Raw genomic sequence first — 57,671 nt, forward strand, 5'->3', positions numbered from 1 at the left:
TTTAATGGTTGCTTGATTCTCTTCATTTACTCTCTATCAACAGGATTTGACAAAGAGCCATAAAAAAAGTGCCTGCATTAACAGACACTTCTTTCTCTTTTATTAAAGACGAATTTCAGGTTTAGGACTTCTGCCCATCATCTTTTTAATTTCTTCATCAACATCAGCATCTTCGTAAAGAACACGGTAAACTGCTTCACTAATTGGCATATCGATGTTCTTTTCTTGAGCTAATTCATGGACAGCTTTAACTGTAGTAGCACCTTCAACAACTTGGCCCATGTTCTTCAATACATAATCTAAGCTCTTGCCTTCACCAATTTGCTTACCAGCACGCCAGTTTCTTGAGTTAACTGAAGTACAAGTTACAATCAAATCACCAATACCTGCTAAACCACTGAAGGTCATTGGCTTAGCACCAAAATAGTTAACACCCAAACGGGTAATTTCTGCAAGACCACGAGTCATTAAGGCAGCCTTAGCATCATCGCCGTATTTTTTACCAACTAAAATACCGGCAGCAATTGCAATTACGTTCTTCACGGCACCGCCAACTTCAACACCGATCAAATCATCATTGGTGTAGAAACGAACGTAGTTGTTAGAAAACTTCTTTTGCACAAACTTGGCATTTTCTTCATTTTCTGAAGCACAAGCAATCGCTGTCAAATCTTTTTGAGCAACGTTTTCTGCATGACTTGGGCCTGAAATAGCAACAATCTTGTCACTGTCGTTTGGATAAACCTCTTCAGTTAAAATTTCTGAAATCAGCTTCTTGCTTCCTGGTTCAATCCCTTTGGTAGCAGTCACAAGCAATGGCTTAGCACCCGTTTTATCAAAAACTTTGCGTACATTTTTAGCAACAATTCTAACAGCTTTGGTTGGTAATACGAATAAGACGATCTCTGCACCATCCAAAGCTTTTTCAAGGTCTCCAGTTGCTGAAGTGGTTGGGTTTAGCTTCCAATCCTTCATGTAATGGCTGTTAGTATGAGTAGCATTGATTTCTTCATTTACTTTATCGATGTTACCGTAAAGAATTACGTCATTACCATTATCAGCGAGCATGGAACCCAACACCGAGCCCCATGAACCATTACCTAAAACTGCAATTTTTGTCATTTTATCTCTCAATCTTTCTAACTGAATTTCTTCTATCTCGTATATGGATATTTTAAACCACTACCATCAAGATACCACTTTGGCTTAACTTTGACACGACGATAGATCAATAAAATCAATGTCACTATAAATAAAATTAAGCTCAAGGCCTGTGATACTCGAATTATACCGAAAATATACAAACTATCCGTTCGCAATCTTTCAACAAAGAATCTGACTATCGAATACCATAATAAGTATGACATAAAAACTTCGCCCTGTTTATAAAAATATTTTTTATGGCGCAAACTTAAGATAATTATTAATCCTATTAGATTAAAAAAGGATTCATAAAGAAACGTTGGCTGATAATAGACTCCACCGATTTTCATTTGTTGAATAATAAATTCTGGCAAGTGCAAGCTTTGTAGAAAATGCAAGGTAGTCGGTCCACCATGGGCCTCTTGATTAACAAAATTGCCCCAGCGACCCAAAATTTGAGCAGCCATGACTCCGGGAGCAATGATGTCCAACATCAAAAATGGCGGCAGCCTTCTTTTATAGCAGAAGACAAGCAAAACGATCAGGCCGGCAATTAAACCGCCATAAATCGCTATTCCACCATTCCAGATCGCAATAATCTGATCAGGATGCTGTGAATAATAGCCCCATTCAAAAATAACATAATAAATCCGGGCACCGACATAGCCTAAAGGTACCGCCCATAGCAATAAGTCAACAAAGTCATTACTCATGATATGTCGCTTTTTGCCTTCGCTAATTGACATCCAAGTAGCCAGGACAATTGCTACTGCCATGATAACGCCATACCATTTGACGCTAAAATTGCCAATTTGGATGGCATTACGGTTTAGTGCACAGAAAATCATTTTTGATTATTTTCTCTTTTCGTATCTTTTCTAGAATTGTTAGAAATCAAATTTGCTAAATTATCATCAAAGACTTGGGTGGCATCATAGCCCATTTTCTTAGCTCTGAAGTTCATTGCTGCAACTTCAATAATGATTTCAATATTGCGTCCAACCTTAACTGGAATCGTTACTTGTGGAATTGCAACATTGCATATTTCACGCGTGTCTTCATCAAAGCCCAGTCGGTCGTAATTGGCATTCTTATCCCAGTTGACCAAGTTGATCACTAATTGAATTTCCGTTCTGTCTTTTACAGCACCGGCACCAAAGAGGTTCATAACATCAATAATACCAATTCCACGAATTTCCATTAGGTGCTTCAAAATCTTAGGGGCTTCACCCATGACAGTTTCATGGTCTTTTTGATAAACGTCAACCCGATCGTCTGCGATTAAACGGTGGCCACGTTGAACCAGACCTAAGGCAGTTTCAGACTTACCAACACCAGATACACCTGTCAAAAGCACACCCATACCTTTGATTTCAACCAAAACACCGTGGATGCTGGTTCTAGCTGCCAATCTTTGCCGCAAATAATCCGTCAAAATACTTGATAAGTAGGTTGTGGAATCAGCCGATTGCAAAATAGGAATTTTAGCTTCATCGGCTGCTTGCTTTAATTCTTCAGGAATTGGCAAAGAACGTGAAATTAAAAAGCAAGGGGTATTAGGCGTACACATTTTTTTAAAAACATGCGTCCGAATATCATGATCAAGCCGAGCCGCATAAGAGATTTCAGTACGACCCAACAATTGAATTCGCTGCTTTGGATAAAAGTCAAAATAGCCGGTTAATTCAAGGCCAGGCCGATAAATATCTGAAACTTTAATCTCCTTATCGGCAACGTAGCTTTCTCCTTCATAGATATGAAGAATGCTGATATCACGAATTAATTTAGTTAATTTTACCGATTCTACCATTTTTTGCCTCATCTAATAATGGACTAATTCTAATCTGGGTTTTCTTGACTTAAGCGCCACTGCAAATAGGCATAAATAAACGGCTGCAATTTGCCATCCATTACCCCCTTAACATCAGCTGTTTCATAGTTGGTGCGCAGATCTTTAACCAGATTATAAGGATGGAAAACATATGAACGAATCTGTGAACCCCAGCCGATTTCTTTTTGATCGCCCTTAAGTGCCTGCTTTTGCTTTCTCTTCTTTTCTTCTTCCAAATGGAAAAGCTTAGCTCGCAATTCATTCATCGCTGTCTCGCGGTTTTGCAATTGAGAACGCTGAGCCTGAGAAGTCGTTACAATTCCAGTAGGCAAGTGGGTAATTCTTACCGCACTTGAAGTTTTATTAATGTGCTGACCGCCAGCACCACTAGAACGATAAACATCAATTCGTAAATCTTTGGGATCAATATCAATTTTAATACTATCGTCTATTTCTGGAATAACTTCTACAGAGGCAAATGAAGTGTGCCTTCTTTTAGCAGAGTCGAATGGCGAAATTCTAACCAAACGGTGCACGCCATTTTCAGACTTCAGCATCCCATAGGCATTCTTGCCACTTACTCGAATGCTAACGCTCTTTACACCAGCTTCTTCACCTGGCTCATAGTCATTGATCTCAAACTTAAAGCCAACACTCTCGCAGTATCGCTGATACATTCTCAGTAGCATGCTAGCCCAATCCATTGCTTCCGTTCCACCTGCACCAGGATGAATTTCAACCAAGGCATTATGACTGTCATATTTGCCCGACATAAGCAAGTCTAGCTCATAATTATGAAAAGCAGACTGCAGATGAGTTAAATTGTTTTCAACTTCTTCCTGCAGCTCCTTATCTGGCTCTTCTTTGATTAATTCAAGAGCTGTCGTTTCATCTTCATATTCCTTTTTCAATTCAAGAAAGGAATCTCTTTTTTCTTTTAAAAGATTGGTTTCACTAATTAATTTTTGAGCCTGATCCTGATCATTCCAAAAGTTCGGCTCTGCCATTTTTTGTTCATTGATTCCGATGCTTTCATCAATTGCATCTAAGTCAAAGAGACCCCCTAAAGTGATCTAAACGCTTCTTCAAATCGTCTAGCACACTTTGAATTTCACTAATTTCCATTGCTTCCCTTTTCAAAAAAGAGGAGAAAACTCATTGCTTTCTCCCTCTCTCATTATCTACTTAAGTTTTGTCTGATTTCTGCTTTCATGAACAAACGAGTTACATCAAATTCAATGTTTGAAATCATTTCTTCAAACATTCTGTAACCAGAATCTTGGTATTCAACCAATGGGTTCAATTGACCATAACCACGAAGACCAATTGATTGCCGCAATTGATCCATTGCATCAATATGGTCAGTCCAACGATCGTCAACCACCCGTAAGATGACTACCTTTTCAAACTCAAGCATTTGTGATGGATCGCCAAGAGCTTTTTCTTTTTCTTCGAAGTTCTTTTCTACGATATCATAAAGTTTTTGCTTTAAATCCTTAACGCTAATCGTCTTGTAATCAATTGAATCAGCAACTTCTTCATTGGTTAAACTTGAAACGATAAAGTCACGCAGTGAGTCAACACGCCAATCTTTATGATCACCTTGAGCAAACATGTTGATTTGGTGGTCAATTGTTCGGTGAATCATTGGAATAAGAACATCTTTCAATGATTTGTCAGCTTCAATGACTTGCATTCTTTCACCGTAAATGATTTCACGCTGAATTCTCATAACATCATCGTATTGCAGTGTTTGTTTACGAGTATCGTAGTTGTTACCTTCAACACGTTTTTGAGCTGATTCAACTTGACGCGTGATCAAACGACTTTCAATAACTTTATCATCATCATTATCAGATAGACGGTCCAAGAAGTCCTTTACTCTATCTCCACCAAAACGCTTCATCAAATCGTCTTCAAGTGAAAGGTAGAACCGAGTATAACCAGGGTCACCTTGACGACCAGAACGTCCACGAAGCTGGTTATCGATACGACGCGACTCGTGTCTTTCAGTACCAATAACAGCTAAACCGCCAAGTTCTTTAACACCAGGCCCTAATTTAATATCAGTACCACGACCAGCCATGTTAGTGGCAATCGTAACTGCTCCACGTTGACCAGCATTCATAATAATTGCGGCTTCCTTAGCGTGGTTTTTAGCGTTCAAAACTGCGTGAGGAATACCTGCTTGATCAAGCATCTTGCTCAAACGCTCTGAGCTTTCAATTGAAACCGTACCAACCAAAACAGGTTGTCCCTTAGCGTGACGCTTTTTAATTTCTTCAACAACAGCACGGAATTTTGAATCCAAAGTTGGGTAAAGAATATCAGGCATATCTTTTCTGACAATTGGCCGGTTTGTAGGAATAGTGATTACCTGCATGTTGTAAATTTCACGGAATTCTTCTTCTTCAGTTTTTGCAGTACCAGTCATCCCTGACAATTTCTTATACATTCTGAAGAAGTTCTGGTAGGTAATCGTTGCTTGAGTCTTAGATTCCTCTTGAATCTTAACTCCTTCTTTTGCTTCAATAGCTTGGTGCAAACCGTCTGAATAACGACGGCCTTCCATTACACGTCCAGTAAATGAATCAACGATCATTACTTCGCCGTTTTGAACAACGTAGTCAATATCCTTCTGCATAATGTAATTTGCACGCAAAGCTTGATCAATGTGGTGAACAAGTTTTTGGTTTTCAACATCGTACAGGTTCTTCAAGCCAAAGTGCTTGCAGGCCTTTTCAATTCCAGTTCTTGTCAATGAAATGGTCTTAGTTGGCCAGTCGATCTTGTAATCGCCTTGATCTACATCTGAAGCTTCATCTTCTTCATCATCGCTCTTGTCTTCACGCAAAGTCTTAACAAAGCGGTCAGCACGAATATAGTCACGATTAGCTTGTTCAGCTTGACCAGAAATAATCAATGGCGTTCTCGCTTCATCAATCAAAATTGAGTCAACCTCATCAATAATGGCATAGTTTAAAGGACGTTGAACCATTTGTTCCTTATAAACAACCATGTTATCACGCAAGTAATCAAAACCAAGTTCTGAGTTGGTTGAATAAGTAACATCACAGTTATATGCTTCACGCTTTTCATCAGGTGACATTGAGTTTAAATTTAAGCCAACAGTTAAGCCAAGCCACTTGTAAAGCTGACCCATTTCGCTTTCGTCACGGCTTGCTAAATATTCGTTAACCGTAACAACGTGAACCCCTTTACCTTCAAGGGCATTCAAATAAACTGGCATTGTGGCAGTCAAAGTCTTACCTTCACCAGTCATCATTTCAGCAATATTACCAAAGTGTAAAGCAATCCCACCTAAGATTTGAACATGGAATGGATATAAGCCTAAAACACGCTTTGCTCCTTCACGAGAAACAGCAAAAGCTTCTGGCAAAATGTCATCCAAAGTTTCACCGTTCTTTAAACGTTTACGAAATTCTGGTGTTTTTGCTTTTAATTCTTCATCGGAAAGCTTGCTCATTTCGTCAGCATAGCTTTCAACTTTTTTTGCAATCTTTTCAAATTTTTTCAATTCACGCTTATCAGCGTTATAAAGTTTCTTTAAAATATTTGCCATTAAATCGGCCCCTTATATGTCGAAAGTCCAAAAATACATTTTAATTCTACCATAATTGCGATCAAATTAAAAATATTCGCTTCATTAAATATCAAAGCAATAAAAAAGTCTGGAAAAACCAGACTCAAAAAACTATTACTAAGTTTTTGTTATTCATTAGTTTCGATTAAGCCGTAACGGCCATCGTTTCTGCGGTAAACAACGCTTGTACCATTAGTTTCAGCGTCTTGGAATACAAAGAAGTCATGTCCCAACATATCCATTTGCAAAATAGCTTCTTCTGGATCCATTGGTTTCAAGCTAACACGCTTGTTACGAACGATATCAAATTTAGCTGGCTTCTTTTCTTCTTCTTCAGGAGCTTCAACAAAGAAGTCGTGCAAACCTTTTTCACGGCTCTTTCTGTTTACACGGGTCTTGTACTTTTTGATTTGACGTTCCAATTTTTCTGAAACGAAGTCAATACTGCGATACATATCGTCCGTGGTTTCTTCAGCTCTCAAAACTAAGTAAGGTAATAGAATAGTTACCTCTACTTTTGCTGAGTGATCACGGTAAACCTTTAAGTTAACGTGGGCAATCACATCTTGAGATAATTCAAAGTATTTCTCCAATTTATTCAAACGTTTTTCAACGTAGCTTCTTAAGGCATCAGTAACTTCAATATTTTCGCCACGAACATTGTATTTTAACATATAAGATTCTCCTTTCACCGTTATGCGTTTTTTCTTTACAATTTCATTATACCAGAAAATGTAAGCGTTTAGCATTAATTTAATAACAATTGATTAATGACAAATTGCAAAGCTTTCAATTTTTGCTTGTGGAAACACTTCTAAGAGCTTGTCTCGCGCATTATATAGGGTTCTTCCCGTGGTATAAATGTCATCTAATAATAAGAATCTGTCATTACTAATATTATCTTTGATTGGGGCATCTTTAGCAACAAAAAAGCCTTGTGGCGTTAGCAGCCGTTGACGCTTATTCTTTTCACCCTGTGCTCCTGTGCCTTCTTTCTTTTTTAGAAAATAGCTAAGCGGCAGCAAATCTGCAAAGATTGCACTAACTGTATCAAATTGTCTTCGTTTTTGATGCTCCGGTGATGTAGGTACTGGTACGTAATAATCAAAATGGTATTCTTGAATTTCTTTTCGAATCAACTCTTGCAAAATTTCTCGAAGACAGTAATCGCCGTAACGTTTATAATTCACCAGTAAGTCATGAAAAGCATCACTGTAACGGTAAACAGCATGATTTTTAAGCAAATTATCGGGATAAATCTTTTGCCAATCTTGACAGTCCAAACATAGTCCGCTTTTTTCCACATTTTTATCACAATTTGGACAGCGTGTTTTGCCTAATCTTGGAAAACGTTTAAGACATTGCCGACAAAGACGGCCTTGTCTCTTTTTTTGCGTTGATAAAAGATCCAGCAAGTTGAAATCAGCAGCGAAATACTGACCACAGAACAGACATTCAATCATCGATTCATCTCCTTAATTTGCTTGATTGCTAAATCAATCTTGGCCGTATATTTGTGATAGCAATAAAGCACTAGCCCATCTTGATCGTTTTTATCTCTACCAACTCTGCCGGCAATTTGAACTAAACTCGCTGTAGTATAAATTGGATCATCAGCCGCAACAATAATAACCCACACATGTTTGAAAGTTACGCCTCGTTCTAAGATAGTCGTTGTGATCAATAAATCTAGTTGTCCTTCACGAAACTGTTGGACTTTCTTAATTCTTTCGCTATCTGCAGCATGGACGCCGGCAATGTGCACTTTTTTCAAATCAGGGTCGGTCCTTAGTGCCTGCAAATAAATATTAACTTCATCTATTCGTGGAACAAATAAAAGCAAAGGATGGTCCGTCGCTAAAACTTTTTTTACTTCCCGCAATAGATTTGGATTAATTTTATTCTTTTTCAGAAATGGTCGTAAAAACAATTTTTCTTTAGGTACAGGCAACAATCCACCATGAAACCGGCGATTTAATTTGACGATTTCTAATTCGCCGCTTTTTGCCTCTAAGAGCAGGTCTTCCGTTGGCGTAGCTGTTAAATAAACACGAACTCCCGTCTTTTTTACTGCATTCTTAGCCGCAAAGTGCAACTGACTGTTTCCTACATAAGGAAATGAGTCAACTTCATCAATAACTAAAAGGTCAAATGCCTGATAAAACTTTAGCAATTGGTGCGTTGTGCAAATCGTCAATTGATCGTTTCCCGGATCATGATATTCACGGCCATGATATTTGCCAATTTTAATTTTGGCAAAGGCTGCTTCAAAACGAGGATAGAGCTCATTTACAACGTCAATTCGCGGCGTCGCTATACAAGCTCGTTTTCCCTCTTTCATGCAAGCAGCAATCAATTCAAACAACATTTCTGTTTTACCGGCCCCTGTAACAGCGTGAACCAAAGTATTCTTCTTTTTGTTAAAATTTTCCAGCAAGGCCGTTGACACTTTTTGCTGCTGCGATGTTAATTCTCCTTGCCAAGTCATTCCGCCATTTTTTAATTTTGGAAAAAGCCGATTATCTGCTGGCAGGCGAATCAAACTGTCTCCTTCACAGATTCGTCCCAGCCCAATGCAGGCACGACAATATTTTTTACCTGATGGCAATTCTCCTGAAACACGGCTGCCACAACGATTGCAATAAAAGTTTTCAATTGCTGGAATTTTATTAGTATCTGCACTTATGCTAAAATTCTGTTGATTGCTCGTCCATTGTCGACCAGCTAATTGGGGTGAATTTTCCATTTTTTGCCCTCCTAAAATATATATACGTAAAAAGAGGCGATTTTTTGTCAAAAAATGAAAATTTCTTAACTATCAAAGAAAATGGCACTAACGAGATTATTATTAAAAAAAGCAGATTCATTGCCAGCATAGCACGCAGCAATACGGTTGAAGAAGCAATGGCATTTATTAAAAAAATAAGCAAAAAGTACCATGATGCAAATCACAATACTTATGCTTACACAATTGGTCTCAATGATGATCAAGTAAAGGCTAGCGACAACGGTGAGCCTTCAGGTACGGCTGGCATCCCTGAATTGAGAGCACTCCAACTGATGAAGCTTAAAAACGTGACTGTGGTCGTTACCAGATATTTTGGCGGCATTAAGCTGGGGGCCGGCGGATTAATCAGAGCCTATTCAAACAGCGTAACCCAAGCTGCCGAAAAGATTGGCGTCATTAAACGGGGTCTACAGCAAGAACTGATCTTTTCTGTTGCCTATAATCGCTTCGATGAAGTTAACCACTACCTTAAAGAAAAACAAATTTTAATTGCAGATACCAATTATGCAACTGATGTTCAAATTAAAGTTTTTCTGGATGAAGAAAACCAAAAGCAATTTGAAGATGATTTAACTAATTTGTTGGCTGGCAAAGTAAAGTTCACGTTAGGCGAAAAGCGCTACAATGAAATGCCCGTGACGCAAAACAATTTTCATGAACAATAAAAATGAGCTTGAGAAAAATTATCTCAAACTCATTTTTGTTTTACTTATTTTTCTTATCGTCTTGAACTTTAAATTGCTTATCCGGACGTTTTAATTGATTTGGCTTTTCCTCACCCAAATGCCAAACCTCAACTTTTGGATCCCTCGTACTTCGAGAACTGATAACTTTCTGCATCAAATGCATGAGCGGTTTGTATTTTTCACCTAAAAGTCCAATTGATTCAACAAATAATTCAAGGGCAAACAACAATGACAGAATTAATGGCCAAATTCCCCAAGTTGGTGAAAGCAGGAACAACAATGAAATAAAAGAAAAAATTAAAGATAAAGCATAAATTGTCAAAACTGTTTGTCGATGAGTCAATCCCATCTTCATTAATTGGTGGTGCAAGTGATGCTTATCGGCCTGCGAAACTGGGTGCTTGTTCAGCTTCCGCCGAATCATCGCATAAACGGTATCAGTAATTGGAACCCCTAAAATGATAATTGGGACCAGCAATGAAATGAAAGTAACGTTTTTCAAGCCTTTAAGCGAGAAAATCGAAATCATGAACCCAATATACAATGCTCCCGTATCACCCAAGAAAATTTTGGCTGGATGAAAATTGTACGGTAAAAAGCCCAATAAACAGGCCGCCAGCATAAAGCAAGCAATTGGAACATACAGTTCATGGGTATGTAAAAAGAAGTAGCCGACGATTCCCATCGTAGTTAGAGAAATCATCGATACGCCATCAGCTAAACCATCAAGCCCGTCAATCAGATTGACGGCATTAGTCAAAGCCAGAATCCAAAAAATGGTGATTGGCAGGCTCCACCAGCCTAAAGTTATTTCATGGTGAATGAACGGCAGATTAATAACATCCATTCGGATGCCTGCAAAGAAATAAACCACCAGGGATGCGATAAAGATGCCAAACATCTTCTGTCGAGGCTTTAATTCAAGAATATCATCAATCATACCGGTCAAGACAATAACGCTTGAGGCAAGCAAAATTGAGAATAATTCATGGGTTGGAAATTGCTCACGCAAAAGAATAAAGCAACCGATATTAAAAGTCACGAAAATACCCAAGCCACCAATTGTAGGCATGGGCTTTTTGTTAACTCTTCTTGCATTAGGATTATCTACGGCTCCTAAAACAAAGGCCAATCTTCGAATAAACGGCGTGATGGCCGCCTGGATAATGACCAGAAAGAATAAATCAACAATAATTTTAAACATTTTTGACTGCTTTCTTTAAGAAGTTTTCCTCTCATTATACAAGGACTTTGAGATAACAATCAAGTTTAAGTAAAGCAAAAAGCGCTCAGCTCTTATGCCGAACGCTTATTTAGCAATTGCAAACACTCGTTTTTCACGAATAACCGTAATCTTAATATTACCTGGGTAATCAAGTTCTTTTTCAACTTGGTTCTTAATGTCCCGTGCCAATACAGTGATACGATCGTCTGAAATTTCATCAGGCTCAACCATAACCCGGACTTCACGTCCTGCTTGAATCGCATAAGCCTGCTTTACTCCTTGGTAGCTCTTGGCTATGTCTTCAAGTTCAGTCAGCCGTCTAATGTAGTTTTCAAGACTTTCGCTTCTTGCACCCGGACGAGCTGAAGAAATCGTATCTGCCGCTACTACAAGTTCAGCAATAAACGATAACTTCGGTACATCTCCGTGGTGAGCCGCAATCGCATTAACTACTATATCTGATTCATGATATTTACGAGTCAATTCAACCCCAATCTCAACGTGTGAGCCTTCAATATCATGATCAATTGCTTTACCAATATCGTGTAATAATCCCGCGCGAACTGCTAGTTTTTCATCTAGACCAAGTTCTGCAGCCATTGTACCTGCTAATTTTGCAACTTCAATTGAGTGTGCTAAAACATTTTGACCATAAGAAGTACGATATTTAAGTCGGCCTAAAGTCTTCACTAATTCAGGATTCATCCGGTGAATTCCCAAATCCATCAAAGCACTTTCACCTGCTTCATAGATATCGTCATTTACTTCTTTACGGGCCTTATCAACCATCTCTTCAATGCGAGCTGGATGAATTCGACCATCCTTAATCAAACGCTGCATTGCTCTTTTGGCAATTTCTCGTCTGATTGGATCAAAGCCGCTCAAAGTAACGACCTTTGGCGTGTCATCAATAATTAAGTCGATTCCTGTCAAAGCTTCAAAGGAACGAATATTGCGTCCCTCACGGCCAATAATTCTGCCCTTCATTTCTTCATTTGGCAAATCAACTACAGAAACCGTGGTTTCTGCAACTGTATCAGCTGCCGAGCTTTGAATCGCATCAACCAATATTTGATTAGCAAAACGATCAGCTTTAGCTTGAACTTCTTCATTGCTATTTCTAATCATTTCAGCTCGTTCTTTAACCAATTCATCTGAGAGCTGACTCAAAACAAGCTTCTTAGCTTGTTCCTTATCCAGATCAGCCACCTCATAAAGTTTTTGTCGACGTTTTTCGACTAACTCATTGGCATATTCTAGCTTTTTGTTTAAATTAGCTTCTTGCTGCTTTAATTGATCTTCTTTTCGTGAGAGGCCAGATTCTTTTTCCTCCAATAAAGATTTTTGATGATCAAGAGTATCTTCACGCTGTCCTAGACGATTCTGCAAACGTAAAATTTCATCACGTTTTTGATTCAAACTGTCTTCGATTTTTTGTCGATATTCTTGAATTTCTTCTTGTGCTTCAAGAATTTTTTCTTTTTTGGTGTTTTCTGCACTTTGTTTAACTGCTTCCGCAGCCTGTTTTTGTGCATTTACTTCAGCTTCAACAGCAGTAACCTGTGCCTTGGCATCAGCAAGAATGTGGTCAGCATCATTCTGTGCATTTTGGGCTTTCTTTTCCCAAGAATTTTTTCGAATTGCATAGCCTGCGCCTAATCCCACTAAAAGTGAAACAATAGCAACCACGGCGGAAATTAAAATTTCATTTACCATCATTACTATCGCCTTTTTTAGAATTATTCACACAGTTTTATGATAAAGAACTGGAATGCACATGTCAATCAACAAGAAAAAACCTTGGAATTAAAATCCAAGGTCAAGGTTGATTTCTCCAACTTTATTTGCTTTTACTGGCTGCTTCTTTTTTCTCGGCAGTTTCTTTTGCTTCTTCGCTCTTTTCAGCGGTTTCACGTTTTTCTTTTATCTTTTCAGGATTTTCACGGTCGGCAATGGATTTTTCATCAATACCATAAGCTTGACGAACTTGAGTTTCAATCTCTTGATAAATATCTGGGTGATCTTCCAAGTATTTCTTAGCATTTTCACGTCCTTGTCCAATTCGATCAGACTTATATGAATACCATGATCCAGCTTTATCGATAATATCCTTATCAGCTGCCATATCCAAAAGCTCACCACTTTGTGAGATGCCTTTGCCATACATAATATCTACTTCGGCAACCTTAAATGGTGGGGCAACTTTGTTCTTAACAACCTTAATCTTAACGCGGTTACCTAAAACATCACCAGACTGCTTAATTTGTTCAGCTCTTCTTACTTCAAGTCTAATCGTTGAGTAGAACTTCAAAGCACGACCACCTGGCGTAGTTTCAGGGTTACCAAACATGACACCGACCTTTTCGCGAATCTGGTTAATGAAGATTGCAATGGTTTTTGTCTTAGAAATTGTTCCTGAAAGCTTTCTAAGAGCCTGGCTCATAAGACGAGCCTGCAAACCAACATGGGCATCACCCATTTCACCTTCAATTTCTGCTCGTGGAACCAAGGCAGCAACTGAATCGACAACTAAAATGTCGATAGCACCACTGGAAATTAAAGTATCAGCGATCTGCAGACCTTCTTCACCAGTATTTGGTTGTGACAAAATCAAAGAATCAATATCAACGCCTAAAGCTTCCGCATAAGCTGGATCCATAGCGTTTTCGGCATCGATATAAGCAGCCGTACCACCGCGCTTTTGTACTTCAGCTACGGCATGCAAAGCAACCGTTGTCTTACCTGAAGATTCAGGACCATATACTTCAATAATTCTCCCACGTGGATAGCCACCAACACCAAGGGCTGCATCCAATGCAATTGAGCCGGTTGGGACAGTTGAAATTTGCGTATCGGCTTTTTCACCCATCCGCATAACAGCGCCCTTACCAAAGTTCTTTTCAATCTTTTTGAGGGCCGCATCTAAGGCAGCCTTTTTTTCATCTTTGGCCAAACTATTTACCTCCTATGGACATTACATATTAATTATACTTTGACTCTTTAGCAGATTGCAAGGAAAAAGCGAACGAGCGTTCAAGAATTTTATCCTCCATATTATAAATACGAAAAAAATTGCTATTTTACCGTAGAAAATAAAAAAGATTGGATAAATCCAATCTTTTTTATGATTTATTTGATTATCAAACTACATTGAGCCCTTGAATACGCCCCATGATGAATGGAAATAATCGTAACCGGAGTAAACGGCAAAGATTAAAGCGATGTAAAGCAAAACAGTTCCGAGATATAATGGATCACCTAAAAGCAAGAAAATAATTGAAAGCATTTGTGCTGTGGTCTTGATCTTGCCTGGCATTTTAGCAGCGATAACTTCACCATCATTTTCAACAACGATTAAACGTAAACCAGTTACTGCAAGTTCACGACAAACAATAATTGCAACTACCCATGCTGGAGCTAAATTAAGTGAAACCAAGAAAATGAAGGCAGTCATTGTCAACATCTTATCAGCAAGTGGGTCAGCAAACTTACCGAAGTTGGTAACCAAATTGCGTGAACGAGCAATATGACCATCAAGCCAGTCAGTAGCAGAAGCTACTGCAAATACTACAACAGCAATCACTTGAAGCCAAGAAATTACCGTTCCGTGTGCTACACCGACTGTAGCAGTATAGCCGCCTGTTGCTCCTCTAAAAATAATAAGCAACATAAATACTGGAATCATAAAGATTCTAAACATTGTTAATTTATTAGGTAAATTCATTTTTATCTCCTCTAAAATACCACTCTAATCAAACTAACGGTTACCAGCGTCATTGCCTTTATCGTTATTGTTTTGACTGCTTTGTTGGCCTTTACCGCTTTGACCTTGGTTGTTTTGGTCATTTTTAGTCTGGTTTCTCTGCGTAGTTGAAGATTGCGTTTGACTTGATTGAGTCTGACTCTGATGACTGCTGCTTTGTTGCTTGTTGTATGAGTTAGTAGTTGAACTGCTCTGTGTACTGCTTTGCGTGCTTGAGCTAGAAGAACTGCTTTGTGAACTTGCTTTACCAATCAGCAAGGTAATTGTTCTAGATTGACCAGTGGTAGTATATGGGACTTTTTTACCGGCAATCTTAATTGAAGTATCAGTATCATTACTCAAAGTAATAGCAACAGTTTTGGCACCGCTTGACAAGTTCAAGCTATCTTTGCTGTTTGCAGCAATGGCCTTACGTTGCACTGTAGCCCCATTAACAGTAACTGTAGCAGTTACGGCTTGAGAACCAGCTTTAATAGTCAACTTGCGGTTATTTTTAAGCCCGGTAACACGATATTGGTTGTTGCCCAAAGAAGTTACCTTAACATTGCTCTTCTTAACAGCCGAAGATGAGCTTGACTTAGAAGAAGTTTGTGAAGAAACAGCCACATTGTTGTCATTATTACTGCTTTGTCCACTTGAAGAAAGACGCGCATATAAGAAGTAGACTACTAAGACGACGATGATTACGCCTAAACAAATAGCAATCCGTGGCAAATAGTTCTTCCACATATTTTTCTTATTATCTGTGGTCTCACGAACTTCCTCACTCTTGTTGTCAATTGAATTTTCAACATATTCATCTGGATCAGACTCCGGTACATCTTGTTTATAATCACTCAACAATTCCTTACCATCTAATCCGACGATTTGAGCATATTGTCTAATAAATGCTCTGACATAAAAATCACCAGGAAGCTTATCAAAATCGTTCTGTTCGATTGCCTCCAAATATCTGCTTTGAATCTTTGTTGCCTTTTCAATATCCGCAATCGAAAGACCTTTAGCTTCTCTAGCACTGCGTAATTTATCTCCGATATCAGCCATATTTACCTCTTCAAATTTTAGATTAACAAATTGAGTATACCATAAATTTAAATTTTTATGACAAACTTGGATATTATAAAAGCCAGCCTCCGCTAATATAAATTGTTTGCCCAGTACAATAAGAACTATTTTTATCTAGCAAGCATTTTACCCAATAAGAAATATCCTTTCCTTGAGCCAAACGTCCTGCCGGAATCTCACTTTCAACTTCTTGCATTGTTTCTTTGCAAAACATTGCATTCATCGGTGTGTTTACGGCGCCCGGTGCAACCACATTAACCGTCAGGTTTGTCGAAGCCACTTCACGCGCATAGGCTTGACTAAAACGGCTAAGTCCCGCTTTGGTCGCACTATAGACAGATTCCAGCGCACTTCCCTGACCACCGTAAACTGATCCTAAGTAGACGATGCGACTATATTCTTGTTTAATTAAAATTGGTTCAAGCAATTTAGTTAATTCAATGGGAACAGTCAGATTGACTTGAATAATTTTTTCAATATCAGCAATTTTTTGTTTGGTCAAAAAATCATATTTAGTGATTCCCTGTGCAAAAACCGCTGCATTAACTGGTAAGAGTGAATTAACAAACTTGGAAAGCTGCTCTTTTTCAGATAAAAAATCAAATTTTATCGGCATAAAATCCTGCTGTGGATAAATTGTCATCAGCTTTTGCGCCTGCTCACTAGCTCCATCCACATTGTTATTGCAATGCAAATAAAGTGACCAGCCATCGGCTGCCAAAGTCTGACAGATTGCTTGTCCAATTCCGCCAGTTGCGCCAAAAACAATTACACGTTTCACTGCTCTGCCTCTCCCTTCTCAAGTCTAACAGCACAAAATTGATAGTCTTTCATCAAACTTGCACAATAGCTTGCAAAATCATCAAAACTAAGCAGCTGCAGCTTCTGGATATTTTCAAACGAGTTCTCGCCATCAAGGCTTTCCTCGGCACACTCCACAGCTAAGTAGGGTATCATCTAAACTGCGAATTGTCTGTGCAAGCCATTCTTTTTTCTTCAGATTATAGAACTTATGCAGATAAACTCTATCCAAAGCCTGCAATGGTTTGTTTAACTCATCCTTAATTTCTTGAATGACCATCTTGCTTTGCCCACTAATTCCAAAAATAGTCGCAAAATTTCCTTCTCGTGTGTAATTAACCGAAATTTGGAGCGAATTGCTTAACAAATTGTGTTTTCTCATTCTTTCAAACCACGGACTTGTTACACTTAATTTTGATTCTAACATTATTTCAAGCATAATTTGAGACAAATCACGACTTGATAATACTTTCTTAAAATTTGGCAAGCGTAGGCCGATTCCAAAAAGGTTGGATTCACTTTTATTGACTAGGACCTTGCTTTGCAATTGCCCTTTAGCACAAACAATCTTGCACTTATTAGCTGCTTGTTTCTTAAAATATTGTTCGGATAATTTACCCACTAAGCGCAAGAGCGTTTTTACCTGATAATCTGAAAAATCTCCGCAGGCAATAAAATGCATTTTTGATGCAACATAATTTTGCTGATAGCATTCCAATAGATCCTGAGCGGTAATTGCTGCAATTGTTTCTTTAGTACCAGCAACATCAATTCCTAGATTTGAATCGCCGAACATTTGCTTCATCAAAGTATTATTGACGGCCCAATTAGGCTCATCTTGATACATAGCTAATTCCTGCTGAATAATTGGCTCTTCTTGGGCAACATTTTTTTCGGTAAAATACGGCTCGCCAACCAGTCTGAATAAAAGCTTGATCAAAGTTTGGTTATTACTGATGCCACTGCAGTAAAACATCGTCTCATTAAAAGAAGTAAAAGCATTAACATCAGCACCAATTTTTTCAAATTCATGCGATAAATCTCCGCTCTCTTTAGCGAATAATTTATGCTCTAAAAAGTGCGCCGTTCCTGCATGTCTTTGGGGATCACTGCTGCCAAAATCAACGATTATCCCAAAAAAACGTTGATTAAAATTCGGTCTCAATACAAATTCCGCCTCAAAGCCGGAATCATACTTTCGTTTAATGATTTGTGGTACTCTCATTTTAAAATATAGCTTTCATTTAAAAATAGATTTTGAACAAATTTTTGCAATTGATGAGCTGTAACTTTTTTAAGCGCAGCCAGACGATCAAAATTCTCGTATTCAGGGAAAAGATTTTCTCTGAGCATTTGAGCCAGTTGCCAATTAGGTTGATCCTGGCCAATTTTTTGAACGGTTACTAACGCTCTTTTTGCCTTTTTCAGCAAGTCATCATCAATCTTGCCCTCACCAATTTGGGCCATCTCATTTCGAATGATCTTTTCTGCCTGACTGCTTTTATCAGGAGCGACGCCAGCATTAATTAAAAACAATGAATTATTAGCAAAGTTATTTGCTTCAACATCATATGCTGCACCTAATTCTTCACGAATTCCCGTAAATAATTTTGAAGAAGGGTCACCAGCAAGATATTGTGCTAAAACCATTCCAATAACTTGCTCATAATAATCAATCTTTTGCCGGTAACCATATCCCAGCATTAATTGGGCTTGCAAATTGCCTTTTTCTTCTGTTTTATTAACTAAACGCTTAGGCGTAATAATCGTTGCATCTTCTGTCATGAATTTCTTTAAAAGACCAGCTTGTTTAAACTCTTCTCTAATCAATCTATTCATTGATTTAGGGTCTCGAGCCAAGCCAATAATCGTCGTTGGCACGCTGCGCAAACTATCACTGAAACGCTGAATTTGTCCAGAAGTGGCAGCCGTAATTTCTTCAATCGGCCCCATAAAGTTTTCTGCATAATCAGGCTCATCTTGATACCAGATATTGAAAAAACGATCCAGAGCATAATTGGATGGCTCTGCGACAATTTCTTTATAATCAGCCAACAATTGTTTTTGACTAACTGAAACCAGGGCTGGATCAAAACTTGGATGCTGAACAATTAAAGCCAGATCTTCAACAATTTTGGCATAACTATAATCTGGATCCAGCAGCTCAAGCGGCTCGACGAAATTAGCAACATATGAAAGAAGCAGCTCTTTACCAAACAACTGCGGCATAATTTCTAATTGCAGATCATACAACTGCGATAATTCCTCTTGTTGAGCTCTAATTGAAGGAAAATAAAGACTTGCGTTCGTCTGCATTCTTGAAAGCAAGCTAGCATACGCTAAATTATGCTTAGTCAGCGGCAAGCGTAAAAAACAGCCTAGAGAGGCTGTTGTAAATTTTTCGTTTGATTTAATTGAAGTATTAACCGTTAGCATTTTGACTATCATCTTTCTTTGGTGGAATTAATACTTGACGAGGTTTTGATCCTTCTGATGGACCAACAATTCCTTTTGCTTCCATCTCATCAATAATTCTTGCGGCACGATTGTAGCCAATTCTAAAACGTCTTTGCAACATGGAAACACTGGCAGTTTGTTGTTTTCTTACCAAGTCAACTGCTGGAGCATAAAACTCATCATCAGGATCATCATTCGCGTTTTCAGCTGAACTGCTTGCACCCTTTTGTGGGATCATCGTTTGATCATATTCAGCCTTCTGCTGCTTTTTGACCCAGTCGATAATTCTTTCAACTTCATCACTCGCAATGTAAGCTCCTTGAATTCTTTCGGGTTTAGAAGCTCCGATGGGCATATAAAGCATATCACCGCGACCCAGCAACTTTTCAGCACCAGTCTGATCCAAAATAGTTCTGGAATCGACACCACTTGAAACAGCAAAGGAAATTCGCGATGGAACATTGGCTTTGATTAAACCAGTAATAACATCAACACTCGGACGCTGAGTTGCCAAAATCATATGAATTCCGGCAGCACGTGCCATTTGACCCAAACGAACAATTGCTCCTTCCACATCATGGCCACCGACCATCATTAAGTCACTCAATTCATCAACTACGACTAAAATATATGGTAAAGACTGCATAACTGGCTTAGTCTTATCTTGATTGTTTTCCACAACTTTTTGATTGTATTCTTTCATATTGCGGCAGCCACTAGAAGCAAATAGCTTATAGCGGCGCTCCATTTCTTTAACAACTTTGTGAAGCGCGTTGGAGGCCAATTTTGCATCGGTTACCACTGGAATCAGCAGATGTGGTACATCATTATAAACTGACAGTTCTACCATTTTAGGATCAATCAGCACCAGCTTAATTTCTTCTGGACGTGCCTTCATTAAGATGCTGCTCAAAATCGTGTTAATCGCAACTGATTTACCAGAACCAGTTGAACCGGCAATCAGGAGGTGCGGCATTTTACTCAAATTAGCAGAGATAATTTTACCAGCGACATCTTTGCCTAATGGTACCTCCATTGGATTCTTTTTCGCTTTAGGATCTTGGTGCTCCATCACATCCTTAAAGGATACAGTTGAGGTCGTCCGATTTGGAACTTCAATTCCAATAAACGGCTTGCCCGGAATTGGTGCTTCAATTCTGATATCCTTAGCAGCAAGTGCCAAAGCAAGATCATCAGCCAAATTGACAATCCGACTAACCTTCACGCCGACTGCGGGTTGCACTTCATAGCGCGTAATCGTTGGTCCTAAAATTGCTTTTTTAATGATTACTTTAACGCCAAAACTCTTAAACGTGGACTGCAAAATTTGCGTGTTCTTTTGAATCAACTGCTTATCAGTGCTCTGATCGGCATTTTTTATTGGATCAAGCAGAGACAATGGTGGCTTCTTGTAGCTTGGATTAATTTTAGTATCTGTCTTTAACTCTCCGTGATCCACGCTGCCTAATTCTTGCATCATCTTTTGATCGTCATCGGCAAAAGAATGAGATTTAGGAAAATTATCTTCACTATGATTTACGCTAGGATTAGCAATATTTTGTGGATGATCATCAGAATAGAAACTTGGCTTGTGTTCATCAGTCTCATCTTCTGCTGGCGTATCTGGCGTAATGACTTCCGGCATTGGTGTTTCAACTTCTTCTGGTTGGCTGCTTGTGCTGCTTGCTGGTTCTGAGTCTTGCTTTTGTTCTTGCTCATCAAAATCTTCAACATCAGGAAAAACAGAGCTTTCCTTTTGTAATGGATCAGTTAATTTATCGCGATTGGATTTCTTTTGCTGGCGACGTTCTTCTTGTTTTTCGCGAATTTCCGCATATTTGTCTTTTAGTTTGTCGCTGGCTTCTTTATTTTTCTTAATAAGACCTTGGCTGAGAGCTTGAAATTTTTCAACAATTGTCCGGTACTTAACGTCAAAGAACATCAAAACGCCAATCGGGATCAATAAAACAGCAATAACTCTTAAACCAATCTGACCTAAAAGCGGATAAAAAAACTGAAAACCTAAAGTACCGAATAAACCGCCACCAACGTCTTCAGTTACAGCAGCTCGACCGAATTCAGCACCCATTTCATGCCAAAAAGAATTCATGAAACCGCTGTTAACCAGTTCACGTCCAAAAAACAATCCACTCTGAATAAGCAAGATGCCAAAAATGGATAAACACAGACCAATACTGCGTTTAACCTTTAAATGAGCTGGCTGACCATAAATTACCATGATTAAGCCGAATAAAGCTAATAAACCACTAGCCAACAAATATGAATTACCGAAGAAAAGTCGAACTAAGTTAGCAGTTTGATTGCCAAGCCATCCTACTTTTGCAAATGACAAAATTGCAATCAAAATCTGTACAATTCCAGCTGTTACCCAGTATAAAGATGCCTTTTGTTTATTCTTATTTACTTTTTTACTTGTTTTTCTTTTCTTGCGTTTAGGCATGTTTTCACCTAATTAACTAGAAATTGGCTTGGAAGTTCAAGTTAACCGGGTTATCAAGGGTTACTTGAGTAACTTCATAAGTTAAAGTTTCAATATATTCGACCAAAGGTCTGCTTAAAAGGCGGTAGTCATCTTTTGACAAGTCCTGACCATCACCGTAGTAATCCTTCAATTTTATAATTTGACTAATGCGGCCGCTAACAGAAAAATCACCAGGTTCTGGAGCGACATCAAAAACAACAACTACTTCAAAATAGCTTCCGCCTTGTCCTTCATCTGTCGTTCCGTCTTCATTTTGACGAGCAGCTTTTCTAAAAGCAACATTGACCTCGTTTTTTACTCTTGGTTCTTCATTTAAATCATAGTGAAATGAGTGTACTAAAATTGGTGTTTCTTTTTCAAATTCCATAATTATTTTTTATCTCCTAAATTACGTTCATAGCGTTCTGGACGATTATAATCATCCTTCAATTTATCATTTTCATAATGGTGACTTGTTTCCATATTAGGAAATCCTTGTTGACGCAATGCTTCTAGCAAAACCATAGCTACTGAGTTAGCCAAATTGTAGCAACGAATGTTGTTAGACATCGGAATCCGCAAATTACGATCATAATATTCGCGCATAAAGGTTTCTGGCAAACCAGTTGTTTCTTTTCCAAATACAAAATAATAATTCTTGTTTGGATCTGTGTAATCCACCTGGGCATAATTTTTGGATGAAAACTTGGAAATTAGATACATTTCATCATTTGGCCCCAACGTCTTCAAAAAGGCCTCAAGATCATCATGCATATGAATTTCAACTTTATCCCAGTAATCCAAGCCTGCTCGTTTCATTTTTTTATTATCGATTTGAAAACCAAGTGGTTCAATTAAGTCCAAAACCGTATTGGTACCGGCACAAGTACGGGCAATGTTACCGGTATTGGCAGGCATTAATGGTTCATACAATACAACGTGATTTGTCATTTTTACCTCCAAATCAGCAAAAAACGTGGCTATAACACCACGTTTTGCTTAGTTATCATTTGAGTTTGTTTTTACTTGCTTATTTTTATCCGAAGATGCATCTTCCGTGGCTGAATCTGCATCATCATCAAAAACATCGGATACTTTTCGATAATAATTGTAAACACGAGACACAATAATCTTCAAGACGGCGTAAATCGGAATTCCGAAAACAACGCCCCATAAGCCCCACACTGCACTGGCTCCAATTAACAGCAAAATAGTCGTAATTGGGTGCATTTCAAGCTTATTCCCCATTACCAATGGACTGATTACACGCCCTTCAATCGCCTGCTCGATTGCAAAAACAATTAAGACTTTAATCAGCATCGGCACTGAGGTCATAATTCCAATTACTAAAGCTGGAATAAATGCAATGAACGTTCCGAAATATGGAATCAAATTCAAGAATCCAGCAAGAATTGCTAGAGTATAACCATAAGGCAAACCAACAACAGTATAGCCAATAGCGAACATCACGCCAACCCAGAAGGCAACGGTAATTTGTCCTCTGATGTAAGAAGAAATCGCATTGTTGATATCCCAAAGCAATTTGCCAAAACTCTTTTGCCAACGCTGTGGAGCGAACTTAGTAATGTAAGGACGCAAATTGTGTCCATCTTTTAACATGAAGAAAAGCAAGAAAGGTGCTGTCATTAACGTCATTATGATCATAGTAATGATACTTACAGCTGAAGAAATATTGGTCAAAGCTACATTGACAGTTGTCTGTCCTGACTTGAACAGGGTCTTTTGCGTATTATCAATTATTTTGTCAATATTGCTGCGAACGCTGTTAAGTCTTGGATCACGCAAAGCATTTTGCGTAGCATTAACAGCATCGTCCCAAATTTTTGGCCAATTCTTGACCAATGAATTGATTTGTTCTTGTACAATTGGAATAATCGTATTAATTATCCAGATTAAAGCTACAACTACAATTAAGAATAAAACAATAATCGTTAATACCCGTGGAACGCGCCACTTTTTTTCAAGCCAATCAACTACCGGATTCATAACATAAAACTGAATTGTGGCTAATAAAACCGGCGGTAAGATTGCACTGAAAAACATCCATGCTGGATTCAGGACAAATGAAATCTTATTGAAAACCCAAATAATCAGGAAAAACAGTAAGAAATTAAATAATATTACACTAAAACGATTATCTAAAAACCATTTTTCAAAGAAATTGGCTTTTTTACGACTCTTTTTTTGCTCCATCAATAATTCCCGTTAAATGTGTTCATAAACAATGTCATCATCTAGCTTGAATTGTGGCAAAGCTTGACTTTCATCAGGGTCAAAATAAATAGCGTTAGCTAATGGTGCCTTAGGTACTTTACGGTTAAAGAATAAAGTAGCGTGACCTAAAGCCTTCATATTGCTTTCAACCATTGGGCCAACATAATCAGCAATATAGGTCGTGCCATCAACTGTGATTGTATCGCCTTTCTTGAAAACAAAGCCACTTACTGGTGTTTCAGAATCAAATTTTTGAATAACTGAAACATCTTCCAAATCTTGGTTAGTGCCCTCGCCAAAAAGAATAACCATTTGGTCGCGAGCATCAACCGCCTTTTTACCTATTTTTTCAATCGTTGCTGTCCATTTCATAATTATTAACTCCTTGTATTTAATTTTAGCATAAGAAAACCGCTTAAGGACTTAAGCGGTTCACATTTTTAATTATTTTTCCGATGAAACATCAGCCATTTTCTAGCCTCATCAATTAAGACTAGTGGTATTGGCAATAAGAACAAGAAAATCCAGTCGCTAGCATTTAAAATTGTCGTGTGGAACAATTGCTGAATTCCTGGTGTCACAGTTAAGAATAAGAATAGCAAAATTTCAAAAATAATTCCGAACCAAATATTCTTATTGCTAAACAGGCCTTTCTTGAAGATCGAAATCTTATTTGTCCGGCAATTCAGAACGTTGGCAATCTGAGCAAAGACAATTGCTCCCAAAAACATCGTCGTTGCTCTCATATAAACGGGACCACTCGCAGCCAATGCTTGAATTGGCCAACCATTTTGGTGGTTGACAAAGAAATAAGCTCCGGTTGAAATGATGCTTTCTAGCAAGCCATACCAAACAAAGGCACGTAAAATAACCTGCTTGTTCAATAAGTGATCGCTGCGCTTTCTTGGCGGTTGATTCATAACATCTGGATCAGCTGCTTCAGCACCTAAACCCAAAGCTGGCAGAATATCAGTCCCCAAGTCAACGGTCAAAATCTGCATGACCGTCATTGGCAATGGGATAAGTCCACCTGAAAACAGGAAGAGAATAGGTGGAAAAGCTTCTGGTACATTGGCAGTCAAAATATAAGTCAAAAACTTGCGGATATTGCTGTACGCTGCACGACCTTCCTCAATCGCAGCCACAATTGAAGCAAAGTTATCGTCAGTCAAAATCATATTGGCAGTATCTTTAGCAACATCCGTTCCGCTTAAGCCCATCGCAATACCAATATCAGCTTGCTTTAAGGCAGGGGCATCATTGACGCCATCACCAGTTGCGGCAACAATTTCGCCATTTGCCTGACAGTTTTTAACGATACGATATTTTTGTTCAGGAGCAACCCGGGCAAAAATAACTTCCTCTTTCAGTGCCTTACGGAGCTCTTCATCACTCATCTGATCAAGTTCATTGCCGGAAATCACCCTGGCTTTATCTGAAGTTAAGCCAATTTGAACAGCAACAGACTTAGCGGTTAATTTTGAGTCACCGGTAACCATGATAATTCTGATTTTTGCTTGGTGACATTTTTTGACGGCGTTATAAACTTCAGGCCGTGGTGGATCGCTCATCGAAACCAATCCAACGAAAATCAAATGATTTTCAGCATCATCAACAGTCAAATTATTTATTTGTTCATTCTTAGGAATAATTCGATAAGCAAGTGCCATGCTTCTTAAGCCGCGAGCAGCATAATCGGCATTCACCTTTTTAACGCGAAGACGATCATCATCAGTCATCGCTCTGACTTGTCCATTAACTTGAATTTGATCACATCGACCAATCGTATCGCTGAATGACCCTTTGGTAAGAACAATCGCCTGTGTATCGTTCCAGCGATTGATCGTGGACATCCGTTTACGATCCGAATCAAAAGGCAATTCCTTTAAGCGAGGATATTTTACTAAAACCCGTTGCTTATCAAAACCGGCCTTTTCAGCCATGATGATTAATGAAGCTTCTGTCGGCGTTCCTAAAATCTTAGGCCTGCCGCCCTTTTTCTTGCTTGGTTCAACGCTAGTATCATTATCCAAAGCAGCAATTTGCACCAACTTGTGCAAATCTGGGTTTTCATCGTACCAAAGCTGCTTATTATTTAATTCAATTTGACCATTGTTAACATAGCCATTACCAGTGACATGATATTCATTGGCTGGTGTCCAAATATAATGGATCGTCATCTGGTTTTGCGTTAATGTTCCTGTTTTATCAGAACAAATAACCGTAGTTTCACCTAGAGTTTCAACAGAGTTAAGCTCTTTAACCAAAGCATGCTTTTTAGCCATTCGCCGTACACCTTGAGCCAAACTCAAAGTCACCGTTGGCAAAAGTCCTTCAGGAATAAAGGCGACAATCATCCCTAAACCAAAAATGAAGGCTTTGGCAAAAGGATATTTTACAACGAAAATAGCTGCAATCAAGAAAATAACCCCAATTGTAACCGCGATGATTGAAATTTGCTTAGTCAAGCGACTAAGTTCATTGGTCAATGGACTTTCAGTCTTTTCTTCTTTTTGGGTCAACTGGGCAATTCGGCCAAATTCTGTTTGCATCCCTGTGGCAAACGCAATTGCACGTCCATTTCCTCCGACCACGGTAGTACCAGAATAAATCAAATTGCTTTCCGCATAGCTGCCTTCACCAGGTTGATATTTTGTAGTCTTTGATTCAGGTACGGATTCGCCGTTTAGCGCACTTTGATCTACCTGCATTGAAGTAGCTGTAATAATTCTGGCATCAGCTGGAACTCTATTGCCTGCCTGTAAAACAAACACATCGCCTGGAACCAGCTGTTTGCTATCAATTTGCTTTTTCTTGCCATCTCTAATTACTTGGACATAGGTAGGCAGCATGCTATTCAAAGCATCTGTTGCTCTCTTAGCTGCCCGCTCTTGCCAAAAGCTGAATAAACCGTTAATGATGTTAACAAGCCAAATCGCAATTCCTAGTTCTAGCGTTCCTGAAAAAATCGCAATGACGCCTGAAATCCAAAGCAAAATCGCCATCATGCTGGTAAAGTTTTTAAAAAAGTTCTTCCACATTGATTCGGCTTCTGCTTTTTTAATTTCATTTGGGCCATACTTTTGCAATCTTTTTTCAGCTTCTGCTTCACTTAAGCCATTTGCTGAAGATTTAAGATTGGCAAAAACTTCTGAAATATCATTCTGAGCATACAGGGCTCGAATTTTCTTTTCATCCATCTTAATTTCCTCTTTATTTTTCCTATCGTCCTTTTGTAGTTAATGTAGCACACTTTAAATTCTTTTACAATTCAGTTAATATTTTAATCCTATTTAAAAACTTAGGTATAAAATACTACTTGAGACTAATTTTATACGGAGATATTCTATGAAAGTTCTGATTGGCGGTTATACAAAAAAAAGTTCTAAAGGTATTTATGAATTGCCTTTTGCCGGCACTGATCAAACGGCTCGTCTTGGCGAAGCTGAAAACATTATCCAAGTCAGTGACCCTACTTATTTTCAAAAAGACGGTGCTTTAATTTTTACCATCAATAAACCAAATAATGATGAAGGTGGTATCAGCGTCTTTAAACTTGAAGATGGACAATACCATGAAGTCGACACTTATTTAACCCCTGGCTCTTCTCCAGCATACGTGGGAATTAACCGCGATAAGCATCTGCTTTACACAGCTAACTACCATACCGGCATTATTTCCGTCTTCAAGTATGATGAAAACGGTGAATTGACTTTACTTGATAAAGACAAACATGAAGCTCGGACTTTAGGACCTCGTCCTGAACAAGACAGCGCTCACCCCCACTTCTTTGATGAAACACCTGCAGGTAATTTAGTTTGCTGCGACTTAGGAAACGATACTGTTGAGTTTTATCATCTAAATAAGCAAAACAAATTGGAACACTTGGCAACCTTTAAGAGTGAAGCAGGTTTTGGCGATCGTCACATTGTCTTTAATAAAAAAGGCGATTGCTTCTACGTAGCCGGTGAATTATCAAGCAAAATTACGGCGGTCAAATTTAATGAAGATGACTGGAAGTTTGAAGAAATTGCTACTTATTCAACTATTCCAGCCGACTGGACCGAACATAACGGAGCTGCAGCAATCAGAATTTCCAAAGACGGCAAATTCATTTACGTCTCCAACCGTGGAAATGACTCAATCGCTGTTTTCGCCGTTAACGATGATGACACCTTAAAACTGGTCCAACGTATTTCAGTTGAAGGTTCCTTCCCACGCGATTTCAACTGGGACGAAAGTGAAAAATATGTTGTTGTTGCCAATCAAAATACTGACAATGCCACCCTTTATTTGCGCAATGCTGAGACAGGTGCATTGACCACTATTCAAAAAGACATCAAAGTTCCTGAAGGAACCAGAGTCGAATTTGAAGAGTAACAATATAAATATTGTGAAAAAAAGCTATGACAGTTGGTCATAGCTTTTTTCTTAAGGTAAAATAGAATACAGGAAACAAAAGGGAGGTCAAAATGAAAAGAAAAACCTTTAGAATAATGCTATTTATTCTGGGCGGCTTACTTGGCCTCCTTGTTCTATATCACTTATACTTGAGTTATTTGCCAGAAATCAAATTACTCCTTCATTTTGACAGCCACAATGAAGAATTGTTAATTAAGATTGTTCGCAGTCATGGCTGGGAAGATTTGATTTTCTTATTCATCCTCAATGCTTTGTGTGTAGCAATTCCTGGTCTATCAAATGGTATCTTCTGTGTCTTGAACGGTATTTTATATGGACCGGCGACAGGTTTTATCATCAATTGGATCAGTGACATCTTGGGACAAATTGTCTTACTGTTTCTTTTGCAGCGTTTGTATAATCCAAAAAAGCTTGAAAACAGCAAGTTATACAAATTGATGATGAACCAGACTTATCCCCAAATAAGTTTAACCATTGGTTATATGATCCCATTTATCCCCCGTGCAACCATTACTTATGCTAATGCGCTGATTAATAAAGATTTTAAAGAGCGAATTATTCCTATTTCTCTCGGTTCAATTCCAATGGCCTATATATACGCTTATGGTGGCGACTCCATCCTGCACTTAGATGAGCAAAGAATTATCAAGGCAGTCGTTGGCTTTATCATCATCGCTGCTATTGCACTTTTACTTTTATTAGTAATGCGCCAAATTAAAAAGTACACAAAAAAAGCTTAGTCTTTTGACTAAGCTTTTTCTTTGATTTTGCTTGTCTATTTCTTTAACTGATAGCTTTCGCTTTCAGGATCAAAGAAGTAGACTTCTTTTTTATCCTCATATTCCAAATTAATTTGCGCATAAGGCTTTTCATAACCGAAATGACTTAATCTAATTTCGGAATGATCCGCACCCATTCTTACTTCGTACAAATTGCATTGACCATTTTCATATTCAAAGTCTGTCCCATTATCTTGATAATGAACATAATCTCCGCGATCGCCAAATAATCTGAAAGTCATTAAAGCATTGCTTTCAACTGCAACATGATCCCGGCTTTGATCCCATGGCAAAATCGTATTCTTCTTAATGAATAATGGCAATTTATCAAGAGGAGCATCTGCCAATATGGTAGTCTTGCCGCAATATTCTGCGCCAGTCCAGAAGTCGAGCCATTCACCTTCTGGCAAGTAAACTTGACGGCTGGTTTGACCTTCCATAACAATTGGTGCTACCAACAAATCAGTTCCGACCATGTATTCATCGTTCATCTTTTGCACCTTGCGATCGGCAGGATAGTTCAAAACAAGTGGCCGCATTACTGGCAAGCCTGTTTTGCTTTCATAATAGAAGCGATCATAAAGGTAAGAAATCAAATGATACCGCAATTTCAAATACTTGCGATAAATTGAAAGAGTTGGTTCGCCAAATGTCCAAGGTTCCTGTGCTCGTGTTCCAGCTGCTGCATGGTTTCTAAACAGTGGGCTAAAGACAGCTGCTTCAATCCAACGAGTCAAAAGCTCAGCAGTACAATCAGCACCGAATCCGCCGATATCGGTACCAGCAAAACTGAAGCCGCTCATACCTAAATTGCAGAGTTGTGGAATCATCATTTGCAAGTGAGGCCATAAGCTTTGATTATCACCGGTCCAAATAGTGGAATACTTTTGTGTTCCGGCATAACAAGCACGAGTAATTACGTATGGGCGTTTGCCCGTATCCTTCTTTAAGCCTTCATAAGTTGCTTTTGCCATGCAATGACCATAAACATTGTGAATCTTTGCATGGGTTGATTCCTTTTTGCCATCTGAAAAGACAACATCATTTGGAAGCGGACCGTTAAATGATGCAGGTTCATTCATGTCATCCCAGATGCCGCAAGCGCCGAGATCAACCAGGTATTTAATATTCTTACCCCACCAGTCGCGTACTTCTTTGCGTGCAAAATCTGGAAAGACTGCATCCCCTGGCCAAACCTTGTTGACATAGATCGTACCATCTGGACTCTTGGCAAAATAACCGTTCTTGACGCCTTCTTGATATACCCAGTAATTTTCGTCTACCTTAACGCCGGGATCAATAATCGTCATTACTCTAAAGCCTTTTTTACGCAGATCTGCAATAAACTTTTTAGGATCATCATAGCTATCTTTACGCCAAGTGAAGACTCTAAAGCCATCCATATAATCAATGTCAAAGTGGATGACATCACAAGGCAAGTCATTAGCCCGCAATTTTTCGGCAATTTTTGCAACATCTTTTTGACTGACTGAATAGCCCCAACGTGATTGTTGATAACCCAGCATCCACTTTTGTGGCAATGGAACGCGACCAGTTAAATAAGTGTAGTTGGTGATGACCTCTTTTAAAGTTTTGCCTCCGATAATGTAGTAGTCCAAATTACCATTAGATGCTGAATAATAGTAATAGTCTTGACTTTCTTTGCCTAAATCAAAGTGGCTTTTATAAGTATTGTCAAAGAAGAGGCCGTATGGATGTCCTTGCTTAACCCCAATTAAAAATGGAATTGACTTATACAAAGCCTTCATGCTCTCAACATGCGGTTCAGGAACATCGCTGTTCCAGTTGTCATATTCATAACCGCGTTTATCAAGATAACCGGTTTTATCGCCTAAACCATAAAATTGTTCGTCACTGGCTAATTTCTTAATAACTAAAACTCTATTATCAGCTTCATTGGTTAAAACATCATGTCCTTCTGAAGCAGCCAGCTTTTCCTGTTCAGGGTTAACGCTGCGATCAAGGGGTGTTCGTTTCCCAGCATAATCCAGTACAAGCGGATGCTGATGATTGTCATAAACGTTTAACCGTAAATCAGAATTAACGGTCAATGTTAATGAAGCAGTTTTTAATTCAATCTGATCATTATTTTGAGTGACATTGACACTGGTTTGAATTTGTTTATTACCTTCAATTGCAAATGAGTCACCGCTTTCGCCGTGATCTTCAAAAACTCGAATGATTTCCGGCGTTAAAACGGTCAACACGATTTTGCGCTGATCATTGCTAAAAGTAAAAGTTTGCTCATTTTGTTTAAAATCCATTTTATTTATCCTTGAAATCGTTTTATTACAATCACTATGGTAAAACATGTCAGTACAAATTTCTAGGCGAACAAAAAAGCAATTTGGAAAAATCCAAATTGTTTTTCAATAATTGCCTATTCTTTAAATCAGGTTGGCTTCTTTCAGCAATTGAGCAACCCATGTCTTTTTAATCTTCTTCATCCCTGTCTTTAAAGCAAGCTTTTCTGGCAATGGCATTTCTTGATCAAGCAGTTTCTTCTTATCTGACATGTAGTACATTGCTCTAAGAAGCTGACGCAAATCATAAATTGAATCATAAACTTCAGGCACGCCACGATCAACATTCAGCATTGTGTAAACTGCCTCCATCGCAGTTCTGACTGAATATTCAGTTGTGAAGACCGTATCTCTTGTTGGACTTTCAGCAAAGTTGCCGATAAAGGCTAAGTTGACAGAACCTTCAGGAACAACTGCTGGACGGTCACCGTCATGACGAGGCATGAAGTAACTAGTAATATATGGCATGTAAACAGGAACAGTGTTCATGTTTTCTTCACTTGCATCCTGTTCAATTTCGTTTTCAGGTACGCCTAAGTGGTAAAGCAACTCTTCACAAATTTCCTTACCAGTACATTCAGTGACCCTCTTCTTAATGTAATTGCCTTCAGTATCAGAGTACAAAGCATAGATCCAAATTACAATTTCATTTGGTTTTTGGCTCTTAAAGTGTGGTTGACGGTGAATGGTAAAGCTTAAGCCCCAGTTTGAATCAGTAACGGTAATAATACCACCGGTGTTAACACGACCGTCGTAAAGGCTACGCTTGGTTAGTCTTTCAAAATATGGGGCAAGCTTCTTAGTCTTCATTGTTGTAGTTGCAGAAACAAACCAGCTGCGTTCTGGAATGTTTTCACAGAAGACATCAGGATGGCCAAAAGCAGGATCCTGTGCTGCCAAGTTTTCCCATAATTTCCATGAACCGCCTTTTGCGTGACTAATTGGAGCTGGCGTGTTTTGATCACCATAAGTTGATGATTCGGTAATTGAACCATTAGTTACGAAGACAAGATCATCTTGGGTTAAATCAATAACGCTTTGTTTACCATCTTTGGTCATTACGATCTTCTTGGCAATCTTTTTATCACCTTCATGATCAACTAAAATATTTTGAACATGCACATCATATTGAATATCAACTTTATGTTCTTTAAGGTAAGCTAAAACAGGTTTAACCATTGATTCATACTGGTTGTATTTGTTGAACTTCAAAGCGGTAAAGTTTGGCAAACCATCAGTATGGTGAATAAAGCGCATTGCGTAACGGCGCATTTCAGCTAATGAGTGCCATTTTTCAAAGGCAAACATCGTTGACCAGTATGCCCAGAAATTAGTCTTGAAGAAGTCATCAGAGAAGTAATCTTCGATAGTTTCACCTTCAATTTCACTTTCTGGCGTCATAATCAATTTCACGATTTCATTAGCACATTTGCCCAATCCATATTGACCATCACTTGGCAAACGCTCGCCGCGCTTATGAATTAACCGGCAGTTAGAAGAGTTTGGATCCTTCTTATCGAGCCAGTAGTATTCGTCCAAATAAGAAGCACCAGGAATTTCCAAACTAGGAATTGAACGATACATATCCCATAAGCATTCAAAGTGGTTTTCCATTTCACGTCCGCCACGAACAACAAAGCCGGCATTAGGACGCTCCGTACCATCAAGTGAACCACCGGCAACTGGCAATTCCTCTAAAATATGAATCTTTTCGCCCTTCATCTTAGCATCACGAATCAAGAAGACGGCGGCAGCAAGGCCAGCTAAGCCGCTACCGATAACATAAGCAGATTTGTTATCAACGCCTGCTGGTTTTTGTGCGTCAGCAAAGGCCTCATAATTACCATTAGAATAATACATGTTTGTCCTCTTTTCTGTATTAGAATAGTTCAAGATCTCATCCTTTATTGTATTAAAAGCGGTTTTAAATGGCAATGATTTTGCAAAATTATTAAGGAAATTAAATAATTGGATAACACAGACATAATAAAAAGCAGTCCTTTAAAGACTGTTCCATAACTTCTGCATATCTGCAGGATCAGAGATTTTTTCCTCTACTTGTTCTTGATCAAAGGGATCTGTAAAAGCCAAATAAAAGCAATTTAACGCCTGTCTAAAAAAAATATTGCTGCCACCGTATAATTTATCACCTAGCAAAGGATGACCGATATAAGCCATATGAACCCGAATTTGGTGCGTTCGTCCAGTCAACAAACGAAGCTCAACTAAACTAGCATTATTTTTTTGTGCTAAAACCTGATACTCAGTTTGTGCTTTTTGTCCGGTTGACATTACTTGTCTCTTGACCCCGCTGCCTTCTTTACCAATCGGTTGATCAATCAATCCTTTTAATTCATTTGAAGAAAAATTGCCGGCAACGATAGCATGATATTTTTTGACAAAATTTTCTTTATCCATCTTGCTAAAACGCGCATGTGCCACCGAATTTTTACCAATTAAAACCAAACCAGAGGTATCTCTATCTAAGCGAGTAACGACATGTGGCTTTAGACCTGCTTCATTTTGTTTTTCAAAATAACACATTGCACGATTAACCAAAGCATCGGAGTCTTCATAGCGCGATGGAATCGATAAAACCCCAGCTTCTTTGTTCACAATCAGGTAATTTGGAGTCTCTTTGACGATTTTTATTGGCTCCTCGGAAGGCCTCAGCCAATGATTTTCTTTTTCATGACCAGGAATAAAAATCACTTCATCCCCTGCCCTTAGATGAAAACTATTGTAGCGTCGTTTATGATTAACCAGCACTAATCCGCCATGATGTCGCGCTTTAATCAAAGCCTGATGAGAAAAGCCGTTTTTAAGCAAAAAAGAACCCAGCTTTTTAGGGTCTTTTTCTTGAACGAATAATTTAAAACTAGTCATTGTTATCACTGATAAAGGCTGTTTTAACTCTCGACCAAAAATGGTGGTGACCAAAACGATCAAACTGAATTGAGTGTTTGGAAATGCGGTAAACGATCTTTTTGGCATTGCGAACAGCCTTGCACTCACCATCAATTGTCATAACAAAATGGTCTGTATTAGGAATAATCGTAATCCACTGCCTGGGTGCAATAACGATTGGTGACGACAAAGTTCTGAAGACTCGATTGTTGATCGAAGCAATTTCCGTCATCTGCAAAGCTTTTAATTCAGGGTGAATAACCGCTCCACCCAATGATTTGCTATAAGCCGTCGACCCAGTGGGCGTTGAAACACAGAGACCGTCGCCACGGAAATTTTCAAAAGGCTGATCATCGATGTAAATATCAGCTTCCAAAGTATGAGAAACTCGTTTAATCGCCGATTCATTCAAGGCCAAATAGTGGCTCTTTTCACCAGCCTCGGTGATCATTTCAATATCAAGCAAGGGATACTTGGCAGCTTCTGCCTTTTGCAAAGTCAAAGCTTCTACCATTTTATCCACGTCATAATTGCGCCAGTCGGTATAAAAGCCCAGGTGCCCAGTATGCACACCGATAAAACGAATCGAATCAACTTGATTAGCATAACGGTTAAAAGCATTGATCAGCGTTCCATCACCGCCGACAGTGATAACAATATCTGGATATTTAGCGTCATATATCAAATTGCGATCTTTTAGTTTTTCTTTTAAATGAGCTACAACCTTTAAAGTTTCCGGATTATTATTGTGGGCAATCGCTACTTTCATGATTTTTCCTTGCCTTTATTTTTCGTAAAAATCTTCTGTGCTTCTTGTACTTCATCCTTAATCGAAGACATTTCCTGATCAAGTTTGTAAGCAGCTTCTGCTGTTGACTTTAGTCGCTCTGAAACGTCATCCGGATATTCGCCCTGATATTTGTAGTTAAGCGTATGCTCGACCGTAGCCCAAAAGTTCATTGCCAAAGTTCTGATCTGAATTTCGGCAATCAGTTTTTTTGGACCTTCAGGCAAGTAAACAGTATATGAAATGACCATATGATATGAACGGTAGCCAGACGGCTTCGCATTTTGAATATAATCGCGTTCTTCAACAACTTCCATATCATCACGAGCATGAATCAAATCGACAACATTATAAATATCATCCACGAATTGCGTTACGATTCTGATGCCTGCAATGTCCTGCATATCGGTTTCAATTACTTCGGGACTGATAACTCGGCGGGTCATCTTTTCTTTAATTGAATCGATCGTTTTTACTCTTCCAATTACAAATTCAATTGGTGAATGTTCTCCCTTGGTTAAAAAACTTTGTCTTAAGGAACGAAACTTAACTTTTAATTCACGTACTGCCTCATCATAAGGCCATAAGAAGTTATCCCAATCTATGTCCATGAAAAATTTCCTTTCTTACAACAAACATCTAAATTTTAACATATAATCGTATAAGAGAGATTGGAGTGAACTTATTTGAGTAAAAATCGTGAAATCGAAGCAAAAACCATTTTAAAACGTGAAGTCTACGATGATTTAGTTAAAAATTTCGACCACAAAGCTGATTTTAAACAGGAAAACTATTATTTTGACACCCCTGATTGGTTATTAAAAACGCACAACATCGGTCTCAGAATTCGCATATTTAGCGATCACGCCGAACAGACAATGAAAGTGCCTGATCCTCGTCCTGTTCAAACAGACTTTCATGAAGTAATTGAAATTAACGATGATTTGTCTGTTCAAAAAGCAAAAAAGATGGTACAGCAAGCTAAAGATGGGCAAATGTTTACTTTTGCCGGCAATGTTGGCATCTATCTTCAAGAGCATTTTGCCAAAGAAAGCAGCAAATTAGTCTTATTTACCTGGAGCAAAACGCGGCGTATTTTAGCAAATGGTCCACAAAATTGTGAATTAACGCTTGATTCTACCAGTTATCCAGATAGCTTTTGTGACTATGAATTAGAGATTGAAAATACTAATCCTGCTTTAATCAAAAAAGTCCAAGAAAAGTTGGAAAGAAAATATCACTTTAAACAAACAGCAGCCAGTACCAATCAAAATAAAATTGCGCGTGCAACCGCTCACCGAAAATAACATATAGAAAATAAGGCGTATTTTTTGTATGAGTTTTTATTTCTTGTTAAAGTAAATACTGAGAATTTTAGCAAGAGGGGTTAAAGCTATGTTTGAGATTTTTCTCTTCATAAATCCAATTGGCTTGTATTGTTACGATATTGAGAATAAAGTCAAAAAAGTAATTGATAATTTAGAAATAGATGCCTGCTGCCACTTCATTCCACTTGCAAATGTGAATGTCATTCAGGACGATATGATTCGCCGTCGTATGATGGCACAAAAACTTGGCAGTTTTTCTTATTGCACTGTGGCTACCAACCGTGCATTAGAGGAATATCATGCAATCAAAATCGCATATGGCAATAAGAAAGCTCGTCGTTTTCTGCGGGAATTGCAGCAGAAGTTGAATGAAGAAGTAGCTTTTTGTCCGCTTGAATTGTCAGAAAAAGTAATTCAAAAGCTAAATTTAAATGTTGAAAAGATCAATCAATTGCGTTCTAGTGACTACGTCAAGGATTCAATTATACAAGATCGTAATTTGGCAGCTCAATGGAATATTAAGAAAACCCCGACAACGGTCATTTTTAATGAAAATGATGCTTCAGAAAGCGGAATCTTATTAGAAGGATTAATTAACGAAGATCAATTAGCTAATATCTTCAGACCTCAGCCTTATATTCAACCCAAAAATTCATTTACAGAATTATTTTCAGCCAACCATTTGCGTTTAATCTAGCGCGGTTGGCTTTTTTTGTAGATAAAAACTGACAGCATCAATCTGTCCTGGTTTGCGCCATTTTTGAAAAATCTTTGCTGGCAAGTCTTCTAGAGTAAAATGATGATCATATAACTGGGCCGCAATTCTTAAGCCAAATTCAGTTTTGGTACGCATCTGCTGTCTCAAATATTCCTCCTGTTTTTGAGAATTAACAGTAAATTTTTTAAAAACAGGTTTAAAATGCCAAAATTTTTTGACGCCAAATTCATCTAAACTAAATCTAGCTTGTTGATAACGAAGTTTCCTAGTAACTGGTTCTTGCCAGATATTATATTTCAGGCACAATTGATTTTTCTGCGGGTCAACTTCCAAATAGTAGCAACCCCAGCGTTGACTTTCACGGAAAAAGATCAATTGCGTCTTTTTTATTCGCTGCTTCAAATAATGTCGGCTGCCAACAATCCACAAATCCAGTACATTAATTTTTTGATATAGCCGATGCCGCTTGTTAAATTCGGCATCAGACAGAGGCGCACACTGAACTTCAAGTGCGATTTTGCTTGACACAAGCACATCAGCTCTAAGCTGCCCATCAGCGAGCGGAATTTCTGTTTGCGCAGGAAAGCCTGCTGCTGTAAAGGCTGCTTTTAACAGCATTTTTGAATTATGATGCTCTTCTTTTTCACCTTGCCCGTCCTGATAGTGAATCCAATGTTTAAAAAATGCCGCCTTCGATTGGGAGACAATCAGTATCACCCTTTTTTGACAATGCGGACAACGATATTCGTCACTATTTAATTTTTTTATTTTCAGACGAACCAGCCCCTCCTCTTCTATGGCTAAAACAAGTTTTTCATTCAGCAATGCTGCATACAAATTAATCACCCATTTATTAAATACGAAAAAAAGAGCCAGAATTTTTCTGCTCTTTTTCTTCTTTAATAATTCTTAATTTTTAACGACTTTGTTGTTTAAAATAATGACGCAAATTGCCTAACGCATCTCGTTCAATAATGCATTTGCCTTCATCCTGCACCATTTTCATTTGATCATCAGTGATTTTAATGCCATATTCATTCGCAATTGCCCAAGCATCTGCTGGATTTAATTCAGTATAATCTTCATTTAAAAATAATAATTTGATGAAATAAGATCCTTTGAAGAAATAAAGGCTTGAAGCCAGATCACTGGCATGTAAACTGTCAGCCAATTCAACGGCTTCGCCTAAATCCTTGAATTGGTAGCAATGACTGCTTTGAAACTTCCAGTAGGCGTTTTTGGCCTGTGGTGAGACAAAACTGTCATTTTCAACGCTTACGGGATCAACTTCTGTTTTCGCATCATCATCAGGATTTAAATCAAAGAAGCTTCTTCTAAGCTCATCATGATTTTCACTTGTTTCAGGTTGCAGATTATTGTCCCCGAGCATTTTTTGCAAATTGTTGTTATTTGCGTTTTTGACTTTGCTGATTAACAAATCTAATCCACTATTATTAGGCATTATTTGAAAAGAAACAGGCGTATCTTTAGCAAAAGTGTGATCGGTATCAACTTCTGACAAAATTGAATAGAAGAAATGCTGAATTATTTCTTTATTGCCTAGCAAATCTAAAACTTTTAAACCGCGTGCGGCAAGTTCTTCCTTATCAATTCGAACACGAATTGTATTTTCATCAATATGTTCAACTTGCATTTAATTCACCTCCGGTTTTTCGTTAGTTATATAGTACTATACTACAATATTTTTTAAATAAAACAAAAGCGTTAGTTAATCAAAACTAGCGCTTAAAAATTATAAATCAGCAATTTTTTGGGCTTCAGCTAGTTCTAAACGACGAACCTTACGAGGCAAGAAACGACGAATTTCATCTTCATTGTAACCAACTTGAAGTCGACGATCATCCATAATAATTGGTCTTCTTAATAAACTTGGATTCTTTTCTACCAAGTCAAGCAACTTATCAATAGATAAATCATCCAGATTAATTTTCAATTGTTGAAAGGCTCTTGAGCGAGTCGAAATAATTTCTTCAGTTCCATTTTCAGTCATGCGCAAGATTTGAAGAAGCTCACGTTTGGTTAATGGTTCAGAAAAAATATTTCTTTCCTTGTATGGAATGTTGTGCTTCTCAAGCCAAGCCTTTGCTTTACGACATGAAGTACAGCTAGGAGATACATATAAATCTACCATTTTTTCACGCTCCTCAGAACAAATAATCGTATACGCTTTTTCGTGTTTTATTAAGTATAACACATTTACTTTCTTTTTGTAAGTCACAATTAATTTATTTTTAACAAATTATGTTTAATCAATTGTATGTTCTAAGAATACCTGGATTTCGTGAAGAAAGTGTGAATTTTTATATAAGAGCAGCTTAAAAAAGGCTTAAAAAGGCTTAAAAAAGCATTCGAGTTTTATACTCGAATGCTTTTCGCTTTTTTATTTGTTAAGCTTTGCCATAAAGTCATTAACCAACTTTTCGTTATCTTCAGCAGTTTCTGAAACATAACATGCTTGGTTAGCTAATTCCTTAAGATCAGCAGTACTTAACTTTTTCATTAAGCTTCTGATTCTCAAGATTGAAGTTGCACTCATTGAATATTCATCAAGTCCCATTGAAAGCAAAATTGGGAACATGGTGTTATCACCAGCAGCTTCACCACACATACCACACCAAATACCATTTTCGTGGGCACTATCAATAGTGTGCTTAATCAAGCGTAATACTGATGGGTTGTATGGTTGGTACAAGTAAGAAACGTTATCGTTACCACGATCAGCAGCCATAGTGTATTGGATAAGGTCGTTAGTACCAATTGAGAAGAAATCAACTTCTTTAGCAAATTGATCAGCCAAAATAGCAGCAGCAGGAACTTCGATCATCATACCAACTTGTAAGTCGTCTCCGATCTTAACGCCCTTCTTGATCAATTTGTCCTTTTCTTCATTCAAAATACCTTTAGCTTGACGTAATTCTGCTAAGGTACCAATCATTGGGAACATAATACCCAACTTGCCGTAAGCAGATGCACGAAGCAAAGCTCTTAATTGCGTACGGAAAATGTTCTCGTTCTTAAGTGAAAGTCTAATAGCACGAACGCCTAAGAATGGGTTCATTTCTTGTGGCAAATCCCAGTAATCAAGGTGCTTGTCACCACCAATATCCATAGTTCTGATGATAACTTGCTTGCCCTTCATACCTTCGATAACAGCCTTATAAGCTTCAAATTGGTCATCTTCGGTCGGGAAGTCCGAAGAATCCATGTACAAGAATTCAGTTCTGTACAAACCAACAGCTTCAGCGCCGTTTTCATGAACGCCAGGCATATCATTTGGAGTACCAATGTTGGCTGCAATAGTAAATTTCTTACCATCAGCAGTAACTGAAGGTTTATCCTTCAATTTAGCCCATTCAGCCTTTTGTTTAAGGAAGTCTTCACCTTTTTGCTTGTATTCAGCAACTTGGTCATCGCTTGGTTCAACGATTGCAACACCGTCTAAGCCATCAACGATCATGTTTTGACCATCCTTAATATCTTTGGTAATTGAACCAGTACCAACTACGGCTGGCAATTCCAATGAACGAGCCATGATTGCTGAGTGAGCGGTACGACCACCAACATCAGTAACAAAGCCCTTAACGTATTTCTTGTTAAGTTGTGCAGTATCACTTGGAGTCAAGTCATGAGCAACAACGATTACTTCGTGATCAATTGAAGCAGGGTTTGGTAACTTCTTACCAAGAAGGTGTGCCATGATACGCTTTGAAACATCACGTACATCGGCAGCACGTTCTTGCATATAAGGGTTATCAGTCATGCCCTCAAAAATCTTGATAAATTTTTGAGCAGTTTCGTCCAATGCAGCTTCAGCATTAATGCTGGAGTTCTTAATTTCAGTTTCAATAGCACCAGTAAATTCTGGGTCATTCAAAATCATTAAGTGAGCTTCAAAAACTTGAGCTCCTTCTTCACCCAAACTCTTCTTAGCTACATCACGGATTTTTTCCACTTCAGCAGTTGAATCAGAAACAGCCTTCTTGTAACGACTTATTTCTGAATCAACATCATTAATTGAATGTTTAGTGAATGAAAGATCAGGCTCAACAAGAAGATAAGCTGGAGCAACAGCAATACCGTCACTTGCAGCAATTCCTTTTAAAGTCTTGGTCATTATTCAGCTAAACCTTCCTTTTTCATAGTATCTGCAATTGCGTCTAATGCGTCTTTTTCATCGTCACCTTCAGCAGTGATAGTAACATCAGCGTTTTGACCAACACCAAGTGACATAACACCCATGATTGACTTTAAGTTTACAGACTTGCCGTTGTATTCCAAGTTAATGTCTGAACCAAACTTTGAAGCAGTTTGTACCAACAAAGTAGCTGGACGTGCGTGAATACCAGTTTCTGCAATAATGTGAAAATCGCGTTTTTCCATTTTGAATATCTCCTTTAATTTTAAACAAATTAATCGGTAATAAATACCCATCCGCATAATAGGTTATCATTTTTTCGCCGTTGACACAACAATTATGTAATAGCTTACATTATTTAGTCATCGCTCTTGTTGGCGGTATATATAATTGTACCGCCTCTTTCAGCACGACCAGTAATATTTTGTCTTTTTCCATAGTTGCGCAATGCTTCTTGAAAGTCGAAAGCATCTTTTGGCTCTACTTTATATTCTTTCAATTCGCCACTGACTATTTGATCAAGAATCTTTTGATAATCCATTTACATCACCGCTCTCAATCTTGAGTTTATAATTTCCGCCCTTTTTATTCTACTTCATTCAAAATGACTAATGCAATAATCCTATTTTCAGGTAAAAATCACTTTCTTCATTAATAAGGTATATTTATCTTTTTTAATATTCGATTGCAATGCTTAGCACTTGACTTTAAAGAGTGCTAATTTTAAAATTTGTGTATGTTTAAAGCGAAAGGCGGTAATATTATTGATTTGTCAAAACTGTCACAAGCGGCCAGCCTCCATCCATCTTTATGCAAAGGTAAATGGACAGAGCCGTGAAATTGATTTATGTCAACACTGTTATCAAGAATTAAGAAATGAACAAAGAAATTTAAGTAATTTAGGTAATATCAATATGAATAACTATAATAATGGATTCTTTGGCGACTTTGATGACCTATTCAATGCCATTAATGGCAATAACTCAAATGCCGCAAACAATAATAATATGAATAATCAAGGGCCCGAAATGCAAATGGGCGGTGGAAATGGCGGAAACGGTGGTCGTTCTCTGCTTGATCAATATGGTACTGATCTTACTGCCCTTGCTAAAAAAGGAAAAATTGACCCAGTAATCGGACGTGATCAAGAAATTTCACGTGTTATTGAGATTTTAAACAGAAGAACCAAAAACAACCCTGTTTTAATTGGTGAAGCCGGTGTCGGTAAGACCGCTGTTGTTGAAGGATTAGCTCAACAAATTGTTGATGGTTCCGTCCCTGCTAAATTGCAAGATAAGAAAATTATTTCATTAAATGTTGTTTCATTGGTACAAGGAACTGGCTTTCGTGGTCAATTCGAACAAAGAATGGAACAATTAATTAAAGAATTGCAATCTAGAAAAGATGTTATTCTCTTCATTGATGAAATTCATGAAATCGTTGGTGCAGGTAATGCTGAAGGCGGAATGGATGCCGGCAACATTATTAAGCCAGCTTTAGCTCGTGGCGAGCTACAATTAGTTGGTGCAACTACGATTAAAGAATACCGTGAAATTGAAAAGGATTCTGCTTTGGCACGTCGTTTCCAACCTGTAGAAGTTAAAGAGCCTTCAATTGATGAAACGATCAGAATCTTAAAAGGCATTCAAAAGCGCTACGAAGATTATCACCACGTTAAATATACCGATAAGGCCATTGAAGCAGCTACCAAGCTTTCTGCTCGCTACATTCAAGACCGTTTCTTGCCAGACAAAGCCATTGACCTTCTTGATGAAGCTGGTTCAAGAATGAATTTGACTATTCCTTACATTGATCAAGATAAGATGAAGGAAAGAATTAAAGTAGCAGAAGAATTAAAGCAAGAAGCTTTAAAGAATGAAGATTATGAAAAGGCTGCCTACTACCGCGATCAAATCGAAAAGTATGACAAGATGAAGGATCAAAAGGTTGACCCTGATAAAGCTCCTATCATTACTGATAAGATCATGGACAAGATTGTTGAGGAAAAGACTAACATTCCAGTTGGCGATATTCAAAAGCAAGAAGAAAACCAATTGAAAAACTTGGCCAGTGATTTGAAGAGTAAAGTTATCGGACAAGACGAGGCCGTTGATCAAGTTGCTCGGGCAATTCGTCGTAACAGAATTGGTTTCAACAAGTCCGGCAGACCAATCGGATCCTTCCTCTTCGTAGGACCTACTGGTGTTGGGAAGACTGAACTTGCCAAACAACTTGCTAAGCAAATGTTTGGTTCTGAAGATGCGATGATTCGTTTCGACATGTCCGAATACATGGAACAATATTCAGTTTCTAAATTGATCGGTTCAGCTCCTGGTTATGTAGGCTACGAAGAAGCTGGTCAATTAACTGAACAAGTTCGGCACAATCCATATAGCTTGATTTTGCTTGATGAAGTTGAAAAGGCAAATCCTGATGTCATGAACCTCTTCTTGCAAATTCTTGACGATGGTCGTTTAACCGACTCACAAGGCAGAACTGTTTCCTTTAAAGATACAATCATCATCATGACCTCTAATGCTGGTCAAGGAATCAGTAATGCCAGTGTTGGTTTTGCTGCTGAAAACAGTGATGAAGATCAAGATTCTGCGAGAAGCGCAATGACGCAATACTTCAAGCCAGAGTTTTTGAACCGGCTTGATGATGTCATTGAATTTAATAAATTAACTAAGAAGGACTTGATTAAAATCGTCAACTTGATGCTCAACAACACCAACAACATGGTTAAGGATCAAGGCTTGCATATCGATGTCACTGACAAGGCAAAGGAAAAGCTTGTTGACGATGGCTTCAATCCTGCTATGGGTGCTCGTCCGCTTCGCAGAACCATCCAAGAAGAAATCGAGGACAATGTCGCCGACTTCAAGCTTGATCATCCAAGCAGCAAGAATCTTTTGGCAGATGTCAAAGACAACAAGATTGTTATCAGTGATGAAGATCAAGCTGCCGAAGATAAGTAAAAAGGCACTTTAACGCGTAAAAAAGGAGAACAGATTGTTCTCCTTTTTTTCATGTATTTTTGTAAATAAAGTATCAAAATTAGTTTATACTATAGATGATGAAAGTTTGAACAGAAACGGGTGAAATCCATGCGTTTAATAGATGTAACCAACAGTTATGCAGAATTAGTTCACAGTCAGCTTAATACTACTGATGCAATTTATGTAAAGGTTTACTCTTTAGGAAATACTTTGGTTATCTACACAGAGAGCCAAGATTCAATCGGTATTGCTTTGGAAAACCACGATCGTCGCATCCTTGAAAAAGAAGTTGAATTTGTGATCAATCGGTTAGTTGAAGACCCAAACGTCAGTTATACATTAACCGTAGACAACAGTCGGCATGTTATCGAAATTCATATCGATAAATAAATGCAAAAACCTGGAAGCTGAGCTTCCAGGTTTTTTCTTTCCTATAATTTTTCTGTTAGTTTAACATCTGGATATTTATCCTTAAAGAATCTTTCGGCAAATTCATTTTCAAACAGGAATAAAGGATTGCCATATCGGTCCTTAACTAGCAAATTACGCATGTTAGACATTGATGGATCCAATTGATCCGGATCAATCCAACGAGCAACACGGTGACCAATACTTGTCATTTCAACTTCAGAATTATATTCATTTTGCATTCTGAATTTAAAAACTTCAAATTGCAATTGACCAACTGCCCCAAGAATATATTCATCCGTCTGATAATTACGATAAAGCTGAATTGTTCCTTCTTGAACCAGTTGATTCATCCCTTTGTGGAAAGATTTTTGCTTCATCACGTTTTTGGCAGTTACACGCATGAATAATTCAGGTGTAAATTCCGGCAATGGTGGATAAACAATTTTACGCTTTCCAGAATAAATACTATCGCCAATCTGGAAATTGCCAGTGTCATATAAACCAACAATATCACCAGCTACCGCATCACTAACTTGTACTCGTTCACTGGACATGAATTCAGTTGCGTTATTTAAGCGAATTGGCTTACCTGTTCTAGCTAAAGTTACATCCAAGCCCTTCTTAAACTCGCCGCTGCCGACACGAACAAAAGCAATTCGATCGCGGTGATGCGGATTCATATTAGCCTGTATCTTAAAGACGAAACCTGAAAACTGTGGATCATCAGGTTCTAATTCTTCATCCTCGTTTACCGTATGGCTCTCTGGAGCTGGAGCTAAGTTTACGAAACTGTTTAAGAAAGTTTCAACCCCAAAGTTAGTTAAAGCTGAGCCGAAGAAGACTGGCGTTTGATCGCCTAATGCAATCTTTTCACGATCGAACTTATTGCCAGCTTCCTTAATCAAATCAATTTCATCTAAAGTTTCTTGGAATTGCTGATCTTGACTTAATGGTTCGCTATCTGGCAATTTTCCATCTTTATCTAGGGCAATAAAACGATCGGCACCGTCCTTGTGATACAGCTCTACTCGGTTATTAGCGATATCATAAAGGCCCTTAAGTGTTTGTCCTGAGCCGATTGGCCAGTCCATTGCTACTCCTTCGATGCCAAGCAGATCTTCAAGTTCAGCGATCAAATCCAAAGGTGGTCGGCCATCACGATCGAGCTTGTTCATAAAGGTAAAAATTGGAATACCACGCTGTTTAACAACTTTAAACAGTTTTTTAGTCTGTGGCTCGATACCCTTAGCTGAGTCAATTACCATAACGGCAGCATCAACTGCCATCAAGGTCCGGTAGGTATCTTCAGAGAAGTCCTGGTGTCCTGGCGTATCCAAAATATTGATCCGCTTGCCTTGGTATTCAAATTGCATTACTGAACTAGTAACGGAAATCCCACGCTTCTTTTCAATTTCCATCCAGTCACTAGTAGCATAATTACCGGTCTTACGTGCCTTAACAGTACCGGCCTTTCTAATTACACCACCAAAGAGCAGCATTTGTTCGGTAATTGTTGTTTTACCGGCATCCGGGTGGGAAATAATCGCAAAAGTTCTTCTCTTCTTAACTTTATCTTCTAACTCTTTATCCATTAATCCTTATTGTCTTCTTCCTTTTGTTCACTCTGATCTGGAATAGTTAATAAAATCGTTAACAATCTTGAGCCCTTCATGCGCCCAGTTGTCAAAATCATTCCATTCTCCAATGTAATACTGAGCTTCTCACCTTTTGCAGGAATGACTCCTAGACGAGTAATTAAATAGCCTGCTACAGTGTCAACGTCAGTCATCTCAAGCTTAATATCAAACTGCTCATTAAAATCATCCAGCGGCATCTTGCCATAAATGACGTACTTGTTAGTGCTTAATTTGTTAAACAAAATTTCAGCGTGATCAACTTCATCGTCAATGTCACCCACAATTTCTTCAATTAGGTCTTCGATCGTGGCTAAGCCCACTACCCCGCCATATTCATCCAGCAAAATTGCCAATTGGCGCTGGGTTTGCTGCATTTCGACCAGCAACTCGCCTAGCTCCGCAGTTTCAGGCGCAAACAACGGCTCATACATGACGTCTTGATAATCCAAATGATCAAAGCCTTTTCTTCTTGCTTCACGCAGCACCGTTCTAATATGAATTATTCCAATAACCTTATCTTTATCCTGTTGATAAACTGGGATTCGAGAGTACGGCTGTCGCAGAATTTCATCCAAGTTATCCCTAAAAGGAATCGTGGCATCAACCATAAATGCATCAGGACGAGGAACCATCACTTCACGAGCTGTTTTTGATTGGAAATTCATAATTCCTTCAAGCATTGAAAATTCAGTATCATTAATTTGATGATGATCATGCAGCTGCTCTACTTCTTTGGTTAAATGATCTTTATTATTTTCTCCCTTGTCACTAGAAAATTTACTCTTTAAGCGATCGAATAAATTTTCCGCTGCGGGGTCGCTACTCATAGTTTGCTCTCCTTCTTTAAAACTTGTCTTTAAATAATCATATTATAGCATAGCGCAACCGTTAATATGCTAAAATAGCAATTAAGAAGCGAGGTTTATATTATGAAGAAAAGTCATGTTTTATTAGTATTCTTCTTTTTGCTGCTAATTCCATATATCTGCAGTCTGACAATCATCGGAATCGGCTACAACGCACTGGTTTTGCACTCAGGCGATTTATTCAGAAGTTTGATCGGTGCTTTTGTCGGTTCATTAGTTATGTTTGGGATTAAAGCCACGATTCAAAGACCGGTTGACTTATTAGCAATGCAAACCAACGATGGTTTGTTAAAACAGCTTTTACGTTTCTTCAGTATCCGCCGGCGCTACTTTTTACTAACTGCAAATGTCATTTTGGATTTTGTTCTCTGCTTTGGTGCAATGTCATTAGTAAGATATTACCTCACGCTTGATGATATCGTAGGCAATGCTACTGGCGTTGTTTTGCTAGTAATGTTTGTCTCCACCTGCTTAGGAGCCTACATTGAATACGACAATTTATCGATTGATCCGCAACAACATTAAAGATAATAAAAAGGTCTAGCCCGCAAGAGCTAGACTTTTATTTTGCGGATAAATACCAGAATTGCTTTAATTTTTTGCTATCTAAATTAAGATCTTGAACAAGATATGGCGTATCGCTGTCGCCAGGGTTTTGGAAAACGGAAATATTTTCTTTCATCAGCTTCTTAAAGAAAGTTTCTACAAGATAGTGTGTTGGCAAACTGAAATAATTCAGTTGGGCATCGCTTTCTTCCTCTGCAATTTCACCTTTAGGCAAAACATACTTCATCATGCTTTTTGGAGTTTCAATGTCTTTATTTGTGACGATTCCATACCAATACATGAAGCTTTCCGGTCCAAAAACAAACATGCTGGAGCGCTGATTTTCAAAGCCATTCTCTTTTAGAAACTTTTGAAAATCCTCATCGTTTTCCATTTGCATGTTAACTTTGCCAAAAGTTTTTTGATCATCCATCATTGTATAAGGAAAAGGACGACCAATAAAAGTTAAACTCTCAATCTCTTTTTTTGCCATTTTTTCTCCTTAATATTCTGCTAATTCGTCTAAATCAATAACTTCACCATTTAAGAAGGCATCGATTTCGCCACTACAAAAGCCATGACTGAACAGATAACGTTTTATCTTAAACTTGCGTTCTTGCTCATCAAAACGACGGAATTTTTTATAGGCCTTAATCCCTTGCTTCTTTAATGCTTCATCTTGCTCTTCTTCACTAGGCTTCAAATCCAATCGATCAATCACGCCTGCTGCCAGATCAGCATTAAAGCCATGACTAATTAGCTTAGTTTTAATTTTAAGCTCTAATTCTCGCTCAGACAATTTTCCCACCTGATGTCGCATTGATTTCACAACACGCTCAGCTATTTCAAGCCAATCTTCTTCAGCAACCTTATCAAGCTGGTTTTGAACTATTTCTGGATCCACGCCTTTTTGTGCCAATTTTCGTTTTAAAGATTTTGGCCCATCTGAACCAACCTGCAGATTATTTTTCAAAAACAAAGCTACATACTGCTGATCATCCAAATAGCCCAATTCAGTTAATTCTGCAACTGCATTGGAAGCAGCTTCATTTGAAATTTCGTGTTTGGCTAAATACTGCAGAACTTCATAAACGGTTCGCGGCTCATAGCTCAAAAAACGAACCGCCAGATCACTGGCCTTGGCATCAGCATCAAACTGCTTTACTTTTTCAACTTGTGAATCGCTCAGTTCCTTGCCCTTGAGTAAAACAAACTCGGCTAATGTCTTCTCACTAGCTGAAAAAGCATACTTGCCATCTAAAAAAATATTATAGCGTCCCGGTCTTCTTTGAACGCTAACTTTAGTGATTATCGCCATTTTGTCAGCCTTTCTACTTCTTTTTCCGCCTTTAATCTTAGCAGAAAACAATATTTCTTGCTAAGAACTTTTTTCAGGGAGTAAAATAGTAGTCAAACCAAATTATTAATAATTTATTGTAGAAAGAATTAGCAATGCGCAAAAATTTCAGAAAAAATAAAAAACAAGAAAAAGAAAAAGACGTTATCATTACCATAAAACGCCTAGGAATCAATGGTGAAGGAATTGGGTACTACCGCAAGAAAATTATCTTTATTCCCGGAGCCTTGCCAAACGAAGTTGTTGTAGCAAAAATCGTTAAAGAATATCCTCATTATATCCAAGGCGAACTCGTACGGGTCAAAGAGAAAAGTCCAGATCGGGTTGACTTTCCTAAAGACGTTGATCCAGAAATCGGTGGCCTAGAATTAGCTCATCTTAGTTATGCCAAGCAATTAGAGTTCAAAAAAGCGAATGTAATTGAGGCTTTGCGAAAATTTCACCCTCGCAATTACGACAAGTATAAGGTTAAGAACACGATTCCAGCTCCTGATCAATGGCATTATCGTGCTAAAGCTTCATATCAAATTGAACGCGACCATGGCAAGAACAAATTGGGCTTATACGCTCCCAACTCACATCGTTTAATCGATTTGCCCGTTATGCCTACCCAAAGTGAGGGTACGCAAAAAACGGAACGCGATATTAAGCATTTGATTGAGAAAAACCACGTCTTCATAGCTGACCGACGCAAGCATTTAGATGGCATCAAGACAATTGTCGTCCGTCAATCCGAAGCTACTAAAGAAATTCAAGTAACTTTAATTACAGTTGGCCATAAGATCAAGAATCTAATGAACTTAGCAAAAGAGATTATGAATCTGCCTAATGTGGTCAGTGTCTATCAAAATGAAACCGATTGGCGCAATCCACAAGTGTGGGGTAATAAAACGGAGAAGCTTTTGGGCAAAAATCAAATTACTGAAGTCATTTTAGGTAAAAAATTCGAATTGTCACCAAGAGCATTTTTCCAATTAAATCCTGTGCAAACAGAAACTCTTTATTCCGAAGCATTAAAATTCTTGGATCTCACTCCTGATCAAACTTTAATTGATGCTTATAGTGGAGTCGGTACATTGGGAATCTTGGCTGCTGATCAGGTCAAACAAGTAGTTGGCATCGAAACTATCCCAGAGGCTGTAGAAGATGCTAAGCACAACGTGCAAATCAACCACATCAAAAATGCTGATTATTTCCAAGGCAGCGTTGAAAAAGTTCTGCCTGAACTGCAAAAAGGTGGTTTGCCAATCGATGCTTTGATCGTGGATCCACCAAGAACTGGCCTGGCTAAAAGCTTAATCAAGACTTTATTACGCGTTAAGCCACAAACTTTCGTCTACATTTCCTGCAACCCATCAACTTTAGCACAAGATTTAATTCTTTTGACTGAATCTTATGATGTTCGCTTAATCGAAAACGTAGACATGCTGCCACAAACGCCTCGCTGCGAATGTGTTGTTAAATTGGTTCTTAGAAAATAAAACAAATAAAAAAACGATTGTCGGGCTTTTCGTCTTTTGGCAATCGTTTTTTTAATGCAGTGGACGAGGTAAACTCATCAATTGATAGTCACGATTTTTCTAATGTTTATTAAGCGTATAAACATTGGCTGGTCGCGACCTACATTAACGTTCACTTGTTCGGGTCATTACGTAAAACACGTAACTTTTATAAATTGGAATCATCGCGTCTCACCATTGAACAGATCTGTAAATCTATAATAGCTTGACTCCTCTCTATAATTAGAGATTTTTCCAACAATAATACAATTCTTTCTGGAGATAAAAACTTACTTATATTGTTAAACTTTATTTCTACCTCTTCCACGCTTTTATTATACCGCAAATGTAAACGTTTACAAGCTATTTAACATATTTAGCAAGAAACTTTTTAACGTGTTCATAATAGGCCTTAGGATGCGTAACAAAAGATTTTGCATGCTTAGCTCCTGGAACCACCCATAATTCTTTAGGGCCGTTGCTTGCTTTGTAATTTGCATAAACCATTTTCGTCGGTACAAAAGTATCTTTATTTCCGTGGATAAATAAAGTCGGAAGCTTATTTTTCTTCAACTGATTGACTGAGGAAGCATCCCCCATAAAGTAGCCAACTTTTATTCGGTTGATCCCACTCAGAATTTCAACTAATGGAAAACGCGGAACTGCCGGCATGCTATATAAGTCCTGAGCTTCGTGCTCAATCTCAGCCTTAACATTGCTGTAGCCACAGTCTTCAATAATTGCTTTTACTTGATGCGGCAGTTTTTCACCAGCAGTCATCATTGCAGTAGCACCACCCATGCTGACGCCAAAAATTACAATTTGCTTGGCTCTCGTCTTTTTGATGATCTTCTTAATCCACTTTTTAACGTCCGCCTTTTCAACCCAGCCATAGCCGATATACTTGCCTTGACTCTGACCATGTGCACGAGCATCTGGCTGCAATGTATTATAGCCTAACTTATGAAAAAGAGCAGCGTAAGAGCCGACTGTATCCTTATTATTCATATAGCCATGCAAAATAATTACTGTCTTTTTTGACTTGCCATCGGGAATATAATTAGCATCCAAACGATAATTGCCACCAGCCGACTGCATATACCATTTTTGCTTTTTAGCTGCGGCATACCATTTCTTCTCTTTATATAATGGATCTGTCTTTTTAATCTGGGTCGTATTCGCAGCAATAAAACTTTTTTGACCAGGAACACAGGCAACCTTGAAAAAATAAAAACCTGCCCCAACTAGTGCAAGACAAATTACTGTTATAATAGTAGCAATTGAAAGCCAAATCTTTTTGTGCTTCATAACTATCCTCTTTAATTCTATTCAATACTTAATATCAACAAGTATAGCACTTAGCACTTCGTATAGAAAAGAACAATTATGATCTTTAGCAACTTTCTAGAATTAATTGATAATTTGAATGAAAATCTCCATTTTTATATAAGAATCGAGCAACAAACTTTTCCTTTAAGCAAAATAACTGTCGCTCATAATGAATTCTTGGCAAATCCAGGCAAACGTAGCATGACCAAGAAGCAGATCGTGCAGCTCTTTGGTAAGATGCATCAACGCGGACTCACTTTACGAATTGACAATGACGGACAAAAACTACCCGTTTATGGCTTGCAAATTTCAATTGAAAAAGGAACTGCTACTTTAATGTGAAACCGCTTTTATAGAATGATACAATGAACATGCTAGAACTATTTAGAAAGTAGGCATGTTTTTGAAAATAATAAACAACAGAAAAATATAACGATCTTTAGTTTAGTTCTAATGATCATTACGACCGTTTACGGTTTCGGAAATGTTTCTATTTCTTATGAGCAGATGACCTATGCGGGAATTATTTGGTTTGTTTTAGCTGGCATTTGCTTCTTCTTCCCAGCTGGTTTAATGATGGCGTAATATGGTTCTGCTTTTCACGACGCTCAAGGTGGCATTTATTCATGGTTAGCCGGTTCAATCGGAGAAAAATGGGCCTTTATCGGTACTTTCGTTTGGCTGACAAACTGGGTATTATGGTTAGTCGCTAGTGCTTCCAGATTATGGATTTCCATTTCAGCTTTGCTCTTTGGAAAAGACACTACACAAAGCTGGAGCATTTTTGGATTGCATGGAACTCAATTAATTGGCTTGCTAGCTATTTTATTCATGCTTTTATCTACCTATCTCTGCTCTCGCGGAATGACAGGTATTAAAATTATGTCTTCGATCGGTGGAATCTTTATGATCCTGATGAATGTCATTTTTATTCTGACCAGTATCTTGATCCTATGCCTTAATCGCGGACAATTAGCTGAACCGATTCACGGCATTTCTAGTTTCATTGTTTCTCCTAACAAGAGTTTTCAAACACCGATTACAATTATCTCGTTCGTCGTTTATGCTATCTTTGCTTATGGCGGAATGGAAACGGTCGGCGGTGTGATCAACAATATGAAAAAACCGGAGAAAGAATTCCCACGTGGATTAATCATCGGTTCATTGTTCACCATTATTTCTTATGTCTTGATGATCTTTATGACCGGCTTTTCAGTCAATTATCAACAAGATATTCTTCATGGAAATGCAAATTCAGAAGTTTTCACCAATTACAAGTGGACTGTTGCGTTAGTTGTCTTTGTTGAAATTATTGTATGTACGGGAATTGTCTTCACGATCGTAGAGCCAATCCTTGAAGGAAATTACGCTACTGCATTCTGGACCGGCTTTGGTCCTGTCTTCTTTGCACTAATTGCTTGGATCTTCTATGAAGTTTCCAGAAGAAGAAATCATATTGATGAATAAAATAAAAATTGCAGCTGCTTTAATTAGCAACTGCAATTTTTTGTCTTATTTTTTCTATTTCTGCTTGTAAATTCGAACATGGTTCTGCGTACGAGCAAAATACCAGTATCCAGCTTCATCATCGCTTACTAATTCTTGGCCATCTGCGGGCAATTCCAAGGCTTCATTGAAAATCTTTTCATATTCAGCGATGCTCAACTTGCTTCTGCGATCAAGCAAAGCCTGATCGCCTTCTGGATCCAATTGTCTTTGATAATTATCAATTACATTGCCAGAATAGAATTCAGCCATCGCACCAGACCCATATGAGAATAATCCAATTAATGCGTTGTGAGACAATTCAGCATTTTCAAGCAAACTAAGCAAACTCATATAAAGAGATGCTGTATAAATATTCCCCACTTGCATGCTAAATTGCTTAGAAGCATCAAAATTGGTCATTAATCTTTCAGCCGTTCTTTCATCTTGATCTTCAATGGCAATTCGGTTAGCTTTCAATCCCTGCTTAGTAAAAGGCAAATGATAAATAATAGCGGAAAAGTCTTGCGTATTCCAGCCCTTTTCTTCTTTATAAGCATCAAACGTCTTTTTAAAGAAATCCAAATAAACTTGCGTCGAATATTTGCCTTCAACTAAGGCGGTAGAATGATCATTTGGCCGCCAGAAGTCGTTAATATCTTGACTATATGCACTATGACCATCGTTTAAGGCTAAAATCTTAGGTTCACTCTTAATCAGCATCGAAATTGCACCGGCACCTTGGGTTACTTCTCCTGGAGTTTTAATCCCATAACGGGCAATATCACTGCCGATCACGATCGCAGTCTGCTCAGGGTGAACACGAACAAAGTCGCGCGCAATCATCAAGGCTGCTGTTAGACCAAAACAAGCTTCCTTAACTTCAAAAGTTCTTACTTCTGGCTTCATTTTAAGAGCAGTTTTAACAAATAAAGAAGCAGATTTTGATTGATCAACACTGCTTTCTGTTCCAAAAACAAGCAAACCAACTTTATCCTGCTCGATCTTGTTCCAATAACGCAAGGTGGCGTTAATTCCCATTGACACAGCATCTTGAGTTTGGTCGGCAACGCTCATTTTTCTTTGGCCAATTCCAATTAGATATTTATTGGGATCTTCATTTCTGGCATTTGCCAAATCTACCATGTCCACATACTTATTCGGCGTAAAAAAGCCAATTTTATCAATTCCTACTTGCATAAAACTTATTTTTCTCCTCTTACTTCTTTTAAAAAAACCTCTGCATCTTTCATTGAATATTTTTTTGCTTTGCGCATCAATTTCAGAACCTGCTTTTTTTCTTCGTCATTCGCCTTTAAAGTGGCAACAAGGTTACGTGCTTGCAATTTCATATGTCCCGCTTGAATACCACTGGTCGAAATTGCCAAAATTGCCGCCAAATTGTTCGCTAAACCAACACTGGCAATAATTTCGGCTAGAGTCTTAGTATCAACTTTACCCAAAATTCGATAAACCTGCTGAACATCTTCACGAGCCGAAATGGAGCCGCCTACCGTGCCAATTGCTAAAGGCAGAGTTACTTCTCCGCAGAGCTTGTTATCTGCAACGATCCACTTTGACAAGCTGCGATATTGTCCATCCTGATTAGCTAGAACACCACAAGCCGCTTCAACGGCGCGATAGTCGTTGCCTGTTGCCAGCAGGACCGCATCAACGCCATTCATAATTCCTTTATTATTGGTCACAGCCCGATAAGGATTATCATGAGCAATCTGACTGAGCAAAGCAATTCTTTGGGCAACTTCAAGTCCACCAACGCTGGCTGGATCTAATGCGATTTTAGCCGTTGTCAATTGACTTGGATAATTGGATAAGATTGCAAACATTTTTTCATCAATGCCAGCATAGTTTTCTAGTTCAGCCGCCAAATATTCTAAAATCGAATTTGTTTTATTGGCACCCATCGCCTCTGCAGGATCAACCAATACTTTTAGATAAAGAAGGTCCTGCTTGACTTCGGCCTGGATTTTCTTTAGACCGCCGCCATGCTTAACCAAGGAGTTGAATTGCTGATTGGCTTTTTTAATCAAATCGGGGAAGGTTGTTTTTAGCATTTCTAAACTAAAGTGTTTATTAATCTTTAGAATGATTTGACCAAAAATCCCGTTCCGTTTGTTATCAGCTATGACGCCACCATTTTTAGCAAAAATACTCATGCCATGATTGGCAGCTGCAACCACAGATGGCTCCTCTGTTGCCATTGGTACCACATATTTTTGCTGATTGACAATTGCCTTTTGAACAAGGCCAACCGGCAAACGCAACTGGCCAATGACATTTTCACTTAATTTATCCAGCCGCGACAATACTGCATGATCAATTGCATCTAACTTGATGCCAGCAGCAAGCAGTTTTTCTCTTCTTTGTTCAGGACTAAGTTGATAAAATTTCATTATACGCGCTCGATTTCATAGGCAATTGCCTGTCCACCACCGATACATAGAGTGGCTAATGCCTTTTGCCCGTTTACCTTTTTTAAATCGCTGATTGCCGTTGTAATTAGACGGGTTCCCGTTGCTCCCAAGGGATGGCCTAAGGCAATTGCTCCACCTAAGATATTCAGCTTATCAGCCGGGATATGCAAGTCGCGTTTAAGAGCGACAGCTTGTGCCGCAAAAGCCTCATTAACTTCAAAGGCATCATAGTCATTAATTTGTGTTTTAGCCTTTTTTAGCAATTTTTTAACGGCGAAATATGGCGTATAGCCCATTAAACCTGGATCAAATCCAGCTTCTGCGAAGTCTCCAAGTTTAGCAAGTGGCTTTAGACCTAATTGGTCGCATTTTTCTTTAGTAGCTAAAATCAACATGCTTGCGCCATCATTTAAAGGTGAAGCGTTGCCCGCTGTCACTTTGCCGCCTTCTTTAAATACGGTTTTCAGCTTAGCTAAGGCAGACATACTTGTATCCGGACGAATGCTCTCATCTTGAGCTAAAGTCTCGCCATTAAGCGTAATTGGCAATATTTCATCCGCAAACGCATTTTCTTCAACCGCCTTGACGGCTTTTCTATGAGATTCAACACTAAAACGGTCCATTTCTTCTTTAGAAATATGATACTTCTCAGCAACGTTTTCCGCCGTGACACCCATGTGTTGCCCGGAAAAAGCATCAATCAAAGCATCGGTAAACAGAGTATTTCTTAAATGACCGCTTGGATTTTCTTTATCTTTTTTGTCAAGTACATACGGTGCATTGGTCATGCTTTCAGCACCACCAACGGCTACCAAATCCAGATCGCCCATCATCATCTGTCCTTGAGCTAGACGAACTGCTTTTAAACTCGAGCCACAGACGTCATTAACAGTTGTTGCGACCGTAGATTCAGGCAAACCTGAATTAAGTGCTACTTGCCGCGCCATATTTTCGCCTAAACCGGCTGCTATGACGTTTCCCATGAAGACAGCTTCAACTTCAGCCGGATCCAGATCAATCGCTTTTAAAGTCTCTTTTAGGGCCATTACGCCGAGATCAACGGCAGTTTGATCTTTAAAAAAGCCCTTATAACGACCAAAAGGCGTTCTTTTGGCTGCAACAATATAAATATCTCTCATCTAAAATTATTTCCCCTTTAGCTGTTTTTATATATACCTCATATATTATAAATAAAACCAAGAAAAAACTCAGGCATGATTGTCTAAGTTTTATTAATTCTTCAAATTATTTCTTTTCAGCAGCCAATTTCTTGCCTAAATTGATAATGTATTCGCGCAATTCATCTTTTGTCCTAAGATGATGCAAACCATATTCAATTGAAGTTTCAAGGTAACCTTCCTTGTTACCAACATCATGACGCTCACCCTTAAAGACGTGAGCAAATACTCTTTGGGTTTTGTTCATAGTATCGATCGCATCAGTTAATTGGATTTCGCCGCCACGACCTGGTTTTTGATGAGCTAAAATATCAAAAATCTCTGGCGTCAGCAAATAACGGCCGATAATTGCATAATCGCTTGGCGCTTTATCCACATCTGGCTTTTCCACAAATGCTTTAACGTTGATTAAGCCTGGTTCAATTTCA

51 protein-coding genes and 2 pseudogenes (1 of these 53 running past the window's edge) are annotated in these 57,671 nt (G+C 38.4%); 11 read left to right on the forward strand and 42 right to left on the reverse strand.

Features of this window, described 5'->3' with window-relative positions; translation table 11 throughout:
- Positions 1-102 precede the first annotated feature (102 nt).
- The 8 genes from HMPREF0493_RS07005 to HMPREF0493_RS07040 form a co-directional block, all read right to left on the reverse strand.
- Positions 103-1,122, reverse strand: a complete 1,020-nt coding sequence (locus tag HMPREF0493_RS07005; RefSeq protein ID WP_006352625.1) for an NAD(P)H-dependent glycerol-3-phosphate dehydrogenase — start codon at positions 1,120-1,122, stop codon at positions 103-105.
- Between the two features lie 32 nt (positions 1,123-1,154).
- Positions 1,155-1,991: a prolipoprotein diacylglyceryl transferase gene (gene lgt / locus HMPREF0493_RS07010; RefSeq protein WP_006352626.1), complete on the reverse strand. Its 837-nt coding sequence runs from the start codon at positions 1,989-1,991 to the stop codon at positions 1,155-1,157.
- On the reverse strand, positions 1,988-2,953 hold the full coding sequence (hprK, locus tag HMPREF0493_RS07015; RefSeq protein ID WP_040457401.1) for an HPr(Ser) kinase/phosphatase: 966 nt from the start codon (positions 2,951-2,953) through the stop codon (positions 1,988-1,990). Before hprK ends, lgt begins: the two co-directional genes overlap by 4 nt.
- 29 nt (positions 2,954-2,982) lie before the next feature.
- Positions 2,983-4,099 (reverse strand): peptide chain release factor 2 gene (gene prfB, locus HMPREF0493_RS07020; protein ID WP_127345674.1). Its coding sequence is split into 2 segments (ribosomal slippage): positions 2,983-4,026 and positions 4,028-4,099, totalling 1,116 coding nucleotides; the frame shifts between segments, so codons are not numbered across the junction.
- A 52-nt stretch (positions 4,100-4,151) separates the two neighbouring features.
- Positions 4,152-6,557 (reverse strand): preprotein translocase subunit SecA, encoded by a 2,406-nt coding sequence (gene secA, locus HMPREF0493_RS07025; protein WP_006352629.1) that lies wholly within the window; start codon positions 6,555-6,557, stop codon positions 4,152-4,154.
- 149 nt (positions 6,558-6,706) lie between these two features.
- Positions 6,707-7,252, reverse strand: coding sequence for a ribosome hibernation-promoting factor, HPF/YfiA family (gene hpf / locus HMPREF0493_RS07030; protein WP_040457402.1), 546 nt, complete (start codon positions 7,250-7,252; stop codon positions 6,707-6,709).
- Positions 7,253-7,345: 93 nt separating this feature from the next.
- Positions 7,346-8,041 (reverse strand): ComF family protein, encoded by a 696-nt coding sequence (locus HMPREF0493_RS07035; RefSeq protein ID WP_006352631.1) that lies wholly within the window; start codon positions 8,039-8,041, stop codon positions 7,346-7,348.
- A complete protein-coding gene (locus HMPREF0493_RS07040) occupies positions 8,038-9,324 on the reverse strand; it encodes an ATP-dependent helicase ComFA (RefSeq protein ID WP_006352632.1) in 1,287 nt (428 codons plus the stop codon). Before HMPREF0493_RS07040 ends, HMPREF0493_RS07035 begins: the two co-directional genes overlap by 4 nt.
- A gap of 44 nt (positions 9,325-9,368) precedes the next feature.
- Between HMPREF0493_RS07040 and HMPREF0493_RS07045 the strand changes: the two genes are divergently transcribed.
- Positions 9,369-10,031 carry a YigZ family protein gene (locus tag HMPREF0493_RS07045; RefSeq protein ID WP_040457403.1) on the forward strand — a complete coding sequence of 221 codons (663 nt, stop codon included), beginning with the start codon at positions 9,369-9,371 and terminating at the stop codon, positions 10,029-10,031.
- A gap of 40 nt (positions 10,032-10,071) precedes the next feature.
- On the opposite strand, the gene HMPREF0493_RS07050 is transcribed toward HMPREF0493_RS07045, so the two are convergent.
- The 14 genes and pseudogenes from HMPREF0493_RS07050 to HMPREF0493_RS07115 form a co-directional block, all read right to left on the reverse strand.
- Positions 10,072-11,256: an MraY family glycosyltransferase gene (locus HMPREF0493_RS07050; RefSeq protein ID WP_006352634.1), complete on the reverse strand. Its 1,185-nt coding sequence runs from the start codon at positions 11,254-11,256 to the stop codon at positions 10,072-10,074.
- 105 nt (positions 11,257-11,361) lie between these two features.
- Complete coding sequence (rny, locus tag HMPREF0493_RS07055; RefSeq protein WP_006352635.1) at positions 11,362-12,996, reverse strand: ribonuclease Y; 1,635 nt, start codon at positions 12,994-12,996, stop codon at positions 11,362-11,364.
- A gap of 121 nt (positions 12,997-13,117) precedes the next feature.
- Complete coding sequence (gene recA, locus HMPREF0493_RS07060; protein WP_006352636.1) at positions 13,118-14,230, reverse strand: recombinase RecA; 1,113 nt, start codon at positions 14,228-14,230, stop codon at positions 13,118-13,120.
- 192 nt (positions 14,231-14,422) lie between these two features.
- On the reverse strand, positions 14,423-15,001 hold the full coding sequence (pgsA, locus tag HMPREF0493_RS07065) for a CDP-diacylglycerol--glycerol-3-phosphate 3-phosphatidyltransferase (protein ID WP_006352637.1): 579 nt from the start codon (positions 14,999-15,001) through the stop codon (positions 14,423-14,425).
- Positions 15,002-15,034: 33 nt separating this feature from the next.
- A complete protein-coding gene (locus tag HMPREF0493_RS07070) occupies positions 15,035-16,084 on the reverse strand; it encodes a helix-turn-helix domain-containing protein (RefSeq protein ID WP_006352638.1) in 1,050 nt (349 codons plus the stop codon).
- Positions 16,085-16,157: 73 nt separating this feature from the next.
- Positions 16,158-16,886 (reverse strand): elongation factor P 5-aminopentanone reductase, encoded by a 729-nt coding sequence (ymfI, locus tag HMPREF0493_RS07075; RefSeq protein WP_006352639.1) that lies wholly within the window; start codon positions 16,884-16,886, stop codon positions 16,158-16,160.
- Positions 16,883-18,131: pseudogene (locus HMPREF0493_RS07080) on the reverse strand (M16 family metallopeptidase). The gene ymfI and the pseudogene HMPREF0493_RS07080 overlap by 4 nt, the downstream one beginning before the upstream one ends.
- Entirely contained in the window at positions 18,128-19,342 is a 1,215-nt protein-coding gene (locus tag HMPREF0493_RS07085; protein ID WP_040457404.1) for a M16 family metallopeptidase, read from the reverse strand. The pseudogene HMPREF0493_RS07080 and the gene HMPREF0493_RS07085 overlap by 4 nt, the downstream one beginning before the upstream one ends.
- Positions 19,329-21,824 (reverse strand): DNA translocase FtsK, encoded by a 2,496-nt coding sequence (locus tag HMPREF0493_RS07090; protein WP_006352643.1) that lies wholly within the window; start codon positions 21,822-21,824, stop codon positions 19,329-19,331. The genes HMPREF0493_RS07085 and HMPREF0493_RS07090 overlap by 14 nt, the downstream gene beginning before the upstream one ends.
- 16 nt (positions 21,825-21,840) lie before the next feature.
- On the reverse strand, positions 21,841-22,233 hold the full coding sequence (locus HMPREF0493_RS07095) for a DUF1149 family protein (protein ID WP_006352644.1): 393 nt from the start codon (positions 22,231-22,233) through the stop codon (positions 21,841-21,843).
- A 2-nt stretch (positions 22,234-22,235) separates the two neighbouring features.
- On the reverse strand, positions 22,236-22,796 hold the full coding sequence (locus tag HMPREF0493_RS07100) for a tRNA (cytidine(34)-2'-O)-methyltransferase (RefSeq protein ID WP_006352645.1): 561 nt from the start codon (positions 22,794-22,796) through the stop codon (positions 22,236-22,238).
- 48 nt (positions 22,797-22,844) lie between these two features.
- Complete coding sequence (locus HMPREF0493_RS07105) at positions 22,845-24,059, reverse strand: AI-2E family transporter (RefSeq protein ID WP_006352646.1); 1,215 nt, start codon at positions 24,057-24,059, stop codon at positions 22,845-22,847.
- Between the two features lie 12 nt (positions 24,060-24,071).
- Positions 24,072-24,452 (reverse strand): PTS glucitol/sorbitol transporter subunit IIA, encoded by a 381-nt coding sequence (locus tag HMPREF0493_RS07110; RefSeq protein ID WP_006352647.1) that lies wholly within the window; start codon positions 24,450-24,452, stop codon positions 24,072-24,074.
- A gap of 68 nt (positions 24,453-24,520) precedes the next feature.
- On the reverse strand, positions 24,521-27,280 hold the full coding sequence (locus HMPREF0493_RS07115; protein ID WP_006352648.1) for a cation-translocating P-type ATPase: 2,760 nt from the start codon (positions 27,278-27,280) through the stop codon (positions 24,521-24,523).
- Between the two features lie 148 nt (positions 27,281-27,428).
- On the opposite strand from HMPREF0493_RS07115, the gene HMPREF0493_RS07120 reads away from it, so the two are divergent.
- Together HMPREF0493_RS07120 and HMPREF0493_RS07125 are read left to right on the forward strand one after the other, a co-directional pair.
- Positions 27,429-28,460: a lactonase family protein gene (locus HMPREF0493_RS07120; RefSeq protein ID WP_006352649.1), complete on the forward strand. Its 1,032-nt coding sequence runs from the start codon at positions 27,429-27,431 to the stop codon at positions 28,458-28,460.
- A gap of 92 nt (positions 28,461-28,552) precedes the next feature.
- The gene (locus HMPREF0493_RS07125) at positions 28,553-29,242 is read left to right on the forward strand and encodes a TVP38/TMEM64 family protein (RefSeq protein ID WP_006352650.1); all 690 of its coding nucleotides are present in this window, start codon (positions 28,553-28,555) and stop codon (positions 29,240-29,242) included.
- Between the two features lie 35 nt (positions 29,243-29,277).
- Here the strand turns inward: HMPREF0493_RS07125 and HMPREF0493_RS07130 are convergent, their stop codons facing one another.
- The 5 genes from HMPREF0493_RS07130 to yjbM all read right to left on the reverse strand — a co-directional run bounded on the left by HMPREF0493_RS07130 (position 29,278) and on the right by yjbM (position 35,910).
- Positions 29,278-31,566, reverse strand: a complete 2,289-nt coding sequence (locus HMPREF0493_RS07130) for a glycoside hydrolase family 31 protein (protein WP_006352651.1) — start codon at positions 31,564-31,566, stop codon at positions 29,278-29,280.
- A 123-nt stretch (positions 31,567-31,689) separates the two neighbouring features.
- The gene (locus tag HMPREF0493_RS07135) at positions 31,690-33,465 is read right to left on the reverse strand and encodes an oleate hydratase (protein WP_040457405.1); all 1,776 of its coding nucleotides are present in this window, start codon (positions 33,463-33,465) and stop codon (positions 31,690-31,692) included.
- Between the two features lie 141 nt (positions 33,466-33,606).
- Positions 33,607-34,491: an RluA family pseudouridine synthase gene (locus HMPREF0493_RS07140; protein WP_006352653.1), complete on the reverse strand. Its 885-nt coding sequence runs from the start codon at positions 34,489-34,491 to the stop codon at positions 33,607-33,609.
- Entirely contained in the window at positions 34,484-35,281 is a 798-nt protein-coding gene (locus tag HMPREF0493_RS07145; protein WP_006352654.1) for an NAD kinase, read from the reverse strand. Before HMPREF0493_RS07145 ends, HMPREF0493_RS07140 begins: the two co-directional genes overlap by 8 nt.
- Positions 35,278-35,910: a GTP diphosphokinase gene (gene yjbM, locus HMPREF0493_RS07150; protein ID WP_006352655.1), complete on the reverse strand. Its 633-nt coding sequence runs from the start codon at positions 35,908-35,910 to the stop codon at positions 35,278-35,280. Before yjbM ends, HMPREF0493_RS07145 begins: the two co-directional genes overlap by 4 nt.
- Positions 35,911-35,985: 75 nt before the next feature.
- Here yjbM and HMPREF0493_RS07155 point away from each other — a divergent pair, with 75 nt between their 5' ends.
- Positions 35,986-36,606 carry a CYTH domain-containing protein gene (locus HMPREF0493_RS07155; protein WP_006352656.1) on the forward strand — a complete coding sequence of 207 codons (621 nt, stop codon included), beginning with the start codon at positions 35,986-35,988 and terminating at the stop codon, positions 36,604-36,606.
- 88 nt (positions 36,607-36,694) lie between these two features.
- Positions 36,695-37,324 (forward strand): DsbA family protein, encoded by a 630-nt coding sequence (locus HMPREF0493_RS07160; RefSeq protein ID WP_006352657.1) that lies wholly within the window; start codon positions 36,695-36,697, stop codon positions 37,322-37,324.
- Here the strand turns inward: HMPREF0493_RS07160 and HMPREF0493_RS07165 are convergent.
- The 6 genes from HMPREF0493_RS07165 to HMPREF0493_RS07190 all read right to left on the reverse strand — a co-directional run bounded on the left by HMPREF0493_RS07165 (position 37,316) and on the right by HMPREF0493_RS07190 (position 42,042).
- Entirely contained in the window at positions 37,316-38,182 is an 867-nt protein-coding gene (locus HMPREF0493_RS07165) for a competence protein CoiA family protein (RefSeq protein ID WP_040457406.1), read from the reverse strand. The two genes, HMPREF0493_RS07160 and HMPREF0493_RS07165, sit on opposite strands and share 9 nt — an antisense overlap.
- Positions 38,183-38,261: 79 nt before the next feature.
- The gene (locus HMPREF0493_RS07170) at positions 38,262-38,999 is read right to left on the reverse strand and encodes an adaptor protein MecA (RefSeq protein WP_006352659.1); all 738 of its coding nucleotides are present in this window, start codon (positions 38,997-38,999) and stop codon (positions 38,262-38,264) included.
- 99 nt (positions 39,000-39,098) lie between these two features.
- On the reverse strand, positions 39,099-39,497 hold the full coding sequence (gene spxA / locus HMPREF0493_RS07175) for a transcriptional regulator SpxA (RefSeq protein WP_040457408.1): 399 nt from the start codon (positions 39,495-39,497) through the stop codon (positions 39,099-39,101).
- Positions 39,498-39,746: 249 nt separating this feature from the next.
- A complete protein-coding gene (gene ptsP, locus HMPREF0493_RS07180; protein WP_006352661.1) occupies positions 39,747-41,480 on the reverse strand; it encodes a phosphoenolpyruvate--protein phosphotransferase in 1,734 nt (577 codons plus the stop codon).
- Entirely contained in the window at positions 41,480-41,746 is a 267-nt protein-coding gene (locus tag HMPREF0493_RS07185; RefSeq protein ID WP_040457410.1) for a phosphocarrier protein HPr, read from the reverse strand. Before HMPREF0493_RS07185 ends, ptsP begins: the two co-directional genes overlap by 1 nt.
- 113 nt (positions 41,747-41,859) lie before the next feature.
- Positions 41,860-42,042, reverse strand: coding sequence for a hypothetical protein (locus tag HMPREF0493_RS07190; protein WP_006352663.1), 183 nt, complete (start codon positions 42,040-42,042; stop codon positions 41,860-41,862).
- Between the two features lie 223 nt (positions 42,043-42,265).
- Between HMPREF0493_RS07190 and HMPREF0493_RS07195 the strand changes: the two genes are divergently transcribed.
- Together HMPREF0493_RS07195 and HMPREF0493_RS07200 are read left to right on the forward strand one after the other, a co-directional pair.
- Positions 42,266-44,479 (forward strand): ATP-dependent Clp protease ATP-binding subunit, encoded by a 2,214-nt coding sequence (locus tag HMPREF0493_RS07195; protein ID WP_040457412.1) that lies wholly within the window; start codon positions 42,266-42,268, stop codon positions 44,477-44,479.
- Between the two features lie 129 nt (positions 44,480-44,608).
- Positions 44,609-44,890 carry a DUF1827 family protein gene (locus HMPREF0493_RS07200; RefSeq protein ID WP_006352665.1) on the forward strand — a complete coding sequence of 94 codons (282 nt, stop codon included), beginning with the start codon at positions 44,609-44,611 and terminating at the stop codon, positions 44,888-44,890.
- A gap of 41 nt (positions 44,891-44,931) precedes the next feature.
- Here the strand turns inward: HMPREF0493_RS07200 and HMPREF0493_RS07205 are convergent, their stop codons facing one another.
- Both HMPREF0493_RS07205 and HMPREF0493_RS07210 read right to left on the reverse strand, forming a co-directional pair.
- Entirely contained in the window at positions 44,932-46,503 is a 1,572-nt protein-coding gene (locus HMPREF0493_RS07205; RefSeq protein ID WP_006352666.1) for a peptide chain release factor 3, read from the reverse strand.
- The gene (locus HMPREF0493_RS07210; protein ID WP_006352667.1) at positions 46,503-47,375 is read right to left on the reverse strand and encodes a hemolysin family protein; all 873 of its coding nucleotides are present in this window, start codon (positions 47,373-47,375) and stop codon (positions 46,503-46,505) included. Before HMPREF0493_RS07210 ends, HMPREF0493_RS07205 begins: the two co-directional genes overlap by 1 nt.
- A 102-nt stretch (positions 47,376-47,477) precedes the next feature.
- Between HMPREF0493_RS07210 and HMPREF0493_RS07215 the strand changes: the two genes are divergently transcribed.
- Positions 47,478-47,939 carry a hypothetical protein gene (locus HMPREF0493_RS07215; protein ID WP_006352668.1) on the forward strand — a complete coding sequence of 154 codons (462 nt, stop codon included), beginning with the start codon at positions 47,478-47,480 and terminating at the stop codon, positions 47,937-47,939.
- Positions 47,940-47,976: 37 nt separating this feature from the next.
- Here the strand turns inward: HMPREF0493_RS07215 and HMPREF0493_RS07220 are convergent, their stop codons facing one another.
- Positions 47,977-48,453, reverse strand: a complete 477-nt coding sequence (locus HMPREF0493_RS07220) for a hypothetical protein (protein WP_006352669.1) — start codon at positions 48,451-48,453, stop codon at positions 47,977-47,979.
- 9 nt (positions 48,454-48,462) lie between these two features.
- The gene (gene recX / locus HMPREF0493_RS07225; RefSeq protein WP_040457413.1) at positions 48,463-49,278 is read right to left on the reverse strand and encodes a recombination regulator RecX; all 816 of its coding nucleotides are present in this window, start codon (positions 49,276-49,278) and stop codon (positions 48,463-48,465) included.
- A gap of 134 nt (positions 49,279-49,412) precedes the next feature.
- On the opposite strand from recX, the gene rlmD reads away from it, so the two are divergent.
- On the forward strand, positions 49,413-50,798 hold the full coding sequence (gene rlmD / locus HMPREF0493_RS07230; RefSeq protein ID WP_006352671.1) for a 23S rRNA (uracil(1939)-C(5))-methyltransferase RlmD: 1,386 nt from the start codon (positions 49,413-49,415) through the stop codon (positions 50,796-50,798).
- Between the two features lie 381 nt (positions 50,799-51,179).
- Here the strand turns inward: rlmD and HMPREF0493_RS07235 are convergent, their stop codons facing one another.
- Entirely contained in the window at positions 51,180-52,130 is a 951-nt protein-coding gene (locus HMPREF0493_RS07235) for an alpha/beta hydrolase (protein WP_040457415.1), read from the reverse strand.
- Between the two features lie 72 nt (positions 52,131-52,202).
- Here HMPREF0493_RS07235 and HMPREF0493_RS07240 point away from each other — a divergent pair, with 72 nt between their 5' ends.
- Together HMPREF0493_RS07240 and HMPREF0493_RS07245 are read left to right on the forward strand one after the other, a co-directional pair.
- A complete protein-coding gene (locus HMPREF0493_RS07240) occupies positions 52,203-52,487 on the forward strand; it encodes a hypothetical protein (RefSeq protein ID WP_006352673.1) in 285 nt (94 codons plus the stop codon).
- 111 nt (positions 52,488-52,598) lie between these two features.
- Positions 52,599-53,612, forward strand: a pseudogene (locus HMPREF0493_RS07245) (amino acid permease).
- 54 nt (positions 53,613-53,666) lie between these two features.
- On the opposite strand, the gene HMPREF0493_RS07250 reads toward HMPREF0493_RS07245, so the two are convergent.
- The 4 genes from HMPREF0493_RS07250 to galU all read right to left on the reverse strand — a co-directional run.
- Entirely contained in the window at positions 53,667-54,830 is a 1,164-nt protein-coding gene (locus HMPREF0493_RS07250) for a hydroxymethylglutaryl-CoA synthase (RefSeq protein ID WP_006352676.1), read from the reverse strand.
- A 5-nt stretch (positions 54,831-54,835) separates the two neighbouring features.
- A complete protein-coding gene (locus tag HMPREF0493_RS07255) occupies positions 54,836-56,044 on the reverse strand; it encodes a hydroxymethylglutaryl-CoA reductase, degradative (protein ID WP_006352677.1) in 1,209 nt (402 codons plus the stop codon).
- A complete protein-coding gene (locus HMPREF0493_RS07260; RefSeq protein ID WP_006352678.1) occupies positions 56,044-57,204 on the reverse strand; it encodes a thiolase family protein in 1,161 nt (386 codons plus the stop codon). The genes HMPREF0493_RS07255 and HMPREF0493_RS07260 overlap by 1 nt, the downstream gene beginning before the upstream one ends.
- A gap of 106 nt (positions 57,205-57,310) precedes the next feature.
- A protein-coding gene (gene galU, locus HMPREF0493_RS07265) for a UTP--glucose-1-phosphate uridylyltransferase GalU (RefSeq protein ID WP_006352679.1) crosses the window boundary here: on the reverse strand, positions 57,311-57,671 show its 3' portion. 530 nt of this gene lie beyond the right edge of the window; only the last 361 of its 891 coding nucleotides appear in the window; its start codon lies off the right edge, out of view; it ends in the stop codon at positions 57,311-57,313.

The sequence above is a fragment of the Lactobacillus amylolyticus DSM 11664 genome (genome assembly GCF_000178475.1).
Classification (GTDB): Bacteria; Bacillota; Bacilli; order Lactobacillales; family Lactobacillaceae; genus Lactobacillus; species Lactobacillus amylolyticus.

Bases quoted from the DNA above. Each gene is read 5' to 3' on its own strand.
- HMPREF0493_RS07115 (WP_006352648.1), bottom strand. From the start codon at position 27,280: ATGGATGAAAAGAAAATTCGAGCCCTGTATGCTCAGAATGATATTTCA.
- yjbM (WP_006352655.1), bottom strand. From the start codon at position 35,910: ATGGACATAGATTGGGATAACTTCTTATGGCCTTATGATGAGGCAGTA.
- HMPREF0493_RS07040 (WP_006352632.1), bottom strand. From the start codon at position 9,324: ATGGAAAATTCACCCCAATTAGCTGGTCGACAATGGACGAGCAATCAA.
- ptsP (WP_006352661.1), bottom strand. From the start codon at position 41,480: ATGACCAAGACTTTAAAAGGAATTGCTGCAAGTGACGGTATTGCTGTT.
- HMPREF0493_RS07205 (WP_006352666.1), bottom strand. From the start codon at position 46,503: ATGGATAAAGAGTTAGAAGATAAAGTTAAGAAGAGAAGAACTTTTGCG.
- HMPREF0493_RS07005 (WP_006352625.1), bottom strand. From the start codon at position 1,122: ATGACAAAAATTGCAGTTTTAGGTAATGGTTCATGGGGCTCGGTGTTG.
- HMPREF0493_RS07260 (WP_006352678.1), bottom strand. From the start codon at position 57,204: ATGAGAGATATTTATATTGTTGCAGCCAAAAGAACGCCTTTTGGTCGT.
- hpf (WP_040457402.1), bottom strand. From the start codon at position 7,252: ATGTTAAAATACAATGTTCGTGGCGAAAATATTGAAGTTACTGATGCC.
- HMPREF0493_RS07220 (WP_006352669.1), bottom strand. From the start codon at position 48,453: ATGGCAAAAAAAGAGATTGAGAGTTTAACTTTTATTGGTCGTCCTTTT.
- pgsA (WP_006352637.1), bottom strand. From the start codon at position 15,001: ATGAATTTACCTAATAAATTAACAATGTTTAGAATCTTTATGATTCCA.
- HMPREF0493_RS07200 (WP_006352665.1), top strand. From the start codon at position 44,609: ATGCGTTTAATAGATGTAACCAACAGTTATGCAGAATTAGTTCACAGT.
- lgt (WP_006352626.1), bottom strand. From the start codon at position 1,991: ATGATTTTCTGTGCACTAAACCGTAATGCCATCCAAATTGGCAATTTT.
- HMPREF0493_RS07170 (WP_006352659.1), bottom strand. From the start codon at position 38,999: ATGCAAGTTGAACATATTGATGAAAATACAATTCGTGTTCGAATTGAT.
- spxA (WP_040457408.1), bottom strand. From the start codon at position 39,497: ATGGTAGATTTATATGTATCTCCTAGCTGTACTTCATGTCGTAAAGCA.
- HMPREF0493_RS07070 (WP_006352638.1), bottom strand. From the start codon at position 16,084: ATGGCTGATATCGGAGATAAATTACGCAGTGCTAGAGAAGCTAAAGGT.
- HMPREF0493_RS07100 (WP_006352645.1), bottom strand. From the start codon at position 22,796: ATGACAAATCACGTTGTATTGTATGAACCATTAATGCCTGCCAATACC.
- HMPREF0493_RS07250 (WP_006352676.1), bottom strand. From the start codon at position 54,830: ATGCAAGTAGGAATTGATAAAATTGGCTTTTTTACGCCGAATAAGTAT.
- HMPREF0493_RS07120 (WP_006352649.1), top strand. From the start codon at position 27,429: ATGAAAGTTCTGATTGGCGGTTATACAAAAAAAAGTTCTAAAGGTATT.
- HMPREF0493_RS07160 (WP_006352657.1), top strand. From the start codon at position 36,695: ATGTTTGAGATTTTTCTCTTCATAAATCCAATTGGCTTGTATTGTTAC.
- rlmD (WP_006352671.1), top strand. From the start codon at position 49,413: ATGCGCAAAAATTTCAGAAAAAATAAAAAACAAGAAAAAGAAAAAGAC.
- HMPREF0493_RS07035 (WP_006352631.1), bottom strand. From the start codon at position 8,041: ATGATTGAATGTCTGTTCTGTGGTCAGTATTTCGCTGCTGATTTCAAC.
- HMPREF0493_RS07110 (WP_006352647.1), bottom strand. From the start codon at position 24,452: ATGAAATGGACAGCAACGATTGAAAAAATAGGTAAAAAGGCGGTTGAT.
- HMPREF0493_RS07145 (WP_006352654.1), bottom strand. From the start codon at position 35,281: ATGAAAGTAGCGATTGCCCACAATAATAATCCGGAAACTTTAAAGGTT.
- HMPREF0493_RS07215 (WP_006352668.1), top strand. From the start codon at position 47,478: ATGAAGAAAAGTCATGTTTTATTAGTATTCTTCTTTTTGCTGCTAATT.
- recX (WP_040457413.1), bottom strand. From the start codon at position 49,278: ATGGCGATAATCACTAAAGTTAGCGTTCAAAGAAGACCGGGACGCTAT.
- HMPREF0493_RS07090 (WP_006352643.1), bottom strand. From the start codon at position 21,824: ATGCCTAAACGCAAGAAAAGAAAAACAAGTAAAAAAGTAAATAAGAAT.
- HMPREF0493_RS07240 (WP_006352673.1), top strand. From the start codon at position 52,203: ATGATCTTTAGCAACTTTCTAGAATTAATTGATAATTTGAATGAAAAT.
- HMPREF0493_RS07190 (WP_006352663.1), bottom strand. From the start codon at position 42,042: ATGGATTATCAAAAGATTCTTGATCAAATAGTCAGTGGCGAATTGAAA.
- HMPREF0493_RS07105 (WP_006352646.1), bottom strand. From the start codon at position 24,059: ATGGAGCAAAAAAAGAGTCGTAAAAAAGCCAATTTCTTTGAAAAATGG.
- HMPREF0493_RS07125 (WP_006352650.1), top strand. From the start codon at position 28,553: ATGAAAAGAAAAACCTTTAGAATAATGCTATTTATTCTGGGCGGCTTA.
- HMPREF0493_RS07135 (WP_040457405.1), bottom strand. From the start codon at position 33,465: ATGTATTATTCTAATGGTAATTATGAGGCCTTTGCTGACGCACAAAAA.
- HMPREF0493_RS07130 (WP_006352651.1), bottom strand. From the start codon at position 31,566: ATGGATTTTAAACAAAATGAGCAAACTTTTACTTTTAGCAATGATCAG.
- hprK (WP_040457401.1), bottom strand. From the start codon at position 2,953: ATGGTAGAATCGGTAAAATTAACTAAATTAATTCGTGATATCAGCATT.
- rny (WP_006352635.1), bottom strand. From the start codon at position 12,996: ATGATGGTAAATGAAATTTTAATTTCCGCCGTGGTTGCTATTGTTTCA.
- HMPREF0493_RS07085 (WP_040457404.1), bottom strand. From the start codon at position 19,342: ATGCTAACGGTTAATACTTCAATTAAATCAAACGAAAAATTTACAACA.
- HMPREF0493_RS07050 (WP_006352634.1), bottom strand. From the start codon at position 11,256: ATGTTTAAAATTATTGTTGATTTATTCTTTCTGGTCATTATCCAGGCG.
- HMPREF0493_RS07095 (WP_006352644.1), bottom strand. From the start codon at position 22,233: ATGGAATTTGAAAAAGAAACACCAATTTTAGTACACTCATTTCACTAT.
- HMPREF0493_RS07140 (WP_006352653.1), bottom strand. From the start codon at position 34,491: ATGACTAGTTTTAAATTATTCGTTCAAGAAAAAGACCCTAAAAAGCTG.
- HMPREF0493_RS07185 (WP_040457410.1), bottom strand. From the start codon at position 41,746: ATGGAAAAACGCGATTTTCACATTATTGCAGAAACTGGTATTCACGCA.
- secA (WP_006352629.1), bottom strand. From the start codon at position 6,557: ATGGCAAATATTTTAAAGAAACTTTATAACGCTGATAAGCGTGAATTG.
- HMPREF0493_RS07210 (WP_006352667.1), bottom strand. From the start codon at position 47,375: ATGAGTAGCGACCCCGCAGCGGAAAATTTATTCGATCGCTTAAAGAGT.
- HMPREF0493_RS07255 (WP_006352677.1), bottom strand. From the start codon at position 56,044: ATGAAATTTTATCAACTTAGTCCTGAACAAAGAAGAGAAAAACTGCTT.